This window comes from Rhizobium sp. 22-785-1 (assembly GCF_053521965.1).
Genome location: NZ_JBNWDI010000007.1, coordinates 56,463 through 112,068 on the forward strand (window position 1 = coordinate 56,463; position 55,606 = coordinate 112,068).

The following is a 55,606-nucleotide window of genomic DNA, read 5'->3' on the forward strand; positions in this document are numbered from 1 at the left end:
GTGGGTGCGCATGATCGCGGTCTGGATATTGACCGGCACCGGCAGGCTGACCTTAGGCGCGGATGTCATTTCCAGCTGCGTGACATGGGCTTTCAAAGGACCGTAGGGCGTCGGGGGTACCGGCTCTGAGGGACCCGTGACGACAGGCGTATCCTGCTTCGATCCCCATTCCGACCACGAGCCGTCATAGAGCGAATTGTCCGAGTGGCCGAGCGATTCCAGCGCCAGGGTCACGACGGCAGCGGTTACGCCCGAGCCGCAACTTGTGACCACAGGCTTGGAGATATCGATACCGGCGTCTTCAATCATTTTGCGGATGGTCGGCAAGTCCTTGAAATGGCCATTTTCTGAGAAGGCCGTGGCTGGCAGGCTGCGAGCGCCCGGCATGTGGCCAGAGCGCATACCGGCGCGGGGCTCGGCCTCGTCTCCGGTGAAGCGGCCAGCACCTCTGGCGTCTGCCACCTGCTTTTCACCGGTATCGACAATGGCGCGCATATCGGAGAAAGACGTGACGCGGCTCGCCTTGAACTCGGCATTGAATTCTGCTGGCTCTACCTGCGTGGCTTCCGCTTCAAGCGGTTTGCCCGCGGCCTTCCAGCCGTCGAGACCACCATCCAGAACGTAAACCTTTTCGGCGCCCATAACACGCAGCATCCACCAGACACGCGGCGCGGAGAAAAAGCCGGGTCCATCATAGACTACGATCGTGTCGGATTCGCTGATTCCAAGTTTACCGACCTCCTCGGCGAAAAATTCCGGGGAGGGCAGCGAATGGGGAAGCCCCGTGTCATGATCGGCAATTGCGTCCTGATCGAAGAACACGGCGCCTGGAATATGTCCGCTCGCATATTCCTGCTTCCCATCGCGCTTGTGCGCCGGCAGATACCAGGAGGCATCGACAATACGGAAATTTGGGGTTCCAAGCTGCTGCTCGACCCAGTCCACCGAAACGACGAAACGGCTTTTATCGGTGCTCACGATGTTTCTCCCAGAAATCAGGCAGCGTCGGCGGGTTTGCCGAAGCGAATGCGGAAACGGCGGTTTTCCTTGCCCTTCTTTTCGATCTTGGCGATGTAAATTTCGCCAACTTCCTGCGTCTCCGATACATGAGTGCCGCCGCAGGGCTGGCTGTCAACCGAAGAGTTTTCGCCGATGCAGACAAGACTGACGCGGCCAAGGCCAACCGGCGGGCGAACATGCTTGGATTTGACGATGCCGGGATTGGCCGCCAATTCCTCATCGGTGATCCATTGAAGGTAGATGGGGTGGTTCTCAGCGACAAGTTCCATCAGCTTGGCGGTGATCGCATCCTTGTCGATCGTCTCGGACATGTCGAAATCGACCCGCGACTCGTCCTCGCCAACGGCCGCACCAGTGATCGGCCATGAGCAGACAACGGACAGCAGATGACATGCCGTGTGCATGCGCATCAGCTTATAGCGACGCTGCCAGTCGATATGGAGAGTAAGCTTTTCGCCGACCTCTGGTGCTGGCTGGCCTTCCAGAGGAACATGGATGATGACGCTCTTGTCGTCGCCATGTCGCGTGACACCAAGTTCGATCTTCGAGCCGTCGGCGCGCTCGAGAAAACCCGTATCGCCGGGCTGGCCGCCGGATGTGGCATAGAAGCAGGTCTGATCCAGCTCTATGCCACCATCATCATGCACTGCCGTAACCACCGCTTCGCAAGTTGAAAGATAAAAATCATCACGAAACAGGGCATTCACGGGCATGCTGCATTTACCTCAGACGGTTTCGTACGGAACCGAAAGCTCTTTCTTCTCAATCAGCCATGCGGGAAGGGGAAGGCCCTTTGACCGCAGAAAGTCAGGATTGAAGAGCTTGGACTGGTAACGGTTACCGTAGTCACAAAGTATGGTGACGATTGTATGCCCCGGTCCGAGGTCGCGGGCAAGCCGAATTGCGCCAGCAATGTTGATGCCCGACGAGCCCCCGAGGCATAGGCCGTCCTTGGTGATCAATTCGAAGATAATCGGCAGCGCTTCGGAGTCAGGGATTTGATAAGCGAAGTCCGGCGTGAAGCCTTCAAGATTGGCCGTGATGCGTCCCTGGCCAATGCCCTCGGTAATGGACGAACCTTGGGATTTCAGAACGCCGTTCTTGTAGAATTCGTAAAGAGCGGCACCTTCTGGATCGGCAAGACCGATCTTGATATCGGGATTGAAATCGCGAAGACCGTCCGCAACGCCCGCCAACGTGCCACCGGAGCCGACGGCGCAGATGAAGCCATCCACCTTGCCATCCGTCTGATCCCAGATTTCAGGCGCTGTCGTTTCGATATGCGCCTGCCGATTGGCGACGTTGTCGAACTGGTTTGCCCAGATAGCCCCGTTGGGATCCGTCTCGGCAAGCTGCTTTGCCAAACGACCGGAAACCTTCACATAGTTGTTGGGATTGGAGTAGGGGGCGGCCGGCACTTCGACAAGCTGCGCGCCGAGGAGCTTCAGCGCGTCCTTCTTTTCCTGGCTCTGCGTCTCGGGAATGACGATCACGGTCTTATAGCCAAGCGCGTTCGCGACCAGAGCCAGCCCAATGCCCGTATTGCCAGCAGTACCCTCCACGATAGTGCCGCCAGGACGCAAGAGGCCGCGGCGTTCCGCATCGCGGATAATGAAGAGCGCGGCGCGGTCCTTGACAGACTGGCCCGGATTCATGAACTCAGCCTTGCCAAGAATTTCGCAGCCCGTGGCTTCGGATGCTGCCTTGAGGCGGATGAGCGGGGTGTTGCCAATTGCGGTCAGCACGGAAGAGTGGATGGTCATGATCAGGCCTTCTGTCCAGTCAGCGATTCAAAGCCGTTATGTCGTTATCTATCGACCTTGTGACAAGAAATTATCTTCTGGCGAAGAGGGTTCCAGCGCAAAATCTTGCCATTACCCCCTTATTCACTCTTCTTGATATCGGAATAGGCGGCAAGTGCGCGCTGGCGCGCCTCATTGTGATTAACGATTGGCTTTGGGTAAGTCTTGCCAAGTTCTATCCCGGCCTTTGCCAACACCTGCTTTGGCGCGTCAAACGGCTTGTGAATGAACTTGGCATCGAGCTTTTCGAGCTCGGGTACGAAAGTTTTGACGTACTCGCCATCTGGGTCGAACTTCTCCCCCTGGATGATTGGATTGAAAATCCGAAAGAAGGGCGAGGCATCGGCGCCTGATCCTGCCACCCATTGCCAGTTGCCTGCATTCGATGCCGGGTCTGCATCCACCAGCGTGTCACGAAACCACGTCTCACCTTTTCGCCAATCGATCAGGAGATGCTTGATCATGAAAGAAGCTGTGATCATCCGCACGCGATTGTGCATGACGCCATGCTTCCACAATTGGCGCATGCCAGCATCTACGATCGGATAACCGGTCACTCCCTTCTTCCAGGCGTTGAATTTGGCTGTATCCGTTTTCCAGTCGAATGCGTCGAAACTGTCGTTCCAGTTCTTCTCGCCAAGTTGGGGGAAGTGAAAGAGGAGGTGATAGCAGAACTCTCGCCAGACGATCTCCTTGCGGAAACGGCTGATGTCGTTTGAGGCGATGTGGGACGAGAGGCCTCGAGTGGCGTGCCAGATCTGGGCTGGAGTTATTTCTCCATGAGCCAGATGCGGCGAGAGCATCGAGGTCGATGGCTGAGCCGGGAAGTCGCGGCCCTTCTCGTATCCCTTCAGCGCGGAATCGATGAAATCATCCAACCGCTTTTTTGCTCCCGCTTCGCCTGGCGTCCAAACCTCCGCGAAGTCTTTCGCCCAATCGGGCTTTGTCGGCAGGAGTTTCCAATCCTCCAACTTTTCCGATTTCGGCCAGCCTGAAGGTGTCGGTATCTTCCTCGGCTTGACCATCGGCTCCGGTGGTTCGTCTCCCCCTTCGATGGCGCGCCAGAAGGGCGTGTAGACGCGGTAGGGCCCGCCGCTCTTAGTCGTCACCTTGGACGGTTCGTGGAGAAGATGGCCTGGAAAGCTTTCAACCTCGTACCCGTCATCGCGAAGCTTCCTCTTCAGCTGGCGATCGATCTCCATGCCATCGGGGTCATATCGTCGATTCCAGAAGACCGCGCTCGCCCCGGTGTCTTCGACAAGTGACTTCAGGGTGTCGGCAGAGTTTCCGCTGCGAAGGATCAAGCGACTTCCAAGCTTTTCCAACTCCTCTGCTAGAGCCTTGAGCGAATGATGCAGCCACCATTCCTGAGCGCCGCCCAGCGGCCCGTTCGTGCCGTTGTTTTCCTCACGGATATAGACGGGTATCACACTTCCACCATGCTCGCGAGCAGCCGCTAAAGCGCGGTTGTCGGTCAGACGCAAATCCTTGCGAAACCAAAGGATTATAGGGCTTTCCTGCTTTGTCATGGAGCGTTTCCTGCTTTGCTCTTTTAACGCCTGCGGAGATGTTTTGCTCCGTTGCAACGAGCATAATACGGTGGTGCGGTACCTATGGTTTTTAAAGGGTAAATTTTGTTGGTTTTAAATGAAAACCAGTGGAACCATATGGCGGAGGTAGCGTTGGAGGCACGTGAATTGAGTATGGAAGACCCACCGATGATGCTGAATGAAGTTAAATGGGATGCGCCTGTCGTGATCTCCCTGGAGAACGGCGCGCCTCGCACCTTCAACGGCGCTTATGAAGCCTTTGACTTTCTCCAACACGAGTGGCCCAGCCGCCATGGCAAGGCGTATGAGCAGGCATTGCGCCTTTGCAGGGCCTCGCTTCTGGGCAGCGTGTCTGGCGAAATTGCACGCACCGCCTTTGTAGAGGCAAGCCGCGATGCAAATCGTCTTGTGGAGATGCCCAAACTCGCATCTTAAGCGCTCCGCCTAATCTTTTCGCGAAGATGACCTTTTCAGCCACCCGTCGCGTCCCCGCCGGGTGGCTTTTTGATGTGCCAAATCCCTCACGACGTCAGGATGGCTCATGAGTTACCGACACATCTTTGCCTCAAAATACTCTCTCCCAGCACGAATTGATCGCGAAAAAAAAGGTTGCTGAACCGTTAACGCAGCGCCGGCTGGAGGGAATCAGACTGGAATGGGGCAGGGCGCCGTAGTGCGAAATCGACTGATCAGTTGCTCAGATCACAATCGGGTTTTATGCAATCGTATGGTATGACGGTGACCTCTACCGGTTTCAACCGGCGCGGGATGTGGCAGGTGAGCCCAAGCTCTTCTATTCTCGGCTATGACAACTTCCGAACGCTCCGAGCCCTTACGCTAAATGGCAGCATTTACAGGAACAAGCGAGAGCCTACTTTGGACACAGATACGACGGCTTGCATCTCGCTTGTAGTCGTAGAAGCCAATTTTTTCAATGGTTTATAAGGTAAAGACGGCTGTTTCCCCTGGGGGCCGTCTACCGACTATGGCGGCATTGCCGGTGGACTGAATGCTGCTTCACATGCTCCCGAGATCGTCGGCGAGGCAATGGCAAGAACACTAATGCCGCTCATGAATTCACGCCATCGGCTCGTTGCCGCCGAAGTGAGACCGGGCGGCTTTTAATCACAAAATGGGATGAGAACAGGACCCAAATGTTGGGAGTAGAAGACGTTTTCAATAATGAGCAAAATCCGGAATAGGCTTCTCAGTTTTGGTAACACGATGGGCGATTTCCGGGCAAACATACCCACAAACGCCCATGTCTCGTCAAATTCTCGCTAAATTCGAAGCATAGACGGCTCGACAGCAGTCGCAGTGAGCGAGCAGTATCGCTCCCAAGACTGCCCTACTTTGAATGTGCGCAAGGGCACTTCGGCGCGGGCTGGAGCCGGGACGTCCTGTGCTTTTAAAGGGCAAAAGTGTGAGAGTATCTGCGTTTCTTTTGGCTGTAGGGCTTTGCGCCGCAGTCGTAACACCCGTCTCGGCGGGCATGTTGAACCAAGCCGAGCGGTATGCCGGGCTCCATGAGGGCAAGAACAATAAGACGCTGAAAGCGATTTTGGGCGTCAACCCCCGTAAAACCCCATGGTGCGGTCACTTCCTCAGTGTCGTCGCGGAGCAATCTGGACGAACCCCTCCGAAATCATCAGGTTTCGCCAAATCCTGGAAATCCTTCGGTTATGCCGTTCCGGTCGGCGCTGCCAAGCCCGGAGATGTCGTTGTCGTCAGAAGCGGCAAGCGCTACCACGCAGGAATTTTAAAAAGCATGAGCGGTGCTACTGCTCAAATCCTCGGCGGCAACCAGTCTGGTCGCGTCCAGGTATCCAATTTCAGCAGGAAGTCCATCGTCTCGGTCCGGCGGTGATGGGACTACCCAGCCGATAACGCCCTTAGCCTGCAATGGGTTCTTGGGAGCTCGTCGCCACCCGAGAGGAGTTGGGAATAAGAACAAACTTTCCTTCAAGTCCTCTCGAGGCGATTTAGCCTTATGGCTGCTCGCGAGTACCCGGCGCTGCATCACGCTGGTCATCGTCTTCCAAGTCAGTTGCAACGATGAAAGCGTCCTCGTGCTGGCGTGCAGCTTGTTTGCGCGCTCGCAGGCTAATCAGCTCATCTGGGTCAACTTCCTGTTGATGTTGCGTGAGATCTCCCTGCGTCTCGAAGCGAGCCACGTCTTCTTCCTTGATATCAAGATGATTGTTCTGGTCGGTGGTTGATCTTTCGTCGGTCATGGTGTGCTCCATAATTATTCAGTGACTGTTCGGTACGACAACGGGCGGGGCGTGGCTTCGTTCCTTCCTGTCAATGCTTCACCCCATCTTGATAGACGCTGCAGCAGGCGAGTAGGAACCAATAAGAGTGCAATTTGTTTTCCCGATATCCAAAACGGGAGAAGCACCATGCAAGTCGATCGTGAATCCGAAATACGCAAGAAGGCCTATGAGAAGTGGGAGAGCGAAGGTCGGCGCGATGGCGACCACGACCGCCATTGGAGCGAAGCTGAAATGGAAATCAACGCCGACAGGAACACGTCGGTTCTCGGCGAAGCGCCTGAAGCGTCGGCTGACCAGTCACCCGCTGTCGTATCGCTCAACCGCGAACAGTCGCAGCAAGAGCGTGATCCAGAGGCCGGGTTCGAAGAGGGGCTGGAGGATACATTTCCAGCAAGCGATCCGGTGTCAGCCACATCGACCGCCGTATCGGGCCGCGCAGGCAAGCGCTAACACCCGCGGGGTAGCCGCGAAGCTCCCCATTTTTTCGATGCAAGGCGGCCAAACCACTGGCCGCCTTCTAGTCTTTTGGTTTCCACACTCTTTCAGAGTGCGTAGCGCAAACCCAAAGTGTCTGTAACTGCGATCAATGAACAGCAGGCTCCTCGTCGCCAAGAAAGCTTCGGATACCGTCTCTTTCGCAGGTAGCCAGAAACTCCTCCCAAGCATCCTTATCGGTGGCAAAGGGCTCGTCCCAAGTGGTGACATCGTCCTCTTCGGAGATGACTTCCAGTTGCCAGTCCTGTTGCGTTCCCGCCGGCCGAAAAATATCCACCAAAACAGTAACGCCGTCATCCTCGAATTCCCCGGAAAACTCCGAGTGTTCCATTTTCTGCTTCTTGGACATGTCAGCCTCCAGCCCCTGTTGGCGCGTCCGGCGCCAAATTTTCCGTGTATTGCACCGTTTTGCTCTGGTCGGTATCGAACTCGCCGGGCGACCTCAACATCCGCACCCCTGGACCGCCCGCCGCAGATGTCTGATTGTCGTCTATAAAAGAAATACCTGCCTTCTCCAGAGCTGCGCGAAGCCGATCCTGTAGTTCGAGATCCAACTTGCTATGGCCGTGCTCGAAGGCACAAAGGATGTCCAGCTCGATATCGGCACCTTCGACCAGCGTCTCCTGTGACCAGTCGAGCATCGCTCGTGCGGCTCTGCATTGTGAAGCGGTGATAGACATGTCAGCAGTCTCCATGGCTGCAACTTGACCGAAGCGGATGCTGCGGTCTTGTCTTGTCCTACAACATTGAAGCGGGAACCGGAATCGCTTTTCGGAAACCGTGGGTATGGTCTTCACGAACGCCGTTGATTCTGCATTCTCGAAAAACATGAACAAGGCTTAAACCATCTGCGACATGCTTCGAACAATGTGCAGACTAAGCAGTTTTTTTAGCGATAGTAGGAAAGGGGTTTTTTACAATGCGGTATATTGTAAAATGGCTCCCCGGGCCGGATTCGAACCGGCGACCTGTCGATTAACAGTCGAATGCTCTACCGCTGAGCTACCAGGGAACGTGCGCCGCTTGTCGTGGCGTGAGCGGGGTAATACAAACGCTTTGACGATTTGCCAAGCGCTTTTTTCAAAAAAAATGCATTCCTCTTGTTTTATCCACTGAAGGCCCCACTTTTCCGGGCATGACGATGTTAAAAAAAATCTCATGACACTTTTCAACCGAGGTATTCTGGCGTGAATTTCGGTCTCCATCCCAAAACCGGGCGACTCCATATGGGTAAATGGAGCGTAGCGATGCCCCGCTCGCGTGTCGGGCGCATCGTTATCGGTACATTGTTGGTCGTTGGCGGTCTGCTGGGCTTCTTGCCGATCCTCGGCTTCTGGATGGTGCCTCTAGGGCTTCTCGTTTTGTCGCAGGATTTGCGTTTCGTTCGCCGCAAGCGCAGACAGCTCGCAATCTGGTGGGAGTATCGCAAACGCGCCCGTCAGGCGCGCCGAGACCGCGCTACAGCATCGGACCGTGGATCGGAATCGATGTCAGGAAAGCACGAAGCGTAGGTTCAAGACGATAGAGCGTCCCAAAGGACGAGCCACGCTCTTAAGCGCCAGAAAGCGAGTTGCTGAGCCCCTGTCCAGCCCAGACCGCCGCGTAGGCGAGGGCGGCGAAGTAGACCACCGTTAGCGATAGAAACAGATAGCCGCCCAGAACGGTCGCGCCGTCACGCTGGATCATCCCTGCAGAGAACAGAAGAATCGCAACTCCCGGCAAGGTATTTGAGAACGGAATGAAGCCCAGTGGCATCATCAGCAAGAGACCGGCACTCATGATGGCAAGGCCATTGACCCTGTTCATCAAGAGTCCAGTCGTCAGTGAAAGCATTCGTGGGCGAATGTAGCGATCAAGCCAGGAAACGATGTTGATGCCCTTTTGCAGGGCAGGCACGAGACGCGCAGTCTCCATCTGCTTGTCCAGAATGCGCTTTGGAAGCCATGGAAGGCGGTTCAGCGTAACAGCAAGACTGATCATGATGATGGCCGCACCGAAGACGGTGCTGACGCCGGGAATGGAGACAGGAATCAAAAATGGTAACGACGCGATGGCGCACATCAAAAGAAGCCCTTGCTCGCCGATAGCCTCCATCAACTCTCTCAGAGTGATCGTCTTTCCTCGCAACTGATCGATCAGGCGTTGTAAAACTGTGCTGAGATTCTCTGACGTATCCTTGAAACCGAAGTCCTGCGTCATGCTGTCTCCCGAATTCGTTTCGATTTCGGAAGTGATATCACTCATGCCATAGAGTGACCATCCGCAAATCCGCCGGGCGGATTGCGATCAAGATCTCGGACGTTCCACGGACATCTCACTGCGTTAGTGGGAAACCCACTTATTGTAGGCGCCCAATAATAGGACCGCCATGAGAATTCCGAGAATAAACGGGTTCAGTGAAGTAAAGAAATTAACGTAGTCCATAACTGTCTCCTCCTCAGTATGTCCTCGCTCTTACCATACTACTCCGATTGAACAGGAATACCAGGACAAACAACTTTATTGCTGCGTTGCACCATGATGCCCTTTGATTTATCTTAAAACTCAATAAAAGTATTTTCCGCGTCGCAGCATTCTTATGTCCTCTTTGCCACAATGTTGCGCTGCATCATTTGCAAAGCCTCGCGGTGGAAGCTAATGCTTTGGCTACACACCCCTGCCGAAAATCCTAGCAGACCGAATGGAGAGAAAGATGCTGAAGGGCCTCTACGCCTGGGCGATGAACCTCGCAGCGAGAAAAACTGCGGTCTGGTGGCTTGCCATTATCGCGTTCGTCGAGAGTTCGATCTTTTTTCTGCCTGCTGACGTTTTGTTTTTACCGATGGTTCTGGCAAGACCGCGTCGAGCCATTTTTTATGCCACGGTAGCGACGGTCGCTTCCGTCCTTGGCGGAATTGCTGGCTGGTATCTTGGCCATTATGCTTTTGAAAGCATCGCCCGCCCGATCCTGGAATTTTACGGTAAGGCAGACACGTTTGAAAATCTCAAGGCGTCCGTCGATTATGAGACGATCGTCCTTTTGTTGATCACGTCCGGGCTGGCTCACCTTCCTCCAATCAAGGTGGTGACAATCCTGTCTGGCGCGGCCAATATCAGCCTTGCATTATTCATTATCACCGCAATTGTGACGCGCGGAGCGCGCTTTTTCATTTTGGCACTTTTGCTACAGCGATATGGCGAAGGCATTCGTCACTTCATTGAAAAGCGCCTAGGTTTGATCGCTGCCCTTGTCGCCAGCGCTCTGATTGCACTCTACACGGTCTATATCTTCGTCCGGTGACATGGCTGCTTAGCACAAGATATCCGAAAGCTTCATTCATCTTGATGTCAGGCTGAGCCAATATCCATCGTCTCAACGACAGTAGAGCGATGGGCATCATGCGAAAAAAATTCAGAGCGTTTTTCACCGTTTTCACGGTCCTTCTGCTCGCCTTTTTTGGCTATCTGGGATTTCTCCAACTGTCAGGGAATTTTCACGAGGTCTTGGCTGGAGAGCTGTATCGCTCTAACCAGCCTAGTGCCGAGCAATTGGCATCTTACGTCAAGGAGCACCATATCAAAACCGTCATCAATCTTAGGGGAAAGAATGACGGTTCGACCTGGTACAAAGACGAGATTTCCGAATCCAAGGCGCTTGGCATCAGTCACGTAGACTTTGCAATGTCCGCACGTGAGGCGCTCTCCATGGATAAGGCGGAAGCGCTTGTGGAGATCATGCGCTCTTCGCCCAAACCAATTCTTATCCATTGCAGATCTGGATCGGATCGTACGGGACTCGCTTCCGCTATCTATCTCGGCAAGATCGCCGGCATCAATCCGGAAACGGCCGAGAAGCAATTGTCGATCCGCTATGGCCACCTCGCGGTCCCGATCATCTCGCAAGCCTATCCAATGGATCAGAGTTGGGAGACGATCGAGACCCATCTGGCAACAATGTGACGCGTGGACGGGTCCCTGGCGAGCTCCATTGAGCCCGTAGGTGCAAGCTAATCAGGGGCGGACGACGCCAAGAAAGCGCTTGGACATTTTTACGGTTCACTTCGACGGGAAGGCGCGTCACGCGAGAATAAGCACAGTTCAGCCTTTTTGTCCGCAGCCGTTTATTTTTAGGGTTGCACGGAGCGCGCCTTCTATATAAACGCCTCTCTTGTGTCGGAGCGTAGCGCAGCCCGGTAGCGCACTTGACTGGGGGTCAAGGGGTCGCAGGTTCAAGTCCTGTCGCTCCGACCATTCACGAGGTTCTCCCCAAACCTCTTCTTTCGGCGAATTTCTTCAGTCCGTACCGGGCAATCGGAAGCGTATTTGGTGTGCTTCACATCTGGCGCCCACGTTGATTCGACGCACCTATCTCACTCGTGCAGTGCATGCTTCATTTTTGATTTTTCTAATGGAACGCCATGCCTTGCAGAGGGGTTAGTCCATCGTAACGAGATGACGCATCGGCTTCGATGCCTGGCAATTGCGAATGGAGAGAGAAATGAACAGTATTATTTACATCGTCGGTCTGGTCGTTGTGGTTGGGATGATTCTGTCCTTCGTAGGACTTGCGTGAAGCAGTCTATGCTACAAAGTGCAAAATGCGCAGCTCCCTAAGGGCTGCGCTTTCCACATCTGGCTTATTAGTTTTCCTGCACTGAAACGCCATTTGGACCGATATTCATTTCGATACCCTTCGGCTTGCTTTCTTCATGCCAGACATAAATGCCCAAGGCTGCTACTGCCACAACCAGTGCGCCGATGATGAGATAAAGATTGTTGGTTCGTGTCATTCGGATTTCCCCTGAAAGTTAAGATTCACAGCGCTTTAACGCCCAAAATCTCTGAGAGTTCCAAGGGGTAAGCGGTATCATAATATTGGTCGTTCAGTAGGCGTTATCAGACTTCAACAAGCGAATCGGCGTTAGAAACAGAATTTTGAGGTCGAGCAGGAGGGACCAGTTTTCGATATAGTAGAGATCGAAGGCGGTCCGCTGTTTTATCTTGTCACTATTGTCGATCTCTCCCCGCCATCCATTGATTTGAGCCCATCCGGTCACGCCCGGCTTGACTTTATGGCGAGCAAAGTAATGTTCGACGACTTCGGTATATTTCAGATCGCCCGTCTGCGCGTGAACGGCGTGCGGACGCGGGCCCACCAGAGACAAATCGCCTGCTAAAACATTGAAGAACTGTGGCAACTCGTCGAGCGATGATTTGCGAAGAAAACGACCAACTGGCGTGACACGTGGGTCGTTTCTCGTCACGGCCTTCACGGCGCTGGGGTCGCTCATTTCCGTATACATGGAACGGAATTTCCAGACATTGATCGTTTCGTTATTGAAACCATGTCGTTTCTGCTTGAACAAAATCGGACCCTTGGACGTGCTCTTGACGGCGATGGCCGCGCCGATCATCACCGGCCAGAGGAGCGAGAGCGCGATCAGGCTGAAAAAGATATCGAAGATTCGTTTCGCCACCCCATCCCAGTCCCGAAGCGGTTTATCCATCACGTCGAGCATAGGCACGCCGCCATCGCGCGAATAGGAGCGGGGGCGAAAACGGAGTTTATGGGCGTGGGCGGCGACGCGAATATCCACCGGCAAGACCCAGAGCTTGCGGATGAGGTCGAGGATACGAGCTTCCGCGCTCAGCGGCAGTGAGATGATCAGCATATCGAGCTTGGTCAACCGCGCGAACTCCACAAGTTCGGCGAAGGTTCCAAGTTTTGGATAACCTGCCACAATATCGGGCGAGCGGTCGCCCTTGCGGTCGTCGAAAATACCGCAGATCCGGATGTCGTTGTCATGCTGTTCAAGGGAGCGGATAAGGTCTTTCGCTGCCTGTCCACCTCCCACGATGACAGCACGGCGTTCCATCACGCCGTTACGACCCCAGTGGCGGATGGCAATGCCAACGATCACTCGCTCCAGCAAAAGAAAGCCTGAGCCCGCAGCAGCCCAAAGTGCTAAGTCTTGCCAAGTATATACGCCGTTAGCCAGAAGAAGGCGTATGGCAGTGCCGGTAATGGCGCAAGAAGCAAGGAACGACCCCAATATGCGTCCAATCATCGCCAGCGGGCGGCGAAGCGATGGAAGCTGATATGTGTCTGTGACCTGAAGCAAGAGGGCGCACAAGCCGGCATTGAAGAGGCAGGCAGCAGCAATGGTGAGATGAGTGAGCGCGCCGCCAGCGATATCAATGCCATTGAGAGCGAGTGAAATAACGGAGAGGCCGGCGAACTCGAAAAGGCGTAGTTGCCCAATGATCATGTTTGGAGAGTGGCTGGTGCTGCGCAGCTGATTGGCGACCTGGCGGGCGAGTGGATTAAGGCTTGGGGCCTCGTCCTGGCTCTTGGCTACTGCTGCAAGTTGCCGATGCAAGGCATCGAGCTCGGAGTTGCGACCGTCTCCTGCGGAGTTGTCCATAGACCTATCCCACTTTTCTTTGGTGGTATGAATAAGTCATCGATACTAAAAGAAGCGTTGACGATTTTCACATTAGAAATCGCTTTTTTACCCTCATTTCAGGGGCAGGTCGACAAGAATTGCCGCGCTTCGGCGCAATAGAGGGGGCGGGATACGCAATACCTGTTTACCCGCAACTTTGAACAGAGCTTGAGGTCGCCGGTTTGACGCTCATCGCTTCTGTCGCTGAACTTGAAAATCCGGTTATCTGCGATCAAGCAGGGTGTTGGTGATGGGAAGCTTCATCAAAAGAAACGTTCCCGAACATAGATCGTGTCGCCCCCGAGAACAGGCGCAGTGATAAGAACGCGGCCGGTCGTGACATCGGCATTGAGCTTACGCGTCACATCGACGTCTCGCTGATTGGCACGCGAAGTGAATCCCCCTGCGATAGCAATGGCGTTTTGGATGGTCATGCCGGGCACGTAAGAATACTGCCCCGGCCGGCCGACTTCGCCCATCACGAAGATAGGCCGGTAACGGTCGACTTCGATGCTGACATCGGGATTGCGTAGATAACCCTTGCGAAGCTGTTGGGCGAGTGCTGCTTCGACCTGTTTGGCGGTTCTGCCGCGGGCTGGAATTTGGCCCACAAGTGGGAAGGCAATGTAGCCGGCCTGATCGACAGTGTAAGTGTTGGTCAGGCCAGCCTGATCGAAAACCGTAACGCGCAGGCGGTCACCGCTATCCAGTCGGTATGGCTGCAAGGCAACTGCATTGATCGCGGCCGGTGCCGGTTGATACGCAGCACAGCCTGCCAGCGTTAACGCTGCGGTGATGGCAAAAGCCGATATCAGACGTGGGATAGCGAAACTCATTCGCAATCGGGCTCCGGAACATTTCGTGCCCTCACTTATCCGTTCGTTATGGTTAATGCCCGGTAAAGAAATATGTTCTGCGAATAATTTCACTGAATAGGGTATCATAAGCCAGAGAGGCAGGACGCTTAACCGTTGCGTTACCGCATGAGAATTAGAGTGAGGAGGCGGCGATCAATCGAGTCACGCCGCCGCAAATACGGAACGCAAGAGCCATGAACGCCAATGACAACGCCACCGAAGCTGAGGACGATCTGGATGCTATCTCGGCGCCAAGCGGTCTTCCTGTCGCCTATGTGGCCGATCTCCTCGTTATGACCGGTGCAAAGCCTGTGACGGTCGTGGCCTCTCCAAGCGGTGCGGAGGGGTCTACGGCAACTGTGATGCTGGCAAGGGCGATCGCGGAACTGGCGCGCTCTGTCGTAGTGGTGGATATGACGGCATCCGGTGCTCCATCGCGGTTGATGGCTTCGGACGAGAAACTGCCTGGCATCATGGATTTGTTAACTGGCGACGCCGCCTTCGGAGAAACGATCCATCGAGATCGACTTTCCACCGCGCATCTCGTACCAAGGGGTACTGGTTCCGGCCAGCGCGTAAGCGGAATTCTCGAACGGCTGGTAATGATCCTGGGCGCATTGTCGGGAAGCTACGACACTGTCTTGCTGGAGTTCGGCGCGGCCGATCCTGGAGAAATTTCCCGCATACTCAAATATGTCGAGGCGGATGTGGTCGTTTCCGTGCCGGATGGCGACCCTACGGTCCTTCGCGATGCCGCTTCCGCTTTTCAAAAAAGTGGTCATAGCCAGATCATTGCAATGATATCCTCATCGCGCGACAGGCAAAGTCCTAAGGCTCTGGTATAACGCCTAATTGACGTGAGGGAGAGTAGCGCTCACTTCTGCCGCTTCGGCCCCGCCATCCATTTGATGATGAGCATCGCAGGCAAGATCCACAGCAGGCCGGATAGAACGAAATAGCCGAGGTGAACCCACCAGGGATGGTTGGCAAGCATGGCGGAGGCAAAAGCCGTTGCGACGATGGCATAAGTCACCACCAGCAGAATGATAACGATTGTGCCGATGAATGATCTGAGGCGGGGATGCATGCCATATTCCGTCGCTGACTCGTACTGTCCCTCTATAGCAGCCGCGACCGGATGCCGCAAAGGCAACCCCCTTGTTTTGCCCTGCGGGTTGAGGCAAACCAAGCAGATAAGCTGCGGCCCGAGAACCGGAATCGCTTTTCGGAAAGCGCGATGCGTCGATTCGAAGAGTTAGAGTTTCCTTTCTGCGTCTTGAGAACGCACGGCGCTCTAGGCAATTGTGGAGTTCAGGAATGCGATCCGAAACGATGGCGAAGGGTCATGCCTCTGTCGAGCAACGGGTGGAAACAGCTTTGCATCGGCAGGAGAACAATCGCAGACTTCTGCGAATTTGGCTGCGCGTTGTGCTGTTCACGCTATTCTGTCTCGTGCTGGTGGGGGGCGCAACCCGCCTGACAGAGTCTGGCTTGTCGATCACGGAATGGAAGCCTATTCACGGTGCAATCCCACCCCTATCGGTCGCGGAGTGGGAAGAAGAATTTCAGCTCTACAAGCGTATTCCGCAATATCAGGAAATCAATCGTGGCATGTCACTGGATGAGTTCAAGACGATCTTCTGGTGGGAATGGGCACATCGTCTTCTTGCGCGCACCATCGGGCTGATCTTCGCCCTGCCGCTCGCCTATTTCTGGCTCACGGGCCGGATCGAGAAGCGGTTGCGCCTGCCATTGCTGGGACTTCTGGCACTTGGCGGCTTCCAGGGTTTCGTTGGCTGGTGGATGGTTTCCTCAGGCCTCGTCAACCGCACGGATGTATCGCAATACCGTCTTGCAACGCATTTGACGATTGCCTGCCTGATTTTCGCGGGCTGCATGTGGATATTGCGGGGGCTGTCGCGCCATTCAGCGGATGCATCGAATGAGCGCACGGGCAGGGGGTTTGCAGCGCTGCTTGCGGTCCTCTGTCTCTTTCAGATCTATCTCGGTGCGCTGGTGGCAGGTCTTAATGCCGGCCTTTCCTACAATACGTGGCCGCTGATGGATGGCTCCATTGTTCCAGGAGATCTTTTCATCCAGCAGCCCTGGTGGATCAATCTGTTCGAAAACCCGAAGACTGTACAGTTCATTCATCGCCTCGGCGCATACACCCTGTTCGCCGCAACGCTCTGGCACATGGTGAGGCTCTGCCGCGCTTTGCCAGGCACACCGCACGCGCGACGCTCTGTGCTGTTTTTCCTGCTCGTCTGCGTTCAGGCGGCGTTCGGAATCACCACGCTACTTACCCATGTGGATATTCATGTTGCGCTGGCGCATCAGGGCATGGCGCTTATCGTGCTCGCTTTTGCAATTGCGCATTGGCGCGGCTTTATCGGAGAATATCCTGCAGCCGTTGCTGCAGAGGTCAGGCGCTGAAGTTTGGCAAAAGGTCTCGGGCGACCGTCAGGAAGGCAAGTCGCTCGCGTGCATTAACGCTATCGTCTAAGGCGCCGCCGTCCTCAAGAGACCAGCAGACGGACAGTCCTGCATGTGCGATGGCGTAGCGAAGGATCTTCTCTCTCGTGCAGTTCAGCGTGTCCGCGAAAATGGTGCAGAGTGTCGTTATCCGGTATGGATCGATGATGTCCGGCAGAGCGTTGAGCGGGTTTCCGAAGATATTTGCCACGTCATAGGCTGGGTCGCCGAGCAAACCTTGCGGATCGATGGCCAGCCAGCCGCGAGTGCCGCCACTCACGATATTATCGTGATGCAGATCGCCATGAAGGGGCTTTATGTCTTTTTGGTTCGCCAAAAGTTGACGGGCAATCTCCGCACAGTACCTCAAGGGCTCACGGAGTCGCTCATCTGTCTCTGTTTCAGCGCGGGAGAGCAGAGAGCGGAAATGCCGCTCAAGCGGTGTCAAACCCACAACTTCTGCCCGCCCTGACCCGTGGAGCGTTTGCAGAACGCTAACGATGACGACGTTCGCGGCTTCTTCGCCATAGTGGAGGCGATGAGCGCGAAGCGTCAGATCGCCTGCGTCTTCGAGCAGGCACGCTGTTCCGCTTCGTTGCAAAAGGCGTACGGCACCTTGTCCATTGCGCCATTTCAGAAATGTCATGCCGGGGAGTTCGCCAAGCCCACGCGGCTTCAGGCGCTTCAATATGGCCGACGAGCCATCCGCCAGGGTGGCGCGGTGAACGATGCTGCTTTCGGTATCCGCAATCAAAGAAGCGGTGGAAATGCTCCACCGCCCTGCGATCTCTTCCGGGATATCTAAGGAGACGAACTCCGCACTCATGCCGAGAGCATCAGTTCCATGTTTTGCACTGCCGCGCCCGACGCACCCTTGCCGAGATTATCCAGAACCGCGACGAGATTGATGTGTTCGGACGTGCCAAAGATATAGAGCTTCATCGTATCCTGATTGACCAGTTCTTCGGCGTCGATGCGCGTCATCAACCGGCTTTCTTCAAGTGGCACGACCTCCACGATATGCTGACCGGCATAGTGCGCGGTGAGCGCGGAGTGCAGGGTTTCGACGCTCGAGCCTTCCTTCAGATCGGTCGTAAACAGCGGAACCTGAACGATCATGCCTTGTGGAAAACGACCGACGGATGGCGAGAAAAGCGGCGCGCGGTCGAGAAGACCATGGTTCTTCATTTCCGGTACGTGCTTGTGCTTCAACGTCAGCCCGTAGGCGAAATTGTTGGCGCTGATCGCGTCGTCACGGCTCTGATCTTCCATCTGTGCGATCATCTGCTTGCCGCCGCCCGTGTAACCGGAGACGGCGTTGACACTCACAGGATAGCCATCCCGCAAGATCCCCGCTGCGCGCAAGGGACGAATGAGGCCGATGGCGCCGGTGGGATAGCAGCCAGGATTGGCAACGAAGCGGGCAGACCGCACCTTCTCAGCCTGATGCTTGTCCATTTCGGCAAAGCCATACGCCCAGTCAGGATGGATACGGAAGGCCGTCGAGGTATCGATGATCCGGACCTTGTTGTTTCCGGAAACCATGGACACAGCCTCTTTGGATGCATCGTCCGGCAGGCAGAGGATCGAGATGTCGGCGCTGTTCAGCATGTCCTCGCGCATCGATGCGTTGCGGCGCTCGGCCTCGGGAATGGACAGCAGCTCGATATCGCGACGATCGGCCAGACGCGTGCGTATTTGCAAGCCGGTGGTGCCGTGTTCGCCATCGATGAAGATCTTCGCTGCCATGTCTTTAACCTTGTATTTTCAATATATTATGGGCTTTTTCAGACTCGATTTGTAAGCGAGTGAAGCGCTTTCAATCGGATTTCGCCAGTCGCTCAGCACGCAGCCCTAGCATATACATCGCAACCGTTGCCCCGGCAATGGCAGTCACATCGGCGTGGTCGTAGGCGGGCGCCACTTCGACGACATCCGACCCCCGAATGTCGAGTTGTCGAAGACCGCGCAGGATGGAGAGGATTTTTGCACTCGATGGTCCACCTGCGACCGGGGTTCCGGTGCCGGGCGCGAAGGCCGGGTCCAGGCAGTCGATATCGAATGTGAGGTAGGCCGGCAGCCCGCCCACATGCTTGACGACCAGTGAAGCAATTTCACTGGAGCGCATCTCCTCGACCTCGTAGCCGAAGAGAATTTTTATGCCGCAATCTTCAGGTGCATGGGTGCGGATGCCGATCTGGATGGAGCGATTCGGATCGATCAGTCCATCGCGAACGGCGCGTACGACGAAAGAGCCATGATCGATGCGCTTGCCATCGTCGAACCATGTGTCCTGATGCGCGTCGAACTGTACGAGCGCCAGCGGACCATGTTTTGCGACATGCGCTTTCAGGAGCGGCCATGTAATGAAATGATCGCCTCCAAGCGTCAGCAGATATTCGCTGTTGGCAAGAATCTTGCGCGCTTCGCGTTCGATCGTTTCAGGCGTCTGCCAATGATCGCCGTAGTCCAGGAGGCAATCGCCATAGTCGACCGTTGGCATGTTTTCGAAAAGATCGCGGGCAAACGGGTATTGCGGATCATTGTCGAAGATTGCCGATGCACGACGGATTGCTTGCGGCCCGAAACGTGCGCCCGGCCGGTTGGAAGTCGCAGCGTCAAAAGGAATGCCCCACACCACGGTGGAAGCGCCTTCGAGATTTTTGCTGTAGCGGCGTCGCATGAAGGACAGCGCGCCCGCATGAGTGGGATCGGTGGCTGCCGACGTCAGAGAGGACGAGGTGAAAGCGTGATCGATGCTTTTTGCGGACATTGCTCACTCCTTCAGTCGAACTTTTACGGCTTTTCAATATCGCATTAAGCTGTTCGCGATAAGATACGCTCATGGTAAACACGTCGTAAATAAAGCATGTGTATCGTGGTTAGCCTCTTCGTCATGCTCGCAACAGTCTGATCGAACGCATTTCCAGCAGAGCCACGCTTTTGGCGAAACACGGTGTGGTGCTCCAAGCTGCGTTACAGCCGCAACTGGCAGCAGCGTCGTCCATTCTCAAGGTCTCAGCTTAAGCAACGTTACATGTGGTTTTTATGACTTATCGACCCGAAATTGACGGTCTGCGTGCCTTGGGATTGCTGGCCGTCATTTTTGCCCATGCGGGGTTCGCAGTATTTGACGGCGGATATATCGGTGTCGATATCTTCCTGGTCATCAGCGGTTACTTGATCACCGGCGTCATATTGCGTGAATATGCTGAAGGGCGGTTTTCTGTAGGCCGTTTTTATGTGCGACGTGTACGCCGCATTCTTCCAGCGCTTTTTTTCGTCCTCCTATGCACGATCCCTTTTGCATGGATATGGATGCTGCCCGATGCCTATGAGCGGTTTTCCAAGAGCCTGATCGCATCGACGCTTTCTCTGTCAAATGTCTATTTCATGAAAAGTACAGGCTACTTTTCTCCTGAGACGACGGAAATACCGTTACTCCACACATGGAGCCTCGGTTTGGAAGAGCAGTTCTATTTGCTTTTCCCGCTGCTGTTTCTTTTGCGCCTCAAAATCAAAACGATCTTTTCCGTCGTGCTTGGCGTTGCTGTCGCCAGCCTGTTGCTCAGTGAAGTCGGCGCGCGATACTTCCCGCTTGCCAATTACTATCTGTTGCCGACCCGCGTTTGGGAAATTCTCCTCGGTTCGCTATGCGCGTTCTGGGTGTTCGGAAAGGAGAGGGCAGCGAACGACGTCTTCGCCGGGGCAGGACTGCTGGTCGTACTGGCGTCGATCCTATTGTTCGATTCATCGGTTGATGTTCCGTCGATCATCGCTTTGCTTCCTACAGGCGGCACTGCGCTCATCCTTATATTCTCCTCGCGGACCTGCATCGTTGGCCGTCTGCTCTCCATGTCACCACTTGTATGGCTCGGTCGGATCAGTTTCAGCGCCTACCTCTGGCATCAACCCGTCTTCGCGTTCTGGCGCATCAGGAGCCCGGGGCCGCCGTCGACAATGGTTATGTGCGCCCTGATCGCTCTGATTCTTCTGCTTTCGGCCTTGAGCTGGTATTTCGTCGAACAGCCTTTTCGTGGCCAGCGAGTCCGGTTCGCGCGGTTGGGGTGGACAGCGTCCATGCTTGCCGCAGGGCTTGTGGGTTTCGGCGCATGGGGAGATCTGAAGGAGGGACTGCCGTTCAGGCTTCCCAAAAATATCACGCAGTTCGTCGAACGCACGACTTGGAACGAGAACTGTCTTTTTCAGCGGGAAGATGGGCTTCCACCCCTGCCCAGCATGGAGTGCATGTTCAATATCGGCAGCGGCCGTACGATCGCGGTATGGGGCGATTCCATTGCTTCTTCGATTTCCCCGGCTCTGGTTGAGGAGTTCAAGCACCGGAACATCGGCATGGTGCAACTGACTCATGGGTATTGCGCTCCCATCCTCGGGGTCTGGACGGCAAGAGACAAGGGAGCTGCCAATTGCGAGGAGTTCAATCGGCGTGCCATGGATTATCTCGCAGCCAGTAACGTCGAAACGGTTATCCTAGCGGCATCCTGGGTCAGCTTTCTCAATTCACCCTACCTGCAAGTCGATAAAGAGGACTATTCCAACGCGGATGTTCCCCTCAGCGCTGTGTCGGATAATTTCCGCGAGACAGTTCAGAGGCTTGAGGCGACCGGAAAACAGGTTCTCGTGGTTTATCCGGGTCCGCGCTTCGATAAACCCTTGGCAGATGTGATGGCTTCAAGCATGCTGAGGGGAGATCCAGCCCCCAGCTTCATAATTTCGAGATCCGATTTCGAGGCAAACACTGCCCGCGCTTACGGCGTTTTGAATGCCGCCTTGCCTGCGGAGGTGACGAAGATACTGCCCGAGCAGATATTTTGCGATCCTGCATCGATCGCTGGCTGCTCCTTTGGCATGGATGGCGTCGCTTACATCGCCGACAGAGGGCACTATACAAGGGCAGGGGCGGAGCGGATTGCGGCTGCAGTCGCGGACGATCTTTTCGGCGCCGATGGAATAACCGGCTCCATACCGCTGCCGCTAAACTAAAACGCTGCAACCCCGTAGGCGCACACAGGATGGCGCCTTTTACGCTTCGAAACGTGATCTAGAAGATCGTGCCGATTGTCAGACTATGCTGTAAGAGGTCATCCAACCGCGAAATGCAGCAAGACCTGCAAAAGAAAAAGGCGGAGCCGAAGCGCCGCCTTTTCGATTTTCGTGTATTCCAGAAGCGATTAGCGCTTGGAGAACTGGAAGCTGCGGCGAGCCTTGGCCTTACCGTACTTCTTACGTTCAACAACGCGGCTGTCGCGGGTCAGGAAGCCACCCTTCTTCAGAACAGAGCGCAGGCCCGGTTCGAAGTAGGTGAGAGCCTTGGACAAGCCGTGGCGAACCGCACCGGCCTGACCGGAGAGACCACCACCTGCAACGGTCGCAACGATGTCGAACTGACCCGTGCGCGCTGCTGCAACGATCGGCTGCCGCAGGATCATCTGCAGAACCGGACGTGCGAAGTAGGCGGTGAAATCACGGCCGTTGATGATGATCTTGCCGGAACCAGCCTTGACCCATACGCGGGCAACGGCGTTCTTGCGCTTGCCGGTCGCATAGGAGCGACCGAGAGTGTCAACCTTGCGGACGTGTACGGGAGCCGAAGCTTCCGATGCCGGGGCGAGGTCTTTCAGGGAGGAAAGATCGGCCATTATCAGGCGCTCCTTACGTTCTTCTTGTTCAGCGATGCAACGTCGAGAGCGACTGGCTGCTGTGCTTCGTGCGGGTGGTTCGAACCAGCGTAAACGCGGAGGTTCTTCATCTGGCGACGACCGAGAGGACCACGCGGGATCATGCGCTCGACAGCCTTTTCAACGACGCGCTCCGGGAAGCGACCTTCGATGATCTGGCGAGCCGTACGCTCCTTGATGCCACCCGGGTAACCGGTGTGCCAGTAGTACTTCTTGTCGGAATACTTCTTGCCGGTGAAGACAACCTTTTCCGCGTTGATGATGATGACATTGTCGCCGTCATCCACGTGGGGGGTGTAGGTTGCCTTGTGCTTGCCGCGCAGGCGGGTAGCAACGAGGGTGGCGAGACGACCAACAACGAGGCCTTCGGCGTCGATGATGACCCACTTCTTCTCCACCTCAGCGGGCTTCTGAACGAAAGTAGACATTTTTTTCACTTTCTTTTGGACCCGTCATCCTGCTGTTGCCAGGCGAGATGCGGGCGTTTCTTGTTGCTTGATTTGGCCGCATTTGCGCGTGCCGGAAGACATGTATTCCATGAGAATTCAGTCTGGCGCGCTTATAGGCGGTCGGCTGATAACCGTCAACAGGTGCAAAAAAGCTGACTTCAAAAATAGTTATTAAAAATCAGTTAGTTGTATGTGTGGTTTTATGATACCACACAAAATAGTGGTAATTTCAGCTGAGCCTCATGATCAGAACACCAGATGCGATGACGCCGCCGGCGACATAGCGCCAGACGCTGGCCTTTTCTTTCAGAAGGAAAACCGAGATCACGATGGCAAAAAGGATGGATGTTTCGCGCAATGCTGCCACCACGGCCACCGGTGCCTTTGTCATAGCCCAGAGTGCAAGGCCGTAGGACAAAATAGAGCCGCCGCCTCCGGCAAGACCGCGCCACCAGTTGCGTCTCACATGCTGCATGACAGGCAGATAGCCACGTTGATAAAAGGCATATGAGAACAGGAGGAGGGGCGGCAGCAGGGACATCCACAGCGTGTAGGATATGGCGTTGCCGGATCGGCGCGCGCCCACGCCATCGACAAATGTGTAACCAGCGATCACCACTGCATTTGCCAGTGCCAGCAGGATCGCCTTTCGGCCTCCACGTCGCGCTTCGAAGGCGAGCGTCAGAATTCCCGCGGAAATGACGGCAATCCCTATAAAGGCTGGAGTACTGAGCCGCTCATCGAGAAACAGACTGCTGCTGGCGGCCACGATCAGCGGCGCGACGCCGCGCATGACCGGATAGACGAGACCAATATCGCCAACGGTGTAGGCGGCTGCCACAAGTCGAAAATAGGCGAACTGTAGAAATGCCGAGGCAACCAGAAACGGAACGGCGACAAATCCAGGCAGGGGTAGAAAAGGCAGAAAGGGAATGCAGCAGATCGCCGCGCCTGCCGCAATCAAAGATGCATCAAGCGCCTTGTCGGAACCCGATTTCACGAGAGCGTTCCATGACGCATGCAGAAGCGCGCCAAGAAGGACTAGCAGCAGGACATCAAGCGACAAGGGCGACTCACGGAGCGTCTGAATGAAAGTGGAACTTTAGAGCATGACGCACAAAAGTGTTGGACGTTTTTACGGTGACTGCCTGCCTATCTTTATGTGCATACGCTGCGAGGCCGGATGATCATGCATTGTTTTTGATCGGCTGGCTCTGCGGCCAATATTCAACCTCAAAACACAACCTATACAGGTGTAAGCGGCGTAATCGAGTGATGCCTTTGGAACTTTTTTCGCCTAATTAAGATTTTTACGTATCTCAAACGTTTCAGAATGGGATTTGTTATGGAAAAAACATAAATTACTAATGTAACTATAAGTAGCTGCTAAAATGCCTGTGAACGAAATTGGAACAAATGTGGTACGATTGGGCATTCCGATGGCTGCCGAATTAAAAGGCAACGTGTGATGCAAATTTGGGCAACGTTTTTGCTGGCAGAGAATCTGTAAAGTGAGCCAGCCTCCTGAGGGTATGGCCTCATGGTGTAAGATAGGAGACTAGCATGATGGATCACGAACACTACGCTGACGAAGACATTCGCCGGATTTTGATGGACGTCGAGACGATCGCGCTTGTCGGCGCTTCGCCCAATTCGGCGAGGCCTAGTTACGGGGTCATGTCATTCCTTCTGTCAAAAGGCTACACGGTCTTACCGGTCAACCCGGGACAGGAGGGCAAGGAAATCCTCGGGCAGAAAGTATACGCCAAGCTTGCCGACATCCCAGTGCCGGTGGATATGGTCGACGTCTTCCGTGCTTCGGAGTATCTCTCTGGCGTTGTGGAGGAGGTGATCCACATGTCGCCCCGGCCCAAGGTTCTTTGGGCGCAATTGGGCGTGAAGGACCACGACGCCGCGGCCAAGGGCGAGCATTACGGTTTGGAAGTGATTATGGATCGGTGCCCTGCCATTGAGTATCCTCGTCTCAATATTGCGCGATAGTTAGGACAAGCGGCTCTTATCATTCGTGCTTGACGCGATATGATCCCTTCGTGCTTGTTTAAAAAAGACAGCTGGAGGGACACCATGTCAGATCATACGCCAGGCTTTTCCACCCTTGCCATTCATGCCGGGGCGCAGCCGGACCCGACCACCGGCGCGCGCGCCACTCCTATCTATCAGACGACTGCCTATGCGTTTCGCGATTCCGACCACGCCGCAGCCCTTTTCGGGCTGAAGGAGTTTGGAAACATCTATACCCGCATTATGAACCCCACCCAGGCGGTGCTCGAAGAGCGTGTCGCCGCGCTCGAAGGGGGTACCGCTGCCCTTGCGGTGGCCTCCGGCCACGCGGCGCAATTGCTTGTCTTTCACACGCTTTTACAATCCGGTGACAATTTCATTGCCGCACGCCAACTCTATGGCGGCTCGATCAATCAGTTCGGGCATTCCTTCCAGAACTTCGGCTGGCAGGTGCGCTGGGCGGATGCCGCCGATCCGGTGAATTTTGAAAGTCAGATCGACGAGCGGACAAAGGCAATCTTTATCGAAAGTCTTGCCAATCCGGGCGGCACATTCGTCGATATCGCGGCTATTGCCGAGGTGGCGCACAGGCATGGCCTGCCGCTGATCGTCGACAATACCATGGCGAGCCCCTATCTCATTCGGCCGATCGAACACGGTGCCGATATCGTCGTTCATTCACTGACAAAATTCCTCGGCGGCCATGGTAACTCCATGGGCGGCATCATCGTCGATGGCGGAACGTTCGACTGGTCCGCATCCGACAAATTTCCCGCCCTATCGCAGCCGCGTCCAGAATATTCGGGAGTCGTTCTGCATCAGACCTTCGGTAACTTTGCCTTTGCCATTGCCACCCGTGTTCTTGGCCTACGCGATCTAGGCCCGTCGATTTCGCCGTTCAATGCCTTCCTAATTCTCACCGGCATCGAAACCCTGCCGCTGCGCGTGCAGCGCCATTCGGACAATGCTCTGGCCGTGGCGCAATGGCTGAAAGCACATCCAAAGATTGGCTGGGTGCATTATGCGGGATTGGGCGATAGCGACAACCATGCTCTGCAACAACGCTATTCGCCGAAGGGCGCAGGCTCCGTATTCACTTTCGGTGTAAAGGGCGGCTACCAGGCGGGTAAATCCCTGGTGGAGGGATTGCAGCTCTTTTCGCATCTTGCCAATATCGGTGACACGCGCTCTCTGGTCATCCACCCTGCATCGACCACGCATGCTCAACTGACGCCAGAGCAACAGATTGCAGCGGGCGCTGGTCCAGATGTCGTGCGCCTCTCTATCGGCATCGAGGATGTGAAGGACATCATCGCCGATCTGGAACAGTCGCTGGCCAAAATCTGACGACCATCAATCCCGATAGCAACGATCTGAAAGGACAAGATTGCTCATGGCCTTCACACTCGATTTCAAGCCGAACGGCGATCTTTCCAAGCTCCAGCCGGAGGAGGGCGCCCCAGCGCCCGACCGTCTGATTGCGGGCAACCCCAAATTCACCAGCTGGAATATGGAGGAGGCCGAAGGCGGCATTTACGCCGGCATCTGGCAATCCACTCCCGGCAAGTGGCGAGTGGAATATGACGAGTGGGAGTACTTCAATATTTTGGAGGGCCACTCCATTCTGACCGAGGATGGTGGACACGCCATCCACCTCAGAACGGGCGACCGCCAAATCATCCGCCCAGGCTTCAAGGGAACATGGGAAGTGGTGGAGACAACCCGCAAGGATTATGTAGTCCGGCTGTAAACGGCCAAGTAGTCAGAAGGCGAAGCGCGGGTGCTTTTAATCAAAGTGTATCAGAACGAAGGTTTTGGTACACTTTCTTCGTCTTTAACTGCGCATAGCCCGAAGCTGCAAGGAACAGACCTGATCACCAAACCAAATCAAGCCTTTCAAGCCCGTGGAAGTGATAGACTTCCTTCACCGTAGGCTGGCTCGCAAGCTTCAGATGCGGCAGACGTTGAAAGAGAAGTGGCAGAACGATATTCAGTTCCAGCCGCGCCAGTGGAGCGCCGATGCAGAAATGGATGCCTGCGCCGAAGGAGAGGTTTGGAGCCTCGGTTCGGTCAGGTTTGAAGGTCAGGGGATCGCTGAATTTCTGCGGATCGAGATTGGCGGCAGCGAGGATCAGGCTAACCTTGTCGCCTCGCTCGAACCGAACGCCATCGATTTCCACCGGCTCCAGAGCCCAACGCTGGAAGATATGGACCGGCGCGCCAATGCGAAGAGTTTCTTCAACGGTCCGCTCCGTCGTCTTTTCGTCGCTGAACAGCGAATGAGTGTCGAGGCCGCTTTCGAGGATAACGCGCACCGAATTACCGATCTGGTGCACTGTCGCCTCATGCCCGGCGTTCAGGAGCACGATGGTGGTGGAAACCAGCTCTTCGTCGGTCAGAAGCTGGCCCTTATGCTCCGTATGGATCATATGGCTGAGCAGATCGTCCTTCGGCTCGGCGCGGCGTTCGGCAATGACACTGCGCACGTAATCAGCGAACTCCTTGGCGGCGTGGTCGGCAGCCACTTCGTCTTCAAGGCTGCGCTTGAACATATACATCCCGACATAGGCATGCGACCATTTGAGCAACTGTGGCCCCATCTCTTCCGGAATGCCGATCATCCTGGCAATCATCGTCACGGGAATGATGTCGGCGAAGGAGGAGAGCAGTTCCGTCTGCCCGTCCTTCGCAAAGCGGTCGATCAAACCATGCGCCAGAGCCTCAATTTCCGGCTTCATCTTCTCCACATGGCGGGACACGAAGGCGCGATTGACGAGTGTACGAAGACGGGTGTGTTCTGGAGGCTCGATCTCGAGCAGCGAATGGCGCTCAGCGGCATCGAAGTGGCGGGTATGATCAAGCGGTTCAGGCAATCCCAGCTCTTCGCGTGTGGCGATGTGCAGGATCTGACGCCCGAAGCGGCGATCACGCAAAAGCGCATTGACGTGATCATAGCCGGTAAAGAACCACTGCTTCTGCTCCTCCCAGTAGAAGGTCGGACAGTGTGCGTGCAAGAGCGCGTAAGTCGCGTTCGGATTGCCATAGAACGCCGGGTTGCGGGCGTCGAGCGATACGGTGCGTTCCTGAGGATCGATGCGGAGAAAATCGGGCATGGTGTTCATGCCCGACATCTATCGGAAACCTGTCTTCGTTGAAAGGGACTTGGAAGGCCAGGAATCGGGTCAATGACTGCCGATTGCTGCAATACGATTGAGCGCAGCCACCTGCCGGTCCGCATTGTTGTCATGCGGGTTCTCGCCCCGGTCCTCGGCCGGAAGTACGACGTTGGCCAGGCCATCATAAAAGACGGTCCTGTTACGGCCCGCGGACTTTGCAGCATAAAGGGCGCGGTCGGACATCTTCAGCATCAAATCAAGATCTGCCTCAGTCACCGGCATTGAATGAACACCGATGCTGACGGTCGAGTGAAAGCTCTCGTCGCTGGCGTCGGTGGAAAGACGCGAGAAATACATGCGAACGCCATCAACGATCCGCAACGCTGCGGTGATGTCATCATGCGGCAAAAGATAAGCGAACTCTTCTCCGCCCATACGCACAAATGTCCCTTTGCCGCCAATGATACGGTTGACGAGATCGCAGAACTGCACCAGCACCTCGTCGCCGCACTGGTGGCCGTGGCGGTCGTTGATTTTCTTGAAATGATCTATATCGAATAGCGCGATCATGAGTTGCGAAGAACGATGTTCCGGTGCTTTTTTCACCGCCGGAAATGCTTCCATCAGGCCGCGCCGATTGAGGACACCTGTCAGATGGTCCGTGACGGCCAGCCGATGCAACCGTCTTTCGTTGTCTTCCATGAACATCTTCACGGCGATCATCATCAACACGACGAAGCTGAAAGCTGCGGAATAAGCGACTGGGGCCGTCAAAGGCAGCGTCTGGCCGCTGAGCGCATTGAAAGGAATGATGAGCGCGGCGGTCAGGCCGCCCGAAAGCGCATGCAATACCAGAGCGACAGCAAAGACTTTTCGCGTGATGGTTATCGGCTGCTTGGAGGTCATCACGACGCCGGCGATCGTGATGTAGCCGATCCCGGCGCAGAAGTGATAGACGAGCACGCGTGCCAGCATGTTCTCACGCACTGCCGGCAGGAACATGACGGCGAGCCAGAGCAGCGCCGGGATCGCAATCCACCCCTCAATCTTGCGTCGTTCCAGGCGTAACATGCCTGCCAGCCAAAAACCGAAAGCCGAAAGCGCAAGGAGGTTTCCGATCACGATTGTCACAAAATCCGGAAGTTGCCCCCTCTGGGCCACCAGGGCAGAGCCCAGGCCCACCGCCGCAAAGCCGAATGAGAAGAATAGATGGTGCTTCTTCGACGGCGCATGCAGCCAGAGCATGGCCAGAAGTGCGGCAAGGGTCGATGTTTGCAGCGACCAGACTAGCATGCCTGTTTGGGCTTGAAACACTGGGCAATCCTATGTGAATTTTCACGAGCATTCGGGTGAAAGACGGCTTCACCTGCGCTGCCCAACGTCTTGTTTATCCGCATTTCGATACGTGGTGTCGCCAGACACTCTTACTAGAAACGCGAGGGGCATCATCCCACCTGCTCATTGACGTTCCTAACGGACTCCGGGCAAGTGATGCGACTTCAACGTGTATTCCGAAGATATCTGAATTTCAACGCGAAATACTGTTCAGCCATTTATTCCTTACGTAACGTAAAGAATTTGTCACACTGCAGCTCCTTAACCGCTTGTTGACCAGTCTCGGACTCAAGCGTTGATGACATGATCTGACGACCGTTGGCAGGCTGGCGTCGGTGCGGTTTCATCTCTAAGTCGTTCGAAGAATTGTCCAGCCTATTAAGGATATCCGCGGCCTCAGTCTTGAAGTGCTGACCAAGGACACTCTATGTAATGAGATGAAGAAAAGTGATTCCGGGCGCGCGGAGCTTCCGGGCTAGAATTGGATAAAGGACGGACATGACAAATCCAGTTGATACCGCCATGGCTCTGGTGCCGATGGTCGTGGAGCAAACCAATCGCGGTGAGCGCTCCTATGACATCTACTCCCGTCTTCTCAAAGAGCGCATCATCTTCCTGACAGGTCCTGTCGAAGATCACATGGCGTCGCTCGTTTGCGCCCAGCTTCTGTTCCTCGAGGCCGAGAACCCGAAGAAGGAAATCGCTCTTTATATCAACTCCCCCGGCGGCGTCGTAACCGCCGGCATGGCGATCTACGATACGATGCAGTTCATTCGCCCTGCTGTCTCCACGCTCTGCGTCGGCCAAGCGGCCTCCATGGGCTCGTTGCTTTTGGCTGCTGGCGAAAAAGGCATGCGCTTCGCGACACCGAACGCCCGTATCATGGTTCACCAGCCGTCCGGCGGCTTCCAAGGTCAGGCATCCGATATCGAGCGCCACGCTCGCGATATCATCAAGATGAAGCGTCGCCTTAATGAAGTTTACGTGAAGCACACGGGCCGTACGCTGGAAGACGTTGAAAAGACGCTCGACCGTGACCACTTCATGGATGCCGAAGAAGCGAAGGATTGGGGCGTGATCGACAAAATCCTCACCTCTCGCCAGGAAATTGAAGGCATTACCGCAAATTGATGTTGGCGTGAGTGTCTGCCGGTTTATGGTGCCGGATTGAATTCTGGGCTTTAAACCGGCAAATAAAGCGCTAATAGTACATATTAAGGCTATGTTGAATTTTTATGACGTAGTCTGAACCAAGCTCTTCCGTAGGCCGTAATGCTGTGAGGGAGAGCAGCGAAGATATACCGGAGCATGGCTGTTCCGGGGTTTTAAGGGGAATTCGTTGCCGCCGTTCGTCAGTTCATGTATCTGATACGGCTAGTACCCCGGGAACGAAGCGGATGCGAAGGCCGAAGACGGCGTCGCATTTGCAGGCGGTAAGTTGACCGCGATCCGCTTTGCGGACCTGCGGCGTGCTGGAAGGAAAGAGATATGAGCAAAGTCAGCGGCAGCAACGGCGGCGACTCGAAAAATACACTCTATTGTTCATTCTGCGGCAAGAGCCAGCACGAAGTCCGGAAACTGATTGCCGGGCCGACCGTGTTCATCTGCGATGAATGCGTCGAATTGTGCATGGACATCATCCGCGAGGAGAACAAGAGCTCAATGGTGAAGTCGCGTGAGGGTGTTCCCACCCCGCAGGACATCATCAAGATCCTCGACGAATACGTCATCGGCCAGAAACAGGCGAAGAAAATCCTCTCTGTGGCCGTTCACAATCACTACAAGCGCCTCGCGCACGCCTCCAAGAACGGCGATGTCGAACTGGCGAAATCGAACATTATGCTCGTTGGCCCGACGGGTTGCGGCAAGACCTATCTTGCCCAGACGCTGGCGCGCATCATCGATGTTCCCTTCACCATGGCGGACGCGACGACGTTGACCGAAGCCGGTTATGTCGGTGAAGACGTCGAAAACATCATTCTGAAGCTGCTCCAAGCTGCCGATTACAACGTCGAGCGCGCCCAGCGCGGTATCGTCTACATCGACGAAGTGGACAAGATTTCCCGCAAGTCGGACAATCCTTCCATCACCCGCGATGTATCGGGCGAGGGCGTGCAGCAAGCGCTTCTGAAGATCATGGAAGGCACGGTCGCATCCGTTCCACCGCAGGGCGGACGCAAGCATCCGCAGCAAGAATTCCTGCAGGTGGATACGACGAACATTCTCTTCATCTGCGGCGGTGCCTTTGCCGGTCTCGACAAGATCATCTCTGCCCGTGGCGAAAAGACCTCGATCGGCTTCGGCGCAACGGTCAAAGCCGAAGACGATCGCCGCGTTGGCGAAGTGCTGCGTGAACTTGAGCCGGAAGATCTGGTGAAGTTCGGTCTCATTCCGGAATTCATCGGTCGTCTGCCGGTGCTGGCAACGCTGGAAGATCTCGACGAGGATGCGCTGATCCAGATCCTGTCCGAGCCGAAGAACGCTTTGGTCAAGCAGTATCAGCGTCTGTTCGAGATGGAAGATGTCGAGCTGACCTTCCATGAAGACGCACTGCGCGAAATCGCTCGTAAGGCGATCACTCGCAAGACTGGCGCGCGCGGACTGCGTTCCATCATGGAAAAGATCCTGCTCGATACCATGTTCGACCTTCCGACGTTGGAAGGTGTTCGAGAAGTGGTCATTTCGGATGAAGTTGTCAGCGGCCTTGCGCGCCCGCTCTACATCTATGCCGATCGTCAGGACGAAAAGGCGAATGTTTCGGCCTAATCGTCAAGCCGGACGCATCTGGAATTAAGAAGGCTCGCCATTGGCGGGCCTTTTTTCTGCGTTGAGGTCTGCCGTGAAAATATCGGCAGGTTTTCCTCAGTCTGTAAGACGCAACGCGAATTGCAGGTGGGGCAGGGATGCTGGAGGGGCTCGGCACTTTGTGCTTGATGAAGCGCAAATAACCGACCTATCTCCCGATTTTAAATTTGAAGAAAATTACGCTTTGCTGATAAGATGTTACGAGTCATTTTGTCTGATGGTGGATGTTCTCGCGAATATCGTGCATCAAACCCGCGCTCAATGGGCCAGTGAGATGCGGGCTGTGTAAGCGTTTTGGAGCCCGCGCGTTTGTTAAGCGCAACTTGTCCAAACATTGTAAGCGGGCTGTTGGTTCCCGTGACTTGAAAATGACGGTGCGAAACGCCACTTTCAGTCACGAATAAGAATATGCCGGAAACTTCCCAAGACGTCCGGCAAGCGTCCCTAACCGGGACCATGGAAAGGAAATGATATGACGAACATCACGTCTGCTGCATCTGGCGGTACCTATCCCGTACTCCCTCTGCGCGACATTGTCGTTTTCCCGCATATGATCGTTCCACTCTTCGTCGGACGCGAAAAGTCTATCCGTGCGCTCGAGGAAGTCATGGGCTCCGACAGGCAGATCATGCTTGTGACCCAGATCAACGCCAGCGACGATGATCCCGATCCATCGGCCATTCATAAGGTCGGCACAGTGGCGAACGTTCTGCAGTTGCTGAAGCTGCCCGACGGCACCGTCAAGGTTCTGGTCGAGGGCAAGGGCCGCGCCAAGATCGACGAATACACTGGCCGAGAAGACTTCTACGAAGCGACGGCATCAATCCTGAGCGAACCGGACGAAGATCCTGTCGAAATCGAAGCTCTGTCGCGCTCTGTGGTGTCCGAGTTCGAGAGCTACGTAAAGCTCAACAAGAAGATTTCCCCGGAAGTCGTTGGTGCTGCTGGACAAATTGACGATTACTCGAAACTCGCAGATACGGTCGCATCGCATCTCTCCATCAAGATTACCGAAAAGCAGGAAATGCTTGAGACGGTAAGCGTGAAGCAGCGTCTGGAAAAGGCTCTCGGCTTCATGGAAGGCGAGATTTCCGTTCTGCAGGTGGAGAAGCGTATCCGCTCGCGCGTCAAGCGCCAGATGGAAAAGACCCAGCGCGAATACTACCTCAACGAGCAGATGAAGGCGATCCAGAAGGAGCTCGGCGACGGCGAAGACGGCCGTGACGAGATGGCTGAACTGGAAGAGCGCATCGCCAAGACCAAGCTCTCCAAGGAGGCCAAGGAAAAGGCTGAGGCGGAGATGAAGAAGCTGCGCCAGATGAGCCCGATGTCGGCGGAAGCCACCGTCGTGCGCAACTATCTGGATTGGCTGCTTGGTCTGCCATGGGGTAAGAAGTCGAAGGTCAAGGTCGATTTGAACGCTGCCGAGCAGGTGCTGGATCTCGATCACTTCGGTCTCGATAAGGTTAAGGAACGCATCGTCGAATATCTGGCCGTGCAGGCCCGCGCGACGAAGATCCGCGGCCCGATCCTGTGCCTTGTTGGCCCTCCAGGCGTTGGTAAGACCTCGCTTGCAAAGTCCATCGCCAAGGCAACCGGCCGCGAATATGTTCGCATGGCGCTCGGTGGCGTTCGTGACGAAGCTGAGATCCGCGGTCACCGTAGGACCTATATCGGCTCCATGCCGGGCAAGATCGTCCAGTCGATGAAGAAGGCCAAGAAGGCAAACCCGCTCTTCCTGCTCGACGAAATCGACAAGATGGGCATGGATTTCCGTGGCGATCCGTCGTCGGCGCTGCTCGAGGTGCTGGATCCGGAACAGAACTCCACGTTCATGGACCACTACCTGGAAGTGGAATACGACCTGTCAGACGTCATGTTCGTGACGACCGCCAACACGCTCAATATTCCTGGCCCCCTGATGGACCGTATGGAAGTGATTCGTATTGCCGGCTACACGGAAGACGAAAAGCGCGAAATCGCCAAGCGGCACCTGCTGCCCAAGGCAATCAAGGAACATGCCCTGCGTCCGGAAGAATTTTCCGTGACGGATGGCGCCTTAATGGCCGTAATCCAGCAGTACACCCGCGAAGCCGGTGTTCGTAACTTCGAGCGTGAGCTGATGAAGCTTGCCCGCAAAGCCGTCACCGAAATCATCAAGGGCAAGACCAAGTCGGTCGAGGTCACGGCAGACAACATCCACGACTATCTGGGTGTGCCGCGCTTCCGCCATGGCGAGGCAGAGCGTGAGGATCAGGTTGGCGTGGTAACGGGTCTTGCCTGGACCGAGGTGGGTGGCGAGTTGCTGACCATCGAAGGCGTGATGATGCCGGGCAAGGGTCGTATGACCGTGACCGGCAATTTGAAGGAAGTGATGAAGGAATCCATCTCGGCGGCGGCATCCTATGTCCGTTCGCGTGCGGTCGATTTCGGCATCGAGCCGCCACGCTTCGACAAGAGCGACATCCACGTTCACGTGCCGGAAGGCGCAACGCCGAAGGACGGTCCGTCCGCAGGGGTCGCCATGGCAACGGCCATTGTTTCCATCATGACGGGTATTCCTGTTTCGAAGGATGTGGCGATGACCGGTGAGATCACGCTTCGCGGCCGTGTCCTGCCGATTGGTGGGTTGAAAGAAAAGCTGCTCGCAGCGCTTCGCGGCGGCATCAAGAAGGTGCTGATCCCGGAGGAGAACGCCAAGGATCTGGCGGACATTCCGGACAACGTGAAGAACGGTATGGAGATCATTCCGGTATCGCGCATGGGTGAGGTTCTGGAGCATGCTCTGACCCGCAAACCTGAGCCGATCGAGTGGGATGGAAGCATTGAGACGCCGGTCATTGCGACCGTTGAAGGTGTCGATGACGGCAGCCAGACCATCGCTCATTAAGATTTCGAGCGATCTATGGTGCTAAATTAGCACAGAACTTCTGGAAGGCCGGCAGAAATGCCGGCCTTTTTTGTGAAAAGATTACGAGACCTCTTGTTTTTCAGGCGATTCCGTCGCTTTTGGGTGGCGGTGCGCGAATAGAACTCTATTCTGCGCGGACCTGATTTTGAGTCGTTTCATACCACTGAAAGGGATGGAAACATGAACAAGAACGAGCTCGTTTCCGCAGTTGCCGAGAAGGCTGGCCTGTCCAAGGCTGACGCCGCTTCTGCCGTTGACGCCGTATTTGAAACTGTACAGAACGAACTGAAGGCTGGTGGCGACATTCGTCTTGCTGGCTTTGGTAGCTTCAGCGTCAGCCACCGCAAGGCAACCAAGGGCCGCAACCCGGCGACCCGCGAAGAGGTCGATATTCCTGCTCGCAACGTCCCCAAATTCTCCGCAGGCAAGGGCCTGAAGGACGCGGTCAATAGCTGATCCGTCCAGACTTCGTGATTCAACGAAGGCGATTTTTATTTCGATGTTTTGCAAGCCCGGCCTTAGCGCCGGGCTTTCTTTTGCGCCAGCTTGCGTTGCGTTCAGTCCTGTCATACTCCTCTTTCGCCGGTTTTTCCGGCATTCGTTCTCAGGGCGGGGTGAAATTCCCCACCGGCGGTAATGGGGAAGCCTCAAGCCCGCGAGCGCCTGTTCTCCTTGAGATGGCAGGGTCAGCAGATCCGGTGCAATTCCGGAGCCGACGGTCATAGTCCGGATGAAAGAGAATGAGGTCAGGTGACTGCCCCGGAGTGCGAAAGCACATTCGGGAGCGGTTGTGCGTTTTATCGTATCTTTCGCGATGCGGTTCTCGTCGTCCTCATCTGTCCTGATTTATGTTGGTCCTTTTTGATAAGGAAGCATGGCATGAATCAGAGTTCCGTTTCGCTCTTGCGCTCCCGGGCCGTTCTCGGCGCCGGTTTCATGGTTCTGGCGGGTATCGCCTTTGCCGCTATCAACATCATCACCCAAGAGCTTGCGATGACGCTCGGCTTCCCGCCGGCGTCGACAGCCTTTTGGCAATATGGCTTTGCTCTTGTCCTCTCACTGCCTTTACTGATCCGGTTGGGGCTGAGCGCTATGAGGACGGCTTATCCCTTTCGCCATATCGTCCGGGTCCTGCTTGCCGCCCTCGGCGTTCAGGCCTGGGTGATGGGGCTTGTTACCGTGCCAATCTGGCAAGCAATCGCGCTGGTTATGACGTCGCCTTTTTTCATCATCATCGGAGCGCGCCTCTTCCTCGGGGAAACGGTCGGCCGCGACCGATGGCTGGCGACGCTTACCGGTTTTATCGGGGCGATGATTATTCTGCAGCCTTGGTCTGACAGCTTCACCATGTCCGCGCTGCTACCGGTTCTTTCCGCACTTCTATGGGGCGGATCGTCGCTCATCATGAAGAACCTGACCCATCACGAAGCGCCAGAAACAGTGACGGTTTGGCTGCTTGTTCTGCTGACGCCGATCAATGCAGGGCTCGCCGCAGCATCCGGCTTCGCGCTTCCACAGGGGCTCAGTCTCTGGCTGCTGCTTGCCGCAGGCTTGCTGACTGCCTTGGGACAATATTTGCTCACGCTGGCTTACAACGCCGCCGATGCTGCCTACGTCCAGCCATTCGACGACCTGAAGCTGCCACTTAACGTCTTTGCGGGCTGGTTTGTCTTTGGCTACGCACCAAGCGGCTATCTCTGGCTGGGCGCTTTTCTTATTCTCTGCGCCTCGCTCTTCCTTATGTTGCGCGAGGCAAGAAAGGAAACACCGGCGGCGTCTTGATGGCAATTTAACGGAAGCCGGTCGCACCGCGTCCGGCAACCTCAGCAAACGCCCACATGTCACGGCACACAGGCGTCGAAGGCATTTTCTTGTCGCCTGTATGAGAGGCACCAGACAAGATTAAGAATCGCAGTTGATGGACTTGGATAACCCAGCGCAGCGAACGACTTCGAAAATGACAGAGACAGAATGTTCGCTATCGGACGGGTGAGCACTGTGTTCGGCAACGCGTTCTTTTCTGAATGAAAAGGAAGAGCTTAAGTCTCTAACGCTGCTTGTCCTGATTCTCCGAATCGTACTGAACCCATCGAAAAAAGAAGTAGATAGGAAGCGCAATAAGCGCCAAAGTGACGAGGGTGTGTGCTGACATGGTTCATCCCATTACTACGTGTCCTCATCATGAGGACGACGAGATACTTATGAGCTGAAACATCTTTATAATTCTTGAATCGATCTACAGGCGAAACGACCGATTCTGGGACAATTGTATAAGCCAATTGAAGTAGTTTGCATCAATACCACTTTCCATACGGCGGCTTGCCGCAATTGAGTGCATAGCGATATTCAAACTCACTAGCGGCGGTCAAAAGCTTGAAGCCGATAACAGAGCACCATGCCCAAAATGTAAATTCGAATGGAGGGATAGATGGTGGGCGATGAGAGACTCGAAATCTCCAGCGGATCCCATTACATACTGAATTCGTTTATTAATTTCGCGCCGGTTTGAAGGTCTGTGTACCAGAGCGGTGCGTTAGGTGCAACCGGTGTGGCTGCGGTTCTTCACTGCCATCGCAGCTCCAACGTGAGTTGAAGTGCAAATTGGATTGTGCCACCTCTAGTAAACCTTGGGACTGATTGTATGGAGGTGGAGTGAAAGCATTTCAACGACGCCCCGCAAGAAGTGCGCCATGTCCTTGCGGCAGTGGCAAGAAGTTTAAACACTGCCACGGAGCTGTCTCGCGCCCTGAAGGAACTACTCCAGATCCGCTTACTCAACGCCTTGTCGCGGAGCGGGCGAGAGCAGCTGAACTCGCTCGGAAACTGCAACACGGATACGGGCGTCCGCTCGTCTCGTTCGTCTTCAATGGTCAGCGGTTCGTCGCGGTTGGAACTCGCGTAATCGGCTCGCCACGTTGGCGCTTTTTCTCGGACTTCCTGTTAGCGAACCTGAGAGGCGTTTTGGGCAGCGAATGGATTTCAAGCTTGTCCGCGACTATGCCAGACCATCCGCTGCTGAGGTGGTTGGGGAAGCTGGAAGCGAAATTTGCTGAGGTTGGAGGAGGCGCGAAGATAGATGTCGTGGGGTGGGTCTCAGCGCTTAACCGGTTAAGCTACGCGGTTTACCTGATCGAGCACAACGACAAGCTTCCAAATTCCCTATTGAAACGACTACGACAGTCTGCGCAGTTCGATGCCGCATGTTATGAGGCGATCGTGGCGTCTGCGTTCGCTATCGCTGGAGCCAGTGTCGATGGTGCCGAAGACGGACGGGCTGGGAACAAGCCGACGCCAGAATTCTACGCTTCATTCAGTGGTCGTGACCGTTATTCCGTCGAAGCGAAACGGAAGAAGTCTTGGCAGAACCAGTTTGACCCCTCCAACGAAGATTTCGTTAATGAACTGCGGCGCTGGATACGTGACAAGATTTACGCAGCATCAAAGAAGCGGCTGACAAATCCAGTGTATTGGCTCGAACTTAGTTTGGGAGTGGAGCTGACGCGCGAAGATGCAGAATTACTACAGAAATTGGTTGGTTCTGCCGTTGGCGAAGCTGAAGACTTAACAGTTGGGGGGACACCTGCGGAACCTGCCTATGTCGTGGTGACTAACAATCCAGACTTTGCGAGCGACGAAATCCGCTCAATCACAAACTTTGCCCTTCTGGGCGGCTATCGGATGCCAGACTTCAGGGAAGGGGTGGTCGACATAGAAACGGCATTAGAGCGGCACGACAAGCATCGTCCGATTAGGCGTGTCCTGGAATGCATGGAGGAGGTGCAGCAGGTGCCAATCCGCTTCGACGTTGTGCCGGATGAGCTAATTGATGAGCAGGGGGTTCCGCTGCCAGTCGCCGGCATCGGGGATCGGATTGTCTACCCTTGCGCTGATGGGAGTGAAAGCACGGGACTGATCACCGAGGCGACAGTCGGAGGAGAGGATGTCTTCTACGTAGTTGCTGACGAGAAAGACGGAAAGCAGGTTATCGTCAAAAGCCCGCTGACTGAGCCCGAGAAACGGGCCGTCCAAACATACGGCAACACGATCTTCGGGAAACCGGAGCTACCGCAGACTAACACAAATGATCCCATGCGCTTTTATGACCGCATGTTGGAGATCTTCCAAGATTATCCCCGAGAAGCGCTACTGCGGCAGCTCGAGGGCCATCCACAGCGTAAGGACTTCGAGAATTTGCCCCGAACCGCGCTCGTGAGCCGTGCTGCGCGTGAACTCACGAAAGTGGTTGTTGCACGGGCTGACGCGGACAATGCATTAGGGGTTGGCCACAGTAGGAGAGCGGGGGAGAGCAATAATGAAGTGGCTTAGTTGGTTGCTGTTAAGCTGGCCGTGCGTCGCGCTTGCTGATGAAGCGGAAATGCTGAAGTACAGAGATTTTCTTCCAGCTCAGATCGCCAGCATTAGCGAAGAGGAAAGAAAGCAATCCGTCCCTATCGCTTACATCGAAGCTACGAATTTAGCCCTGTCGGACTTCGGGCCTGATGTCATCCAAGCGCAGCTCAACTCACTCTTGTACAGCGGGTTAGCGGACTACTACGGGGCAAAACGGGCATTTCAGGCTGACTTGGGACAGGCTGTCACAGGCGAACTCACGGTCGGTCAAATCCACGAGTTGGGCTATCGCTCCGAACGCATAAAATTGCAGCAGGTGAACTTCTTCTCCTACGGCTATTCTCATTCCATAAATGAGAACGCCGCGACACTGCGCGGCACTGTCCAGATCATAGACGAGAAGATCGCCTATCCTATCAACTATGTGACGGTGAAGTGTTTCAGGGCTGAAGGTTATTGCAGCTACAATCAAATAGCTCTGACGTTGCCAGATCGGAACTCTTGGGCGCAGACGTACAGTGTGATCGAGGTAGCCGATGAGTTTTACCGGATCACAAGATGGGAAGGAAAACAGATCGACGCAACTCCATTTACCGTCAACCGCTGTCGCACCAATCGGCTTACGTTTAACTTTGACAGTGAGGAATTTTTTGAGGTGGTGACCAACAATTCGGTTGGGGACTGTGAAACCGAGTTAGGGGTCACAATCCCGCGCTTACAGCAGCCCAGAGTCTCTAAGATTATCGATGGGACCAAGCTGATGAATGAGGAGTTCCAACGGATCCAAACTGAAGCAACCGGCTACTACGCCTCTGCGTTCCGGCAGAGATTGCAGGAGAAGGCAGCAAAGGGCGGCAGATTGACGAAAGCGCCAACTCCCTAAGCTGATCTAAAAAACATTATCACCCCCTCGGACTCACACGCCCCATAATGCCAGCCCCTTCTCTGCTGCTGCCGGGTCTTCTTTGATCCGGTAGACCGTCTGGCGTGACAGACCTGTGGTCTTGGCGATCTCCGACACCGAAGCCCCCTTGCCGTCCATGTCCACGACCTGAGCGAGCTGGTCGCGGGTGTAGCTCGGCTTTCGCCCTTTGTAGCTGCCGTCATCCTTGGCCTTCAGTTGGGCTATAGCGGCCCGCTGAGCTTCTTTGGTTGCCTCCGCCTGTGCCTGTGCTGTGGCAGCCATGAAGGCGATCAGCGAGTCTCTGACGGCCATCTGGACGGGGTCTGTGGTCGATCCATCGAAGGTCATGTTGTTGATGATCGTCCGAATGATCACGCCCCGGCGGATGAACTCTCGGATGGTGTCCGTCACGTCAGCGTAGTTTCTGCCCAAGCGGTCCACCCAGCGGACCACCAACACATCACCGGCCCGGAGCATATCAAAGAGCCGCTTCCCTTCCGGTCGATCCTTCATCAGGACAGAGACACCAGACACACCATGATCGGCGACGACATGGTCGAAGGTGAAGCCAGCCTTCTCAGCCTGTGCTTGCTGATGATCGAGGGACTGCTCGCTGGTCGAAACGCGGGCGTAGAGGAACGTTGCCATGTGAAACTCCATGTCCGATAGGATTATGTCCACATGAAAACATGTCCGAAATAACAATGTCAATCCTAACGGACAAAAACGAATGCGTTTTTCGGATGTCCGTTGAGGTATACCCTAGCGGACGAATTTGATGACTGAGAGAACCGCTGCTATCGATTGGATCAGCAAAACACTGGAGGGACGAATGACATTCATCGGCGGGTGGCTAAGAAGCCTCGCGGACCAATACGACCGTATTGAAAATCTGGTAATCCGCGTCCTGTTTGCGCGAGCGCTACCTGCTATCGCCGGAGACAGGCTTCAGTTGGTCGGGATGTTTCGTATAATCGTCCGTGTTTCCGCCCTCATCGCAGTACTTGTCCTCGTTGTCGCTGTCCTTACACTGAACGCAAAACTGCTCGTAGTGAGTGGGATGCTGTTCGACTTGGCCGGTATTGCTAGGATTTTCATTGACGAAGAGTGGTCAGACCTTTTGTCGGCCTACACAGACGAGAATGCCTATCCCTATGGCCCTCCATCTTATGTGACACGGGAACTCTTCAAAGATGAAGATCCAGATGCGCTCGGTGAGATACCAGAACATCATGAGCCGATGGCAAGGCATTTCTATTGGAGGCGGGGCCTTGCGATGGTGTTAGTCGGCTTCCTTCTCCAGCTCATCGGGACCGTACTTGGTTGATACCAGCCTATCACCATTCACCGCAGCCCTATCCAGTGACAAAGTACCGCAGATGATCTTGGGCGGCGTGTGCGGCATTACTGGGCAGCTGGTCGGTCGTGAGATTAGCGCCACGCTGGCGCAAAATCCGGCCCATATGATGTTTCGGCGGAAGACCAGATGCCCCAGTGTTTACAGAAGCCGGCAGGGGGATGGGGGGACTTGCCAATCCTCTTTTATGATCTTGGGGTCACAGATTTTTCCTACAAACATTCCGGGTCTGGGTATGCATTTTGCACGGTCTAAGGAATGCACCCCCCTAGGGCTCTGGTGACATTGCAGGGCGAACCTTCACACGGGCTGATGATGAAGACCATGACGACCATCATGGTCACCGTGTGGAAGACCAAGGATCGATCGATGATCTCTGGTTCATGTTCACAGCCAGCGTGAGGAAGCCTTGGCAGTCTGCGGTCAATGGAAGACCAGCTGATTGTCATCCCCATGATCGGGTTCATTGCTTGTCGTCGGGGTGATTTTGCGGGGATCTCCCGCAAATTTAGGAATGACCATGGTCTTCATCCTCGTGGTCTCCTTCGATGATGACGAAGACCAATTGGCCGACTTTTCGGCTGATTGTCACGCCTCACTCTCTGGTCGTGATGTTCGATGGTCGAAGACCTGAGAACCCAGAGGCTGTACGTGACGATGGACTGAGGAGGGAATGAACATGGATGGTCAATCCTCATGCCCTCCTCGAAGCCCACCTTCTGTCTGCCTCTAGGTCTCGTTTGCTATCTTAACTATGGGTATGGACGGGAAAATGGGACACTCATCCCGCCCTCGACTCCATCGTCTTCACCAGCCGTGAGACTGTCTGCTTCGGCCATCCCGTTTGCCTCACGACAGCCGCTTGGGAATGACCAGCAGCCAGCAATTCACGGATGACCTGTGTCTTCGTCTCCACCTTCCTGGGCTTCGGACCCTTGGTCTTCATCTGCTCCGTCAGGGCAGCGCGGACAGCAGCCTGTCCTTCCGGCGTGACGAGGACGCATTGGGTCTTCCTGCCTCCGTGGTCGAAGGTGATGGGGATGACAAGGCCATCCTCCACCCCCTCACGGGTCGCCTGAGGAACGCGCTCATACCGGGGCTTGGTCACCTCCGGTGCGCAGATCATCGGGACTTCCTTGGTCGTCAGGACACGGACCACGGCTCCGATCTTATCCAGCGCATCGGTCACCTTCTGGGACGACAAACCGAGTTGGTCGGAGAGTTTCGAGATGGTCAGGCATCCTGTCACGACCTCCCCCGTGAGGGGGTTGATAATCTCGCCACGCTTGCGTCTGGCTGCGTAGGGGAAGCCACGACCATCATCGCTGGGGACGAAGGTCAAAGGCTTCCCTCCACGGGCAATCGCGGCTTCTCTCTGGGCAGCGATCCACGCTGCGAAGTCAGCCACGGAGCGACCTCTTGGCTGGTCCCCCGCAGCGCGTCAGGTTGGACTTGCGAAGGTCGAGGCGGTCACGGCTGCGGTAGCGGATGACTTCACCCCTCCCGGCTCGCATGATCTCACGAGCGACCGGGACGATGTTCCCGAAGCGCTGATGGTAGACGCAGACGTAGTGGTTTCCCTGACCATCGCCGCTGAGGAACCAGTTCATTGACAGGCCACGGCTCACGAGGCGGTCGAAATCATCCCGGTCGATGGTGACCGAGGAACCGCAGTGAAGGGTGACGCAGACCGTCAGGCCGTCTTTGGAGAAGCTGATGGGACGTTTCGTTTCAATCGGGTTATGCATGTGAAGGTCTCATGATTGGTTGCGTTGCAGAGCGTCCTGCGCTCTCAGAACCCGCCCCTCCCGTCCGCTGCCGGGGCCTGTGAAGGGGACACACGCGCACACGCCAGCGACCACCACGGACCTTCACGAACACGGAAGGCGCGGGCGGTGCAGCGATGGACAGGGACTGGAGGGGGACGAGAAGGGCGAGTCGTGAGAGAACAGCTTAGGGGCCGCTGCCGGTTACTGACGGGCTGTCATGGTCGGGTCTCCCCAAATCTGGGGACACCTAAAAAGCTCCCCCGGCGGTCCCTATGCGCCAGCGAACTGGAGCGATGAGGACCAGCCGAGGGCAAGGCTGTCAGGAACATGGCTGAGATACCCATCTCCCAGATGTCGGGGACGGATGGTCTGTGAGCTTATCCAGATAGAAGGGGTAATTGCAGAGGATCCTCGACTTCTTCTACCCTATGTGGCGGGTAATCGACGGGCGGTCGGATCACGGGCCAGGACCGCAGGTTTTCCTTATTGCAGGGGTAAATGCCGGGGGCTCCCGAAATTCTTCTACTATAAGGGGCGGGAAATCTCTGATTGCTTCTTTGGTGGCGCTGCAACTCTCAGGGTGGATAGGCCGTGAGTGCGAGATATGAGCAGAGTTGCTCACATATTCCATTTCATGCTGCGAGCTAGACGCAAAAGTGCGTTCAGCGGTTGCTACTGCTCCGAAATCTGGGGCAGTGCTGGACGTCTTCCAGCTCCTGCCAGCGGTCCACCAGACGGGCGGTGGACTCAGGGGAAAGCTGGGCAACGATCACATAGCTGTCGCGCTTACCAATCCGGTACTCTTCGACTGTCTGGCCGAGATGGTTCTTAACTTCCTCCAATGGAGGGAGTTGGATCACTACGCGGTCTGCGAGTCTTTCGATGGTCCGCTTCACGTTGTCGCTGCTGCCCTCAGGCCAGCGCTGCGGCACTCAACAGTTTTGCAGCGCCCCTTTCCCGTGACACTTCCATGGTAAGCGCCCCGAGTGGGGGCGAGTGGCGAGACTCGACCAGCTCTGCGATCTCGCGGCTGGACATGGTGAGGACGGAGGGGGTGGAGAGTGCGGTGAGGTTGGAGGGGTCTCCCGGAAATTCGGGATACCGACGTCAATAGGCTCGAAAAGCCAGAAGCCCCGCCAGATGGACCGGCAGGGCTCCTCATCACATCTCAGACCGCTGCCGTCTCTGCGGCCCTTCTGGTCTTCCTGACGAAATCCCAGCGCCTCATCTTGCCGTCAGGATGTTCGAACCAGTGGCGACGGTCAAAGGCGAACTCGAAGCTGTTGGTCTCGAAGGCGAAGTCGAGGAAGCCGAGGATTTCGATTTTGAGTTTGAAGCGTCTGATGCTGAATGCGATTTCCATGTCAGTCCGTAGTCATGCTGTTGCGAATGATCACGTTCCGGCCAGAACGGGCATTGGATAACGCAGCCAAGAGTCAGGCGTCAAGTCAGAAAAGTGTTCTTTTTCAATTAGATATACCCACACATGGATAGATCGGATGCGATGGAATTGGTGGCGCAAGGCGGGATCGATGCCCTCACGCGATGAGGGGTTAGTGTACCGAATGCACTAAGTCCCGACCTCTTGGTGTTCCTCATGGTGGTGCGGGTCGATAGCCTCAATTCGATTTAGGGTTTCCTCGCTGAGGCTGAGGCTTTTTCTGTATCTGATAAAGAGAACGTTCGTCATCGATCAAACGAGGCTACATCTCGGTAGGTCGCTGCGAGGGAGCCCCTGACAAACCTAAGTCTGTCTTAGCTTTTTTCTCACCGGCCACGTACATGCCATCCTTGCGGATCGCGGGGAGGACTTCATGACGGACCCAGCGGTCGAAAGCCTTGGCTTCAGGTTTTAAAGAACGGCCAATGAGCTTGTAGAGGCCGGGCTCCGAGACCAGCGTTGCCTGAGCCATGCCTTTCCCCGGAATAGTATTCATGGGAACGGGGCGCTTCTCATCTGCATCGAGCTTCTTGAGATGAGCCGAAGTTCCGTAGGTGATATCCAGTTCGAGCGTCCGGCAGACATCAGAAGCAACGAACCACGGCTGGCCGTCGATCTCGACTACGCGAATGGTGTTGGAGAGGTCATCCCCCAAATAATCTTGGGGGGAACGAGGCGCTTCTCGTTGTCATCTGCTCTGGAGATAAGTGAGTTCAGCTCACTTGGAGCTCACCCCTCCAAGTCGATCCTTGGAACCTTCGCCATCTCCTTCGCCAGCCCCGGCAGCAGCGCTTGGCTGCGACCATAGCCTTCGTCTGATGCGCCTGTGGTGCGCCCTGTTATATAAAGACGAGCTTTGTCGAGAACGCCCCCGGTTACGCAGCGGTCTTCGAAGAGGTGACGCCATCCGTGGTTAGGTGCCAGCTCGGCGCGTTTGATACCGACTTCACCCCGCAGCCATTCGGAGATGTTCGGCTGGGACCGAGGCGGGAAGATGCGCTTTCCAGCTGGGCAGGATTTGACGAAGTCGATCAGTCCTTCGTCGATCAGCGCAGGGTGGACCGGCACCTTTCGAATGCTGTTCCTGTTCTTCAGGGACTTACCGCCCTTGGTCGTCAATTCGAAGAACCAATCGTCACCGACTTGGAAGAAGTCCTCACGGCGAAGCTGGGCCACTTCATTGATACGCGCACCTGAATAGGCGCACATCCACGGAAGCCACCGCAGTTCCGGCTTCTTTTCCTGCCTCGCTGCGAGAAGGGTGGCGCGGGCTTCGTCCAGGGTGAACGTCCTGTCCTCACTCGCCACCGGGGCGGCATCTGGTGTTGTGACGAGATGCAGCGGGTGAACGTCAGGAAAGACCGCACCAAGGGTTTGTTCTCGTGCCCACTGGATCACGGTCTTCAGGTTCTGGATGCGCTGCCCCACGGTGTTGTTCGACAGCTTGCCATCCGCCAGCATGGCTCGTTTCCATCGGTCAGCTTCTTGGGCCGTCACGGTGCTGATAAGGTCGCTGCCACGGAAGGCCACGAACTCCGCAGCAGCAAGCCGGAACTTCCTCACCGTTGCATCCCTCATAGGCGCGGCATCTTTCCCTGCGGCCTTGTTCGAGACCTGAGTATCGATGACGCTATCAAACGTCAGTTCGTCTGTGGTTTGGTCACCGGCTGGACTGCTGGTCTTCGGCCTCACGACCTCCAAGGGCGGGTACTTCGCCGCCCCGGTGTCTGGCGAGTAGTCCCCTTCGGCTCGCCTGAGGGTCACCATGGCCGCATCGTCGAGACTATCCACAACAAGTTCGAGGAGTCGTGCTCGCTGTTCAGGATGCAGTTGGACGCACTGATGAGCGAGGAAAGCGTCGACCATCGGGCCGAAGCGCTTGCTGAGTCCTGCGGCCTTTTGCGACTCACCACCGATGGCGAGAGAGTTCACCTTTCCGACCCTCGCTGCTGCGTTCATGTCCAGCACCTTCATCCACAGGGAAGTGCTTCCCGGCTCGTCTTCGAAGGCTGTTACGAAGGCGTTCCTGAGGGCACCTGCGAGGGCGACCAACTGCTTGTGAGTGAGTCGCTCCACGGGCTTTCGCTGCATGGCCCAATAGCGTTGGAGGAAGTCGTAGGTCTCTACGAACCGGACCTTGGCGGTCGCTGCTTTCGCGGTCTCCAGCGAGACCTTCACGAACTCGCCTATGCGGACCTCACGGGGGCGGCCATCGACAGGAACGGTCACGGTCACGCCTTTGAGGCGGTCTTTCAGATCGGAGGGGACGCGAACCCGGAGATAGTAGTTGGGGCCAATCCTGATCGGAGTGGGCATCGAAAGACCCATGTGTACCACCCTTGTGTACCAAGACAGGTGGCGCATACGTCAATAAATTCAGATTGTTCAGGCATCTCAATGGGATGAGATGGTGGGCGATGAGAGACTCGAACTCCCGACATCCTCGGTGTAAACGAGGCGCTCTACCAACTGAGCTAATCGCCCTTCGCGTTCTGCGGATCGTGTCCGCCGCGTCGGTGGCCGTGATCTATTCGGATCGAGCGGAAACCGCAAGAGCCTTTGTGAAGTTTTTTTGTTTTTTTCTGAATTTTCGTTGCACATCGTCACTCAAGGACGTCATCTGTCCGCATCACAGGCTAACCTTTCCAGAGACTTATGACCAGGTTGAGTTATTCCTCAAGCGTCACCCTCCCACAGATGGCGCAGGCAATGTCCTCCAGATCGCTCGGACGAACACGTCGGTGCCAGTGCCAAAATGTTGATGTCTCTTAATTGCAGTGATGCTGAGTCATCGATGGGAAATGGATGCCTGCGTGTTCGAGAGGGCAGGGCAGGCCATTACCCGTCTGTAGCCGGCGCCTTATGAACAAGAATCATGGCAGCCTTCAAAAGAAAATGCCGGGCTGTGGAAAAGACGTGGCTGAGGCATCCGTCCCACTTTTGGCGGATCGCCCCAAAAATCAGGCGTTTGGGAGTCCACGCCTACAGCAAAATGCATAAGCTTATTCTTTTGTCGTGAAACCTGCTTGACACCCCCACACGAACCCCTTAGTTAGCCGCTCAACGAACAGCCGAGGCGGTTCGTGCAGCGGGGTGAAAGCCCCCTGTCAGGAGATGCGGGTGTAGCTCAGTCGGTTAGAGTGCCGGCCTGTCACGCCGGAGGTCGCGGGTTCGAGCCCCGTCACTCGCGCCATCCTGTCCCTCGGAACTCTACGGACGCTAAGCGTTCGTCATGCGCGGGTGTAGCTCAGTCGGTTAGAGTGCCGGCCTGTCACGCCGGAGGTCGCGGGTTCGAGCCCCGTCACTCGCGCCATTTTTATATACCTTCAATAGCCTGAATTGTATCTTGGAGACGGCGGTTTGCGCTGCGAGATCGATCGGATCTCGCTCCCGTGGAGCCGTCGCATTGTTGCTCCGGAAAGTCCAGTTTCAGTGCCTCTTCGATGTCATAAAACGTTACCGGAGGGCGCAAAATTACGTGACTTTTTAAAAGCGTCTTTCAAACGATTTTTGTCGATGTTTCTGAAGTATTTAGCTATACTTCGGATGATCGATGCACCAGCTGTTTGACGCGACGGTGTCTAATCCGTGGCGGGATTGGCGCGAAAAGGTGCTTAAACCCTTGCAGAGATGGCGCGGCTGCGCTAACCACTGCGGCGTTGCAACACAATTCGGCCCTGCGGAACGTCGGTTCCAAATGGGTGCCCGACACTCGGTCGGGCAAGGAAGAGACAATGACTGAACTCCTCAGTTCCTATATTCCAATCGCAATCTTTATCGGTATCGCACTCGTCATCGGCCTGGCGCTGTTGATCGCGCCTTTCGCGGTTGCTTACAAGAATCCCGATCCTGAGAAGCTTTCCGCATTCGAGTGCGGTTTCAACGCGTTCGACGATGCGCGCATGAAGTTCGACATTCGATTCTATCTCGTTTCGATCCTTTTCATCATCTTCGACCTTGAAGTCGCATTCCTCTTCCCTTGGGCTGTGTCCTTCGGTGAACTCGGCTGGTTCGGCTTTTGGTCCATGATGGTGTTTCTGGCCGTTCTGACCATCGGCTTCATCTATGAATGGAAGAAGGGAGCGCTGGAATGGGCGTAGTTCAAAACGACTCGACGCTTATCGCGCAAAAGCCCAAGGGCATTATCGATCCAGCCACCGGCAAACCGGTTGGTAGCGACGACGCCTATTTCAGCGAAATCAATGACGAGCTGGCCGACAAGGGCTTTCTCGTCACCTCGACCGACGAGCTCATCACCTGGGCGCGCACCGGCTCGCTGATGTGGATGCAGTTCGGTCTTGCCTGCTGCGCCGTCGAAGGTCTCATGCAGGCGTCCGGTCCGCGTTACGACATGGAGCGCTTCGGCGTTGCCCCGCGCGCTTCACCGCGGCAGTCGGACGTGATGATCGTTGCCGGCACGCTCACCAACAAGATGGCGCCAGCACTTCGCAAGGTCTATGACCAGATGCCGGAGCCGCGTTACGTCATCTCCATGGGCTCATGTGCCAATGGCGGCGGGTATTATCACTATTCCTACGCCGTCGTTCGCGGTTGCGACCGTGTCGTGCCAGTCGACATTTATGTGCCAGGCTGTCCCCCCACGGCCGAAGCGTTGCTTTACGGCGTGCTTCTGCTGCAGAAGAAAATCCGCCGCACAGGCACGATCGAGCGTTAAGGGCAGAGGACTGAAGAATGAGCGAAGCTCTTAACGATTTCGCGGCCTATGTGCAGGAAGCGCGCGGCTCTCTTATTGAGTCGCATGCCATCGCTTACGGCGAGTTGACGCTGAACACGACACCGGAAAGCATCATCGCGCTTCTGACCTTCCTGCGCGACGACGTGCAGTGCAGTTTTGTCAACATCATCGACATTTGCGGCGTTGACTGGCCGCAGCGCGAAAAGCGCTTCGACGTCGTCTATCATCTGCTGTCGCCGCGCCAGAACCTGCGTGTTCGCATCAAGCTTCAAGCGGCGGAAGACGAGGCCGTTCCGTCTGCGACGTCCGTATTCTATGGCGCCGAGTGGTTCGAGCGCGAAGCCTGGGACATGTATGGCATTCCATTCGAAGGCCATTCCGATCTTCGTCGTATCCTCACAGATTACGGCTTCGAAGGTCATCCGCTGCGCAAGGATTTTCCGCTCACCGGTTTTGTGGAAGTGCGTTACGATGACGTCCAGAAACGCGTTCTTTACGAGCCCGTGGAGTTGAAGCAGGAATTCCGCAGCTTCGACTTCCTCTCGCCTTGGGAAGGGACGGATTACGTTCTTCCGGGCGATGAAAAGGCCAAGCAATGAGCGAAGCGATTTCCACAGAGCAGGGACAGTGTCTTTGCGGCGCCGTTCGCGTTGAAGCGACGATCGGCGCCCGGGAAATGGGGGCGTGCCATTGCTCCATGTGCCGTCGCTGGTCCGGCGGTGTTTTCCTCGCTGTTGAATGCCAGTCCGTATCGGTTGAGAACGCAGCCGCGCTCGGCGTGTATTCGTCCTCCGAATGGGGTGAGCGCTGCTTCTGCAAGGCGTGCGGCAGCACGGTGATGTGGCGCTCCAAGGATGGCGCGCATTTTGCCGTTTCTGCTCAGCTCTTCAACGACCCGTCCAGCTTCACGCTGGCATCGCAGATTTTCATTGACGAAAAGCCGACAAGCTATTCGTTCGCCGAGGCCACTAAGACCATGACCGGCCCCGAATTCATCGCCATGATCACGTCGGCGGAGCAACACTGATGACTGAACATAACGTTCGCAATTTTACGATCAACTTCGGTCCGGAACATCCATCCGCGCACGGTGTGCTGCGTCTGGTTCTGGAACTCGATGGCGAAATCGTCGAGCGCGTCGATCCGCATATTGGCTTGCTTCACCGCGGCACGGAAAAGCTGATCGAAGCCAAGACCTATCTTCAGGCTGTCCCATACTTCGACCGTCTCGACTATGTCGCGCCGATGAACCAGGAACACGCCTTTGCGCTTGCTGTCGAACGGCTGCTCGGGCTTGAAATCCCGATGCGCGGCCAGTTGATCCGCGTTCTCTACTCGGAAATCGGCCGCATCCTGTCGCACATCATGAACGTCACGACGCAGGCCATGGACGTAGGCGCCATGACGCCGCCGGTCTGGGGCTTCGAAGAGCGCGAAAAGCTGATGGTGTTTTATGAGCGCGCCTGCGGCGCACGCATGCACGCCGCCTATTTCCGTCCCGGCGGTGTCCACCAGGACATTCCACCGGAACTAGTTGATGATATCGGCAAGTGGTGCGATCCGTTCATCACCGTTCTCGACAATATCGAAGGCCTTCTGACCGACAACCGCATCTACAAACAGCGTAACGTCGATATCGGCGTCGTGTCGCTAGAAGATGCGTTTGCCTGGGGCTTTACAGGCGTGATGGTTCGCGGTTCCGGCGCTGCCTGGGATCTGCGCCGTGCGCAGCCTTACGAATGCTATTCCGATCTCGAATTTGATATTCCAGTCGGCAAGCATGGCGACTGCTACGACCGATATCTGATCCGCATGCAGGAAATGCGCGAATCGGTGAAGATCATGAAGCAGTGCGTCGAGCTTCTGTCGGGCAAGCATCGCATTGGTGCGGTCTCGGCGCTTGATGGCAAGGTTGTTCCACCGAAGCGCGGTGAGATGAAGCGCTCGATGGAAGCGCTGATCCATCACTTCAAGCTCTACACCGAGGGCTACCACGTACCGGCTGGCGAAGTGTATGCGGCCGTCGAAGCGCCCAAGGGCGAGTTCGGCGTCTATGTTGTGGCAGATGGCACCAACAAGCCCTACCGCTGCAAGATCCGCGCTCCGGGCTATGCCCACCTGCAGGCGATGGACTTCCTCTGCAAGGGTCATCAGCTCGCTGACGTGACCGCTGTGCTCGGCTCTCTCGACATCGTGTTCGGGGAGGTTGACCGCTGATGCGTCTGCCGCTGGCCATATCGGCTTTGCTTGCCGCCACGACACCGCTCTTCGCCCAGACGGCGACGAGCGACGTGTCGTCGGGTGGAAGCGGCGGCAGTTCGACGATCAAGCAGCTGCTGGATTTGGGGTACGAGATCAAGTCTTCGCTCCCAAACGGCAGCAAATTCATTGTGTTTATGCAAAAAGACAAAGCGGCTTACGCTTGCGAGTTCGTCACGGTGGCGAGATCGCGGTGTGAATCGTTAAATTGATGAGGCGTGAGGAAGTATGTCCGTTCGTCGACTAGCCGAAGATCAGTTCCAGCCCGCAAGCTTCGCATTCAATGCGGACAATACGGTGTGGGCGGAAAAGACGATCAAGAAATATCCGGAAGGACGACAGCAGTCCGCGGTCATCCCGCTGCTGATGCGCGCCCAGGAGCAAGACGGCTGGGTCACCCGCGCCGCCATCGAGAAGATCGCCGAGATGCTGGATATGGCCTATATCCGCGTTCTCGAAGTTGCGACTTTTTATACGCAGTTCCAGATCAAGCCAGTGGGTACCAAGGCTCACATCCAGGTCTGCGGCACGACGCCATGCATGCTGCGTGGCTCTGAAGCGCTGATGGACGTCTGCCGCCACAAGATCCATCACGATCCGCTGCATACCAACGAAAGCGGCACGCTCTCTTGGGAAGAAGTTGAATGTCAGGGCGCCTGTGTGAATGCGCCTATGGTCATCATTTTCAAGGATGCTTACGAGGATCTGACGCCTGAGCGCCTGGAAGAGATCATTGATGCCTTCGAAGCAGGCAAGGGTGATACGATCGCGCCTGGTCCTCAGATCGATCGTCATCTGTCTGCACCTGTCGGTCCGCTGACGACGTTGACGGAAGAAACAAAGCCGGATCGCTCCAATCTCGACAAGAAAGAAGAGCCTGCAGCAGATGCTGCGCAGACGCCGCCTTCCAACGCTGCAAAGCCGAAGACGGATACACCGGAAACCGATCCGAAGCTGAAGACGCCGGCGACGGAGCCGAAGGCTGCAGCAGAAAATGCCAAGGCTGCCGATACCAACAGCGATGCCAAGAAGTCGCAGTGAGAGGTTGAACCATGCTGAAAGATCAAGATCGTATCTTTACCAATCTCTACGGCCTCAAGGACAAGTCGCTCAAGGGCAACATGGCACGTGGCCACTGGGATGGCACCAAGCAGATCATCGAAAAGGGCCGTGACTGGATCATCAACGAGATGAAGGCGTCCGGTCTTCGTGGTCGTGGGGGTGCAGGCTTCCCAACCGGCCTGAAGTGGTCCTTCATGCCGAAGGAAAGCGATGGCCGCCCGCATTACCTCGTCGTCAATGCCGACGAGTCCGAGCCTGGTACCTGCAAGGACCGCGAAATCCTGCGCCACGATCCGCATACGCTGATCGAAGGCTGCGTGATCGCCGGTTTCGCCATGGGTGCTCATACCGCTTACATTTATGTGCGCGGCGAATATATGCGTGAACGCGAAGCGCTTCAGGCTGCAATCGATGAGTGCTACGACGCTGGTCTGCTCGGCGCTAACAACAAGAATGGCTGGGACTTCGACATCTACGTTCACCATGGCGCGGGTGCCTATATCTGCGGCGAGGAAACGGCTCTGCTCGAAAGCCTGGAAGGCAAGAAGGGCCAGCCGCGCCTGAAGCCGCCATTCCCGGCCAATATGGGTCTCTATGGCTGCCCGACCACGGTCAACAACGTGGAATCGATTGCGGTTGCACCGACGATCCTGCGTCGTGGCGCGTCCTGGTTCTCTTCGATCGGCCGCCCGAACAATGTCGGCACCAAGCTGTTCATGGTCTCTGGTCATGTTGAGCGTCCGTGCACCTTCGAAGATGCGCTGGGTCTGTCCTTCAAGGAATTGATCGAGCGTCACTGTGGTGGCATTCGCGGCGGTTGGGATAATCTTCTCGGCGTCATTCCTGGCGGCGCATCCTGCCCCATCGTTCGCGGTGAGGACATGAAGGACGCTATCATGGACTTCGACGGCATGCGCGAAGTGAAGTCGTCCTTCGGTACCGGCGGCATGATCGTCATGGACAAGTCCACCGACGTCATCAAGGCGATTGCCCGTATCGCGGCTTTCTTCAAGCATGAGAGCTGTGGCCAATGCACGCCATGCCGCGAGGGCACCGGCTGGATGTGGCGCGTTCTCGAGCGTATGGTTAAGGGCAACGCGCAGAAGCGCGAAATCGACATGCTGTTCGAAGTGACCAAGCAGATCGAAGGCCACACCATCTGTGCGCTTGGCGATGCTGCCGCGTGGCCGGTTCAGGCGCTAATCCGCAATTTCCGTCCGGAGATCGAAAAGCGCATCGACCAATACACTTACAGGGCCATGGATGACGGCGCTGTAATGGAAGCTGCCGAATAACGCTTAACGCGCGTGACAAGGCATGGGACCGGGTTTCACCGATCCCGCAAATCATTTAAGCATCCGGTCGAATCTCACCGATACGGCAGGATGCGATCGGGATTTGTCGTGGACCGCTTGTTTGGCGGGACGGACAGGCAACAGGACGTAAGTAGAACCATGACAAAGCTCAAGGTTGACGGTAAAGAGATCGAGGTTCCGGATCATTTCACGCTGCTTCAGGCGTGCGAGGAGGCTGGCGCCGAAGTTCCGCGCTTTTGTTTTCATGAGCGTTTGTCGGTAGCCGGTAACTGCCGCATGTGTCTGATCGAGGTGAAGGGCGGACCGCCCAAGCCTGCGGCTTCCTGCGCCATGGGTGTGCGCGATATTCGCGGTGGCCCGAACGGCGAGTTGCCGGAAGTGTTTACCAACACGCCGATGGTCAAGAAGGCCCGCGAAGGTGTGATGGAGTTCCTGCTCATCAACCACCCGCTGGATTGCCCGATCTGCGACCAGGGCGGCGAATGCGACCTGCAGGACCAGGCCATGGCCTTCGGCATTGCCGGTTCGCGCTATTCTGAGAACAAGCGTGCGGTTGAAGACAAATATATCGGCCCGCTCGTCAAGACGGTGATGAACCGCTGCATCCACTGCACGCGCTGCGTCCGTTTCACCACGGAAGTTGCCGGCATTTCCGAACTCGGCCTGATCGGTCGTGGCGAGGATGCCGAAATCACAACCTATCTTGAGCAGGCAATGACCTCCGAGCTGCAGGGCAACGTGGTTGATCTCTGCCCGGTTGGGGCTCTGACCTCCAAGCCTTTCGCCTTCACCGCCCGTCCGTGGGAGCTCGGCAAGACCGAAACCATCGACGTGATGGATGCTCTGGGCTCCGCAATTCGCGTTGACACGCGTGGCCGTGAAGTCATGCGCATTATGCCGCGCGTCAACGAAGCCATCAATGAAGAGTGGATTTCTGACAAGAGCCGCTTCATCTGGGACGGCCTGAAGACACAGCGTCTCGATCGTCCTTACGTCCGTAAAGATGGCCGTTTGCAGGCTGCGACCTGGGGTGAAGCCTTCGGTGCGATCAAGGCTGCCGTTTCGGCCACGACCGGTGACAAGATCGGCGCCATTGCTGGCGATCTTGCATCCGTCGAAGAAATGTTCGCGCTAAAGTCGCTTCTCGCATCGCTCGGCTCGACGAATATCGATTGCCGCCAGGATGGTACAGCGCTTCATCCGTCGCACGGACGT

Annotated in this window: 55 protein-coding genes, 5 tRNA genes, 1 pseudogene and 1 riboswitch (2 of these 62 only partly in view); of the genes and pseudogenes, 32 read left to right on the plus strand and 29 right to left on the minus strand. The window is 55.8% G+C overall.

Annotated features, from left to right (window positions below):
- The 4 genes from sseA to ACQZ5M_RS15040 form a co-directional block, all read right to left on the minus strand.
- Positions 1–978: the 5' portion of a 3-mercaptopyruvate sulfurtransferase gene (sseA, locus tag ACQZ5M_RS15025; protein ID WP_449080169.1), read on the minus strand. Its footprint begins 444 nt before the window's first position; only the first 978 of its 1,422 coding nucleotides appear in the window; it begins with the start codon at positions 976–978; the stop codon falls past the left edge of the window.
- Positions 979–995: 17 nt separating this feature from the next.
- Positions 996–1,733, minus strand: coding sequence for an alanyl-tRNA editing protein (locus ACQZ5M_RS15030; protein WP_296100985.1), 738 nt, complete (start codon positions 1,731–1,733; stop codon positions 996–998).
- A gap of 12 nt (positions 1,734–1,745) precedes the next feature.
- On the minus strand, positions 1,746–2,783 hold the full coding sequence (locus tag ACQZ5M_RS15035; RefSeq protein WP_296022207.1) for a cysteine synthase A: 1,038 nt from the start codon (positions 2,781–2,783) through the stop codon (positions 1,746–1,748).
- Positions 2,784–2,902: 119 nt separating this feature from the next.
- Positions 2,903–4,351 (minus strand): cryptochrome/photolyase family protein, encoded by a 1,449-nt coding sequence (locus tag ACQZ5M_RS15040; protein WP_449080170.1) that lies wholly within the window; start codon positions 4,349–4,351, stop codon positions 2,903–2,905.
- 189 nt (positions 4,352–4,540) lie between these two features.
- Between ACQZ5M_RS15040 and ACQZ5M_RS15045 the strand changes: the two genes are divergently transcribed.
- Positions 4,541–4,807, plus strand: a complete 267-nt coding sequence (locus ACQZ5M_RS15045) for a DUF982 domain-containing protein (protein ID WP_296022258.1) — start codon at positions 4,541–4,543, stop codon at positions 4,805–4,807.
- Positions 4,808–5,795: 988 nt separating this feature from the next.
- Positions 5,796–6,239 (plus strand): TIGR02594 family protein, encoded by a 444-nt coding sequence (locus tag ACQZ5M_RS15050; RefSeq protein ID WP_449080171.1) that lies wholly within the window; start codon positions 5,796–5,798, stop codon positions 6,237–6,239.
- A gap of 121 nt (positions 6,240–6,360) precedes the next feature.
- Here ACQZ5M_RS15050 and ACQZ5M_RS15055 read toward each other — a convergent pair whose 3' ends face one another.
- The gene (locus ACQZ5M_RS15055) at positions 6,361–6,606 is read right to left on the minus strand and encodes a hypothetical protein (RefSeq protein WP_296082795.1); all 246 of its coding nucleotides are present in this window, start codon (positions 6,604–6,606) and stop codon (positions 6,361–6,363) included.
- Between the two features lie 168 nt (positions 6,607–6,774).
- Between ACQZ5M_RS15055 and ACQZ5M_RS15060 the strand changes: the two genes are divergently transcribed.
- On the plus strand, positions 6,775–7,098 hold the full coding sequence (locus tag ACQZ5M_RS15060; RefSeq protein WP_296022200.1) for a DUF2934 domain-containing protein: 324 nt from the start codon (positions 6,775–6,777) through the stop codon (positions 7,096–7,098).
- Between the two features lie 133 nt (positions 7,099–7,231).
- Here the strand turns inward: ACQZ5M_RS15060 and ACQZ5M_RS15065 are convergent, their stop codons facing one another.
- The 3 genes from ACQZ5M_RS15065 to ACQZ5M_RS15075 form a co-directional block, all read right to left on the minus strand.
- Complete coding sequence (locus ACQZ5M_RS15065) at positions 7,232–7,492, minus strand: hypothetical protein (protein WP_296022199.1); 261 nt, start codon at positions 7,490–7,492, stop codon at positions 7,232–7,234.
- A 1-nt stretch (position 7,493) separates the two neighbouring features.
- Entirely contained in the window at positions 7,494–7,823 is a 330-nt protein-coding gene (locus tag ACQZ5M_RS15070) for a helix-turn-helix domain-containing protein (RefSeq protein WP_296038258.1), read from the minus strand.
- 257 nt (positions 7,824–8,080) lie between these two features.
- Positions 8,081–8,155, minus strand: a tRNA-Asn gene (locus ACQZ5M_RS15075).
- A 214-nt stretch (positions 8,156–8,369) separates the two neighbouring features.
- Between ACQZ5M_RS15075 and ACQZ5M_RS15080 the strand changes: the two genes are divergently transcribed.
- Entirely contained in the window at positions 8,370–8,654 is a 285-nt protein-coding gene (locus tag ACQZ5M_RS15080) for a hypothetical protein (protein WP_449080247.1), read from the plus strand.
- 40 nt (positions 8,655–8,694) lie between these two features.
- On the opposite strand, the gene ACQZ5M_RS15085 is transcribed toward ACQZ5M_RS15080, so the two are convergent.
- Positions 8,695–9,342: an exopolysaccharide biosynthesis protein gene (locus ACQZ5M_RS15085; protein ID WP_296075702.1), complete on the minus strand. Its 648-nt coding sequence runs from the start codon at positions 9,340–9,342 to the stop codon at positions 8,695–8,697.
- Positions 9,343–9,835: 493 nt separating this feature from the next.
- On the opposite strand from ACQZ5M_RS15085, the gene ACQZ5M_RS15090 reads away from it, so the two are divergent.
- From ACQZ5M_RS15090 to ACQZ5M_RS15100, 3 genes are all read left to right on the plus strand, one after another.
- Positions 9,836–10,423, plus strand: coding sequence for a YqaA family protein (locus tag ACQZ5M_RS15090; protein ID WP_296038220.1), 588 nt, complete (start codon positions 9,836–9,838; stop codon positions 10,421–10,423).
- A gap of 98 nt (positions 10,424–10,521) precedes the next feature.
- A complete protein-coding gene (locus tag ACQZ5M_RS15095) occupies positions 10,522–11,082 on the plus strand; it encodes a dual specificity protein phosphatase family protein (RefSeq protein ID WP_296082801.1) in 561 nt (186 codons plus the stop codon).
- 214 nt (positions 11,083–11,296) lie between these two features.
- Positions 11,297–11,373, plus strand: a tRNA-Pro gene (locus ACQZ5M_RS15100).
- Between the two features lie 389 nt (positions 11,374–11,762).
- On the opposite strand, the gene ACQZ5M_RS15105 is transcribed toward ACQZ5M_RS15100, so the two are convergent.
- From ACQZ5M_RS15105 to ACQZ5M_RS15115, 3 genes are all read right to left on the minus strand, one after another.
- Entirely contained in the window at positions 11,763–11,912 is a 150-nt protein-coding gene (locus ACQZ5M_RS15105) for a hypothetical protein (protein WP_296020819.1), read from the minus strand.
- A 93-nt stretch (positions 11,913–12,005) separates the two neighbouring features.
- Positions 12,006–13,547, minus strand: a complete 1,542-nt coding sequence (locus ACQZ5M_RS15110) for an undecaprenyl-phosphate glucose phosphotransferase (protein ID WP_296075672.1) — start codon at positions 13,545–13,547, stop codon at positions 12,006–12,008.
- Between the two features lie 284 nt (positions 13,548–13,831).
- Complete coding sequence (locus ACQZ5M_RS15115) at positions 13,832–14,404, minus strand: polysaccharide biosynthesis/export family protein (RefSeq protein ID WP_296020824.1); 573 nt, start codon at positions 14,402–14,404, stop codon at positions 13,832–13,834.
- Positions 14,405–14,619: 215 nt separating this feature from the next.
- Between ACQZ5M_RS15115 and ACQZ5M_RS15120 the strand changes: the two genes are divergently transcribed.
- Positions 14,620–15,270, plus strand: coding sequence for a tyrosine-protein kinase family protein (locus tag ACQZ5M_RS15120; RefSeq protein ID WP_449080172.1), 651 nt, complete (start codon positions 14,620–14,622; stop codon positions 15,268–15,270).
- A 29-nt stretch (positions 15,271–15,299) separates the two neighbouring features.
- On the opposite strand, the gene ACQZ5M_RS15125 is transcribed toward ACQZ5M_RS15120, so the two are convergent.
- A complete protein-coding gene (locus tag ACQZ5M_RS15125; RefSeq protein WP_296020829.1) occupies positions 15,300–15,512 on the minus strand; it encodes a DUF2842 domain-containing protein in 213 nt (70 codons plus the stop codon).
- Between the two features lie 245 nt (positions 15,513–15,757).
- On the opposite strand from ACQZ5M_RS15125, the gene ACQZ5M_RS15130 reads away from it, so the two are divergent.
- Entirely contained in the window at positions 15,758–16,861 is a 1,104-nt protein-coding gene (locus tag ACQZ5M_RS15130) for a COX15/CtaA family protein (RefSeq protein WP_449080248.1), read from the plus strand.
- On the opposite strand, the gene ACQZ5M_RS15135 is transcribed toward ACQZ5M_RS15130, so the two are convergent.
- From ACQZ5M_RS15135 to speB, 3 genes are all read right to left on the minus strand, one after another.
- Positions 16,851–17,726: an aminoglycoside phosphotransferase family protein gene (locus ACQZ5M_RS15135; RefSeq protein WP_449080173.1), complete on the minus strand. Its 876-nt coding sequence runs from the start codon at positions 17,724–17,726 to the stop codon at positions 16,851–16,853. The genes ACQZ5M_RS15130 and ACQZ5M_RS15135 overlap by 11 nt on opposite strands.
- Positions 17,723–18,649: an N-acetyl-gamma-glutamyl-phosphate reductase gene (argC, locus tag ACQZ5M_RS15140; protein WP_449080174.1), complete on the minus strand. Its 927-nt coding sequence runs from the start codon at positions 18,647–18,649 to the stop codon at positions 17,723–17,725. Before argC ends, ACQZ5M_RS15135 begins: the two co-directional genes overlap by 4 nt.
- 70 nt (positions 18,650–18,719) lie before the next feature.
- Positions 18,720–19,673, minus strand: a complete 954-nt coding sequence (gene speB, locus ACQZ5M_RS15145; protein WP_296038201.1) for an agmatinase — start codon at positions 19,671–19,673, stop codon at positions 18,720–18,722.
- 275 nt (positions 19,674–19,948) lie between these two features.
- Here speB and ACQZ5M_RS15150 point away from each other — a divergent pair, with 275 nt between their 5' ends.
- Complete coding sequence (locus ACQZ5M_RS15150; RefSeq protein WP_449080175.1) at positions 19,949–21,904, plus strand: acyltransferase family protein; 1,956 nt, start codon at positions 19,949–19,951, stop codon at positions 21,902–21,904.
- A gap of 188 nt (positions 21,905–22,092) precedes the next feature.
- Here ACQZ5M_RS15150 and rpsI read toward each other — a convergent pair whose 3' ends face one another.
- From rpsI to ACQZ5M_RS15165, 3 genes are all read right to left on the minus strand, one after another.
- Positions 22,093–22,560 carry a 30S ribosomal protein S9 gene (gene rpsI, locus ACQZ5M_RS15155; protein ID WP_449080176.1) on the minus strand — a complete coding sequence of 156 codons (468 nt, stop codon included), beginning with the start codon at positions 22,558–22,560 and terminating at the stop codon, positions 22,093–22,095.
- Positions 22,561–22,562: 2 nt separating this feature from the next.
- Entirely contained in the window at positions 22,563–23,027 is a 465-nt protein-coding gene (gene rplM / locus ACQZ5M_RS15160) for a 50S ribosomal protein L13 (RefSeq protein ID WP_062425555.1), read from the minus strand.
- 250 nt (positions 23,028–23,277) lie between these two features.
- Positions 23,278–24,114 (minus strand): EamA family transporter, encoded by an 837-nt coding sequence (locus ACQZ5M_RS15165; RefSeq protein WP_449080177.1) that lies wholly within the window; start codon positions 24,112–24,114, stop codon positions 23,278–23,280.
- A gap of 500 nt (positions 24,115–24,614) precedes the next feature.
- Here ACQZ5M_RS15165 and ACQZ5M_RS15170 point away from each other — a divergent pair, with 500 nt between their 5' ends.
- From ACQZ5M_RS15170 to ACQZ5M_RS15180, 3 genes are all read left to right on the plus strand, one after another.
- Positions 24,615–25,049, plus strand: coding sequence for a CoA-binding protein (locus ACQZ5M_RS15170; protein WP_296082897.1), 435 nt, complete (start codon positions 24,615–24,617; stop codon positions 25,047–25,049).
- 84 nt (positions 25,050–25,133) lie between these two features.
- A complete protein-coding gene (locus ACQZ5M_RS15175; RefSeq protein WP_449080178.1) occupies positions 25,134–26,417 on the plus strand; it encodes an O-acetylhomoserine aminocarboxypropyltransferase in 1,284 nt (427 codons plus the stop codon).
- Positions 26,418–26,463: 46 nt separating this feature from the next.
- The gene (locus tag ACQZ5M_RS15180) at positions 26,464–26,820 is read left to right on the plus strand and encodes a cupin domain-containing protein (RefSeq protein ID WP_449080179.1); all 357 of its coding nucleotides are present in this window, start codon (positions 26,464–26,466) and stop codon (positions 26,818–26,820) included.
- Positions 26,821–26,944: 124 nt separating this feature from the next.
- Here the strand turns inward: ACQZ5M_RS15180 and ACQZ5M_RS15185 are convergent, their stop codons facing one another.
- Complete coding sequence (locus ACQZ5M_RS15185; RefSeq protein WP_449080180.1) at positions 26,945–28,192, minus strand: cytochrome P450; 1,248 nt, start codon at positions 28,190–28,192, stop codon at positions 26,945–26,947.
- 60 nt (positions 28,193–28,252) lie between these two features.
- On the minus strand, positions 28,253–29,500 hold the full coding sequence (locus ACQZ5M_RS15190; RefSeq protein ID WP_449080181.1) for a GGDEF domain-containing protein: 1,248 nt from the start codon (positions 29,498–29,500) through the stop codon (positions 28,253–28,255).
- A gap of 519 nt (positions 29,501–30,019) precedes the next feature.
- Between ACQZ5M_RS15190 and clpP the strand changes: the two genes are divergently transcribed.
- The 7 genes from clpP to ACQZ5M_RS15225 all read left to right on the plus strand — a co-directional run bounded on the left by clpP (position 30,020) and on the right by ACQZ5M_RS15225 (position 40,470).
- Entirely contained in the window at positions 30,020–30,652 is a 633-nt protein-coding gene (clpP, locus tag ACQZ5M_RS15195) for an ATP-dependent Clp endopeptidase proteolytic subunit ClpP (RefSeq protein WP_296020857.1), read from the plus strand.
- A gap of 357 nt (positions 30,653–31,009) precedes the next feature.
- Positions 31,010–32,287, plus strand: a complete 1,278-nt coding sequence (gene clpX / locus ACQZ5M_RS15200; protein WP_296038183.1) for an ATP-dependent Clp protease ATP-binding subunit ClpX — start codon at positions 31,010–31,012, stop codon at positions 32,285–32,287.
- Between the two features lie 511 nt (positions 32,288–32,798).
- On the plus strand, positions 32,799–35,216 hold the full coding sequence (lon, locus tag ACQZ5M_RS15205) for an endopeptidase La (protein ID WP_296020860.1): 2,418 nt from the start codon (positions 32,799–32,801) through the stop codon (positions 35,214–35,216).
- 201 nt (positions 35,217–35,417) lie between these two features.
- On the plus strand, positions 35,418–35,693 hold the full coding sequence (hupB, locus tag ACQZ5M_RS15210; RefSeq protein WP_062425544.1) for a DNA-binding protein HupB: 276 nt from the start codon (positions 35,418–35,420) through the stop codon (positions 35,691–35,693).
- 140 nt (positions 35,694–35,833) lie between these two features.
- A riboswitch (FMN riboswitch) is annotated at positions 35,834–35,983 on the plus strand.
- Between the two features lie 133 nt (positions 35,984–36,116).
- Entirely contained in the window at positions 36,117–37,019 is a 903-nt protein-coding gene (locus ACQZ5M_RS15215; protein WP_449080182.1) for a DMT family transporter, read from the plus strand.
- 870 nt (positions 37,020–37,889) lie between these two features.
- Positions 37,890–39,563, plus strand: a complete 1,674-nt coding sequence (locus ACQZ5M_RS15220) for a YecA family protein (protein WP_449080183.1) — start codon at positions 37,890–37,892, stop codon at positions 39,561–39,563.
- The gene (locus tag ACQZ5M_RS15225) at positions 39,550–40,470 is read left to right on the plus strand and encodes a peptidoglycan-binding domain-containing protein (RefSeq protein ID WP_449080184.1); all 921 of its coding nucleotides are present in this window, start codon (positions 39,550–39,552) and stop codon (positions 40,468–40,470) included. Before ACQZ5M_RS15220 ends, ACQZ5M_RS15225 begins: the two co-directional genes overlap by 14 nt.
- A 33-nt stretch (positions 40,471–40,503) precedes the next feature.
- Here the strand turns inward: ACQZ5M_RS15225 and ACQZ5M_RS15230 are convergent, their stop codons facing one another.
- Positions 40,504–41,139, minus strand: a complete 636-nt coding sequence (locus tag ACQZ5M_RS15230; RefSeq protein ID WP_449080185.1) for a recombinase family protein — start codon at positions 41,137–41,139, stop codon at positions 40,504–40,506.
- A 184-nt stretch (positions 41,140–41,323) separates the two neighbouring features.
- Here ACQZ5M_RS15230 and ACQZ5M_RS15235 point away from each other — a divergent pair, with 184 nt between their 5' ends.
- Positions 41,324–41,818, plus strand: a complete 495-nt coding sequence (locus ACQZ5M_RS15235; RefSeq protein ID WP_449080186.1) for a hypothetical protein — start codon at positions 41,324–41,326, stop codon at positions 41,816–41,818.
- A gap of 811 nt (positions 41,819–42,629) precedes the next feature.
- Here the strand turns inward: ACQZ5M_RS15235 and ACQZ5M_RS15240 are convergent.
- The 7 genes from ACQZ5M_RS15240 to ACQZ5M_RS15270 all read right to left on the minus strand — a co-directional run bounded on the left by ACQZ5M_RS15240 (position 42,630) and on the right by ACQZ5M_RS15270 (position 47,542).
- The gene (locus ACQZ5M_RS15240) at positions 42,630–43,256 is read right to left on the minus strand and encodes a hypothetical protein (RefSeq protein WP_449080187.1); all 627 of its coding nucleotides are present in this window, start codon (positions 43,254–43,256) and stop codon (positions 42,630–42,632) included.
- Entirely contained in the window at positions 43,249–43,596 is a 348-nt protein-coding gene (locus tag ACQZ5M_RS15245) for a hypothetical protein (RefSeq protein WP_449080188.1), read from the minus strand. Before ACQZ5M_RS15245 ends, ACQZ5M_RS15240 begins: the two co-directional genes overlap by 8 nt.
- 683 nt (positions 43,597–44,279) lie before the next feature.
- Positions 44,280–44,477 carry a hypothetical protein gene (locus ACQZ5M_RS15250; protein WP_449080189.1) on the minus strand — a complete coding sequence of 66 codons (198 nt, stop codon included), beginning with the start codon at positions 44,475–44,477 and terminating at the stop codon, positions 44,280–44,282.
- Positions 44,478–44,785: 308 nt separating this feature from the next.
- A complete protein-coding gene (locus tag ACQZ5M_RS15255; protein WP_449080190.1) occupies positions 44,786–44,980 on the minus strand; it encodes a hypothetical protein in 195 nt (64 codons plus the stop codon).
- A gap of 340 nt (positions 44,981–45,320) precedes the next feature.
- Positions 45,321–45,713, minus strand: coding sequence for a BRO-N domain-containing protein (locus tag ACQZ5M_RS15260; protein WP_449080191.1), 393 nt, complete (start codon positions 45,711–45,713; stop codon positions 45,321–45,323).
- A gap of 74 nt (positions 45,714–45,787) precedes the next feature.
- Positions 45,788–47,386 (minus strand): hypothetical protein, encoded by a 1,599-nt coding sequence (locus ACQZ5M_RS15265; protein ID WP_449080192.1) that lies wholly within the window; start codon positions 47,384–47,386, stop codon positions 45,788–45,790.
- A gap of 80 nt (positions 47,387–47,466) precedes the next feature.
- Positions 47,467–47,542 (minus strand) — tRNA-Val (locus ACQZ5M_RS15270).
- 632 nt (positions 47,543–48,174) lie between these two features.
- Between ACQZ5M_RS15270 and ACQZ5M_RS15275 the strand changes: the two genes are divergently transcribed.
- The 11 genes and pseudogenes from ACQZ5M_RS15275 to nuoG all read left to right on the plus strand — a co-directional run.
- Positions 48,175–48,251 (plus strand) — tRNA-Asp (locus ACQZ5M_RS15275).
- A 43-nt stretch (positions 48,252–48,294) separates the two neighbouring features.
- A tRNA-Asp gene (locus ACQZ5M_RS15280) sits at positions 48,295–48,371 on the plus strand.
- 421 nt (positions 48,372–48,792) lie between these two features.
- The gene (locus ACQZ5M_RS15285) at positions 48,793–49,158 is read left to right on the plus strand and encodes an NADH-quinone oxidoreductase subunit A (RefSeq protein WP_027672972.1); all 366 of its coding nucleotides are present in this window, start codon (positions 48,793–48,795) and stop codon (positions 49,156–49,158) included.
- Entirely contained in the window at positions 49,149–49,733 is a 585-nt protein-coding gene (locus tag ACQZ5M_RS15290) for a NuoB/complex I 20 kDa subunit family protein (protein WP_296020971.1), read from the plus strand. The genes ACQZ5M_RS15285 and ACQZ5M_RS15290 overlap by 10 nt, the downstream gene beginning before the upstream one ends.
- A gap of 17 nt (positions 49,734–49,750) precedes the next feature.
- Positions 49,751–50,353, plus strand: coding sequence for an NADH-quinone oxidoreductase subunit C (locus ACQZ5M_RS15295; RefSeq protein ID WP_296020970.1), 603 nt, complete (start codon positions 49,751–49,753; stop codon positions 50,351–50,353).
- Positions 50,350–50,781 (plus strand): GFA family protein, encoded by a 432-nt coding sequence (locus ACQZ5M_RS15300; RefSeq protein WP_296074897.1) that lies wholly within the window; start codon positions 50,350–50,352, stop codon positions 50,779–50,781. The genes ACQZ5M_RS15295 and ACQZ5M_RS15300 overlap by 4 nt, the downstream gene beginning before the upstream one ends.
- Entirely contained in the window at positions 50,781–51,971 is a 1,191-nt protein-coding gene (locus tag ACQZ5M_RS15305) for an NADH-quinone oxidoreductase subunit D (RefSeq protein ID WP_296020967.1), read from the plus strand. The genes ACQZ5M_RS15300 and ACQZ5M_RS15305 overlap by 1 nt, the downstream gene beginning before the upstream one ends.
- Complete coding sequence (locus tag ACQZ5M_RS15310; protein WP_296020966.1) at positions 51,971–52,225, plus strand: hypothetical protein; 255 nt, start codon at positions 51,971–51,973, stop codon at positions 52,223–52,225. Before ACQZ5M_RS15305 ends, ACQZ5M_RS15310 begins: the two co-directional genes overlap by 1 nt.
- Positions 52,226–52,241: 16 nt before the next feature.
- Positions 52,242–53,024 (plus strand): annotated as a pseudogene (gene nuoE, locus ACQZ5M_RS15315) (NADH-quinone oxidoreductase subunit NuoE); the annotation flags it as partial.
- 41 nt (positions 53,025–53,065) lie between these two features.
- On the plus strand, positions 53,066–54,370 hold the full coding sequence (gene nuoF, locus ACQZ5M_RS15320) for an NADH-quinone oxidoreductase subunit NuoF (protein ID WP_296020964.1): 1,305 nt from the start codon (positions 53,066–53,068) through the stop codon (positions 54,368–54,370).
- Positions 54,371–54,529: 159 nt separating this feature from the next.
- Positions 54,530–55,606, plus strand: the 5' portion of a protein-coding gene (nuoG, locus tag ACQZ5M_RS15325; RefSeq protein WP_296074893.1) for an NADH-quinone oxidoreductase subunit NuoG. The gene runs 1,005 nt beyond the window's last position; only the first 1,077 of its 2,082 coding nucleotides appear in the window; its start codon is at positions 54,530–54,532; the stop codon falls past the right edge of the window.

Excerpts from the sequence above, each read along its gene's own strand:
- ACQZ5M_RS15030 (WP_296100985.1), bottom strand. The coding sequence starts at position 1,733 with ATGCCCGTGAATGCCCTGTTTCGTGATGATTTTTATCTTTCAACTTGC.
- ACQZ5M_RS15035 (WP_296022207.1), bottom strand. The coding sequence starts at position 2,783 with ATGACCATCCACTCTTCCGTGCTGACCGCAATTGGCAACACCCCGCTC.
- ACQZ5M_RS15040 (WP_449080170.1), bottom strand. The coding sequence starts at position 4,351 with ATGACAAAGCAGGAAAGCCCTATAATCCTTTGGTTTCGCAAGGATTTG.
- ACQZ5M_RS15045 (WP_296022258.1), top strand. The coding sequence starts at position 4,541 with ATGATGCTGAATGAAGTTAAATGGGATGCGCCTGTCGTGATCTCCCTG.
- ACQZ5M_RS15055 (WP_296082795.1), bottom strand. The coding sequence starts at position 6,606 with ATGACCGACGAAAGATCAACCACCGACCAGAACAATCATCTTGATATC.
- ACQZ5M_RS15060 (WP_296022200.1), top strand. The coding sequence starts at position 6,775 with ATGCAAGTCGATCGTGAATCCGAAATACGCAAGAAGGCCTATGAGAAG.
- ACQZ5M_RS15065 (WP_296022199.1), bottom strand. The coding sequence starts at position 7,492 with ATGTCCAAGAAGCAGAAAATGGAACACTCGGAGTTTTCCGGGGAATTC.
- ACQZ5M_RS15070 (WP_296038258.1), bottom strand. The coding sequence starts at position 7,823 with ATGTCTATCACCGCTTCACAATGCAGAGCCGCACGAGCGATGCTCGAC.
- ACQZ5M_RS15080 (WP_449080247.1), top strand. The coding sequence starts at position 8,370 with ATGGGTAAATGGAGCGTAGCGATGCCCCGCTCGCGTGTCGGGCGCATC.
- ACQZ5M_RS15085 (WP_296075702.1), bottom strand. The coding sequence starts at position 9,342 with ATGACGCAGGACTTCGGTTTCAAGGATACGTCAGAGAATCTCAGCACA.
- ACQZ5M_RS15090 (WP_296038220.1), top strand. The coding sequence starts at position 9,836 with ATGCTGAAGGGCCTCTACGCCTGGGCGATGAACCTCGCAGCGAGAAAA.
- ACQZ5M_RS15095 (WP_296082801.1), top strand. The coding sequence starts at position 10,522 with ATGCGAAAAAAATTCAGAGCGTTTTTCACCGTTTTCACGGTCCTTCTG.
- ACQZ5M_RS15105 (WP_296020819.1), bottom strand. The coding sequence starts at position 11,912 with ATGACACGAACCAACAATCTTTATCTCATCATCGGCGCACTGGTTGTG.
- ACQZ5M_RS15110 (WP_296075672.1), bottom strand. The coding sequence starts at position 13,547 with ATGGACAACTCCGCAGGAGACGGTCGCAACTCCGAGCTCGATGCCTTG.
- ACQZ5M_RS15115 (WP_296020824.1), bottom strand. The coding sequence starts at position 14,404 with ATGAGTTTCGCTATCCCACGTCTGATATCGGCTTTTGCCATCACCGCA.
- ACQZ5M_RS15120 (WP_449080172.1), top strand. The coding sequence starts at position 14,620 with ATGAACGCCAATGACAACGCCACCGAAGCTGAGGACGATCTGGATGCT.
- ACQZ5M_RS15125 (WP_296020829.1), bottom strand. The coding sequence starts at position 15,512 with ATGCATCCCCGCCTCAGATCATTCATCGGCACAATCGTTATCATTCTG.
- ACQZ5M_RS15130 (WP_449080248.1), top strand. The coding sequence starts at position 15,758 with ATGGCGAAGGGTCATGCCTCTGTCGAGCAACGGGTGGAAACAGCTTTG.
- ACQZ5M_RS15135 (WP_449080173.1), bottom strand. The coding sequence starts at position 17,726 with ATGAGTGCGGAGTTCGTCTCCTTAGATATCCCGGAAGAGATCGCAGGG.
- argC (WP_449080174.1), bottom strand. The coding sequence starts at position 18,649 with ATGGCAGCGAAGATCTTCATCGATGGCGAACACGGCACCACCGGCTTG.
- speB (WP_296038201.1), bottom strand. The coding sequence starts at position 19,673 with ATGTCCGCAAAAAGCATCGATCACGCTTTCACCTCGTCCTCTCTGACG.
- ACQZ5M_RS15150 (WP_449080175.1), top strand. The coding sequence starts at position 19,949 with ATGACTTATCGACCCGAAATTGACGGTCTGCGTGCCTTGGGATTGCTG.
- rpsI (WP_449080176.1), bottom strand. The coding sequence starts at position 22,560 with ATGGCCGATCTTTCCTCCCTGAAAGACCTCGCCCCGGCATCGGAAGCT.
- rplM (WP_062425555.1), bottom strand. The coding sequence starts at position 23,027 with ATGTCTACTTTCGTTCAGAAGCCCGCTGAGGTGGAGAAGAAGTGGGTC.
- ACQZ5M_RS15170 (WP_296082897.1), top strand. The coding sequence starts at position 24,615 with ATGGATCACGAACACTACGCTGACGAAGACATTCGCCGGATTTTGATG.
- ACQZ5M_RS15175 (WP_449080178.1), top strand. The coding sequence starts at position 25,134 with ATGTCAGATCATACGCCAGGCTTTTCCACCCTTGCCATTCATGCCGGG.
- ACQZ5M_RS15180 (WP_449080179.1), top strand. The coding sequence starts at position 26,464 with ATGGCCTTCACACTCGATTTCAAGCCGAACGGCGATCTTTCCAAGCTC.
- ACQZ5M_RS15185 (WP_449080180.1), bottom strand. The coding sequence starts at position 28,192 with ATGAACACCATGCCCGATTTTCTCCGCATCGATCCTCAGGAACGCACC.
- clpP (WP_296020857.1), top strand. The coding sequence starts at position 30,020 with ATGACAAATCCAGTTGATACCGCCATGGCTCTGGTGCCGATGGTCGTG.
- clpX (WP_296038183.1), top strand. The coding sequence starts at position 31,010 with ATGAGCAAAGTCAGCGGCAGCAACGGCGGCGACTCGAAAAATACACTC.
- lon (WP_296020860.1), top strand. The coding sequence starts at position 32,799 with ATGACGAACATCACGTCTGCTGCATCTGGCGGTACCTATCCCGTACTC.
- hupB (WP_062425544.1), top strand. The coding sequence starts at position 35,418 with ATGAACAAGAACGAGCTCGTTTCCGCAGTTGCCGAGAAGGCTGGCCTG.
- ACQZ5M_RS15215 (WP_449080182.1), top strand. The coding sequence starts at position 36,117 with ATGAATCAGAGTTCCGTTTCGCTCTTGCGCTCCCGGGCCGTTCTCGGC.
- ACQZ5M_RS15225 (WP_449080184.1), top strand. The coding sequence starts at position 39,550 with ATGAAGTGGCTTAGTTGGTTGCTGTTAAGCTGGCCGTGCGTCGCGCTT.
- ACQZ5M_RS15230 (WP_449080185.1), bottom strand. The coding sequence starts at position 41,139 with ATGGCAACGTTCCTCTACGCCCGCGTTTCGACCAGCGAGCAGTCCCTC.
- ACQZ5M_RS15235 (WP_449080186.1), top strand. The coding sequence starts at position 41,324 with ATGACATTCATCGGCGGGTGGCTAAGAAGCCTCGCGGACCAATACGAC.
- ACQZ5M_RS15245 (WP_449080188.1), bottom strand. The coding sequence starts at position 43,596 with ATGCATAACCCGATTGAAACGAAACGTCCCATCAGCTTCTCCAAAGAC.
- ACQZ5M_RS15255 (WP_449080190.1), bottom strand. The coding sequence starts at position 44,980 with ATGGAAATCGCATTCAGCATCAGACGCTTCAAACTCAAAATCGAAATC.
- ACQZ5M_RS15265 (WP_449080192.1), bottom strand. The coding sequence starts at position 47,386 with ATGGGTCTTTCGATGCCCACTCCGATCAGGATTGGCCCCAACTACTAT.
- ACQZ5M_RS15285 (WP_027672972.1), top strand. The coding sequence starts at position 48,793 with ATGACTGAACTCCTCAGTTCCTATATTCCAATCGCAATCTTTATCGGT.
- ACQZ5M_RS15290 (WP_296020971.1), top strand. The coding sequence starts at position 49,149 with ATGGGCGTAGTTCAAAACGACTCGACGCTTATCGCGCAAAAGCCCAAG.
- ACQZ5M_RS15295 (WP_296020970.1), top strand. The coding sequence starts at position 49,751 with ATGAGCGAAGCTCTTAACGATTTCGCGGCCTATGTGCAGGAAGCGCGC.
- ACQZ5M_RS15300 (WP_296074897.1), top strand. The coding sequence starts at position 50,350 with ATGAGCGAAGCGATTTCCACAGAGCAGGGACAGTGTCTTTGCGGCGCC.
- ACQZ5M_RS15305 (WP_296020967.1), top strand. The coding sequence starts at position 50,781 with ATGACTGAACATAACGTTCGCAATTTTACGATCAACTTCGGTCCGGAA.
- ACQZ5M_RS15310 (WP_296020966.1), top strand. The coding sequence starts at position 51,971 with ATGCGTCTGCCGCTGGCCATATCGGCTTTGCTTGCCGCCACGACACCG.
- nuoF (WP_296020964.1), top strand. The coding sequence starts at position 53,066 with ATGCTGAAAGATCAAGATCGTATCTTTACCAATCTCTACGGCCTCAAG.